The sequence below is a fragment of the Maribacter sp. PR66 genome (genome assembly GCF_028464205.1).
GTDB lineage: Bacteria > Bacteroidota > Bacteroidia > Flavobacteriales > Flavobacteriaceae > Maribacter > Maribacter flavus.
This window is the reverse complement of the sequence record NZ_JAQPCH010000004.1, coordinates 173,015-230,685: the sequence shown is the minus strand read 5'-3', so window position 1 is coordinate 230,685 and position 57,671 is coordinate 173,015. Positions and strand designations below refer to the sequence as shown.

The following is a 57,671-nucleotide window of genomic DNA, read 5'->3' as shown; positions in this document are numbered from 1 at the left end:
GGAATTTTAGCTTCGCTCTACATCCCTGATAAGGATTGATAGTTTATGAAATTGGAATAAGTGCTTGGGAGATTTAGAATTCCAAAATCCAAATACCAAAACCCAAATTCTAAAATAAAAGTTCCAAATTGCAATTATCTTTTTTGAACCAAGGACTCCTTTGATTTGGTCGCTAGACCTGATTTGAAATATTCACCAATTTTGGGTGGCTTTCGGAAATATTCGGTCATAGATTCTGCCTACCAGCCAATTTCCGGCAGGAAAATATAGCGCGAAGAAAAGGGCCATCCCCAGTGCAAATGTGCGTCCGCCAAAGAATTTATCCAACAGGTTGTCCGGATAGGCATAGGAGGTTTGCAGGGCATACCCACCAAATTCCAAAAAACCCATGGCGATGAGTCCGTACGCGTACTGTTCATGGAAGGGTCGGTTTCTCAGTAAAAGCGAAATAGGCACCATGTATAGGATATAGCACGTAATGACCTGCCACCAATAGGTAAAGCAGGCGATTTCCATAAAGGTACCAAACCAGTTCATGCCCAGGCCCCACACCAAATATACCAAGCAGTATACTAAAATAAGCCTTTTGTCCACCATGAACTTTATCTTTGCATATTGGAGAAATTGATCCATAAAATCAGCCATTTAATTTGCTGTCGATGATCTGTAACGCATCGGCAACGGTCTGCATTTGGTTCATATCCTCGTTTTCCAGACGGATGTCGAAGGCATCCTCCACATCCAGAATGATATCCACCAAATTTGCCGAATTTATGTTCAGTTCCGAAATAAAATTACTGCTGGGCTGAATGTTATCTACCGATACATCCGATGGCAGATACACCTGAATGATATCCTTTAGTTTTTGGTATTTTTCTTTTTCCTGCATTTTTAAATTAGTAGTTCTAACGATTCAAGGAACTAAAAATAACACACGCATTGACATCCCCAAAACCAAAACTGGCCTTTGTGATAATTTTTGGTCGGTATGGAATCGTTTTTTGGGGAATTCTTTCTTTTTCAATGATTTTGGTTATTTCTGGATGGACATCCTCACAATTAACATTGCCGAATAGTACCCCTTGCTCCAGTTGAAGTATACTTGCTACGCATTCAATACTTCCTGCGGCGGACAGACAATGACCTATCATTCCTTTAAAAGAATTGATATAGGGGAATTCGCCCCCTTGCAGTCCCAAGGCCTCGCTCCAGTTGGAAATTTCAACGGCATCTTTGGTCGTGGCCGTCAAATGTCCGTTGATCGCATCTATCTCCTTGGGTTGGATACCGGCGCTTTGGACGGCCTTTTGGATGCATCGCCGTACCGCCTCGCCATTGGGTGCCGTCATGGACCCCTCGCCTATCTGTCCGCCACTGTTCACTTCGCCCCCCAATACTTCCGCATAGATTCTGGTTCCTCGTTTTTGGGCGCTTTCCAAGGATTCCAGCACCAAGGCCCCTGCCCCACTGCCCGGAACAAAGCCCTGTGCCGATGCGCTCATGGGCCTGCTAGCTGCACTGGGGTTCTCGTTATAATCCCGGGGCAAAATGCGCATGGCATCAAAACCGCCCCAGATATACGGTCCGCTGTCGCTACAACTTCCACAGAGCATCACCTCCGCCTTCCCCGATACAATCCGGTCATAGGCCATCAGGATGCTTTCCGTACCGGTAGTACAAGCGGAGGAGTTCGTCGTAACCTGATTGCCACAGCCCAACATGCCCGCCAAATAGGCGCTGATGCCACTGGCCATGGTCTGCACGACCGTAGTACTGCCCAATCTACGTACCTCTTTATTATCCACTTGGTAGATCGCATCGCGAAATTTATCGGCTCCGGACATGCCAGTTCCAAAAATAATACCGTGGTCCCAGTTGGGACTGCTGCCGGTATTGGGCTCTAAGCAGGCATCGGCCCACGCGTCCCTGCCAGCAATGACACCATACACCAATCCGGAGGCGTTGAGTCCCCGTAATTGTAGCGGGGTGAAATATTTTTCCAACAGGTTGTCCTTGATGAGCGGTTCCCCTGCGATTTGGCAACCAAATCCCAAGGCCTGCAATCTGGATTGAAAGCGAATCCCGCTTTTTCCTGTGCGAAGCGCTTCGGTGAAATCCGGAAGCCCAACGCCATTGGGGGCACAAACGCCCAATCCGGTAATGACCACCCTTCTACCCATCCACTTCAATTTTTAGCATGCCCGATACCGTTCCCTTGCAGACCAATTCCTTTTTGGCGTTGTACATTTGTACCTCGCATTTTAATTTTTGGAACCGGAAGTAGATTTTTTTGGATACTACCGTCACCCTTTCCCCTGGGAAAACAGGTTTTAAAAATTCCATTTCAGAACTGCTCATACCTATCAGTATATTTGACTTCTCCAGTTCCTCTTTTCGCATTAAATAAATACCCAGACAGACCAACCCGATCTGTGCACAGCACTCCGTGAGGATAACGCCCGGTGTCACCGGATTTTCCTTAAAATGTCCCCGATAAAAATCGAGATTCCTGTCAAAGGTAAAGGTGCCTTTTGAACTATCCTTCGTGACTTCCAACAAATCATCGACGAACAAGAATGGCTTTTCGTAGGGTAGTAAACGTAAGATTTCCTGGTGCGTCATAGTATCTTATCTCAAACTTTCTCCCCCATCTACTTTTAGGACGGTCCCTGTTATCCATTTGGCCTCATCCGTAGTCAATAAATAGACTGCATTCGCGACATCCTCGGGGGTGGTGAGTCGGCCCTGTGGATTGCGCTTCAAGGCATGTTGCATCAGTTTTTCATATCTCGGGATCATGGCAAGGGACTTGGTATGGGTCACCCCGGCCTGGATACAATTTGCCTTGATGCCTGCCGGGGCGAATTCCAAGGCGATATTTCGGGTAAGGGCCTCCAGTGCGACTTTTGCTACGGAAACCGCCCCATAACCTGGCATCACCTTTGTATTGCCCTCACTGGTAAAGGAAATGATTCTAGTATCCTCATGAAACAACTTTTTTTCGTGTAATTCCTTGGTCCAATCATACAGGCTCAGAGCCATGGCCTCAAAGGTGATTTCAATATCCTGATGCGTAAGCACGGACTGATTTTCGGCGTGCATAGGTTTCAAATTTCCCTTGGCGATACTGTGCACCAACACCTTGATTTTGTGTCCTTCCGGCAGGAAAGTTGCAATTTCCGAAAGTAATTCCTGTCGTTTTTCTGGGTGAATGGCGTCCTTATTGAAGGATTTGAACTGAACCCCTAGGGCCGATATCTCCTGAAAGTCCCGCTCTATTTCATCCATGTTCTTGCGTCGGTCCCGGTGTACAATGATGATGTTGAAACCGTGTCTTGCCAACTTTTTGGCCGTCGCCAGGCCCAACCCATTGCTACCTCCCAATATCAATGCCCAATTTTTACCCATACTATTTTGACTATTTACCATTCCAACAAAACCCGTTGTGCGGAAAACCCGGGACCAAAACTGAGTACCATGCCCTGCTCACCTTTGTTCAAACCCCTATCCAAGAAGCGCTGTAACACATATAAAACCGTGACGCTGCTCATATTTCCGTACAAACGGAGTACTTCTCGGGTATCATCTATATTCTTTCCTAAACTACCAAAAAGTTCCTCAACGGTCTGCACGATTTTGCGTCCGCCGGGATGAAAGATCAAATGGTCCACCTTTTCGATACTGCTTCCGTATTTTTCAAGAAAAGGATGGACGATTTCAGGGAAATAGGTTGCAATTGTTTCCGGAACGGCAGGGTCCAATATCATTTTGAGTCCGGTATTCACCAAATCGAAACCCATTAAGTGGGTCGCGTCCTTAAAATGGAACATTTCCTCGCCCTTAATTGTTGGACCTGCCGCTTCCTTTTCGGAAGAAAGCAATACACAGGCCGCGCCATCCCCAAAAATAGCGGCACTTACCATATTGGCCATGGAGAAATCGTCCAATTGGAAGGTAGCCGTGGGACTTTCCACTGCCACCAAGGCGATGCGTTTATTGGGATTGTTGCGTAAAAAATTATGGGCATAGATCAATCCCGATACCCCGGCCGCACAGCCCATTTCAGTTACAGGGAGTCGAACCACGTCCTGCCGCAATCCCAGTTCGTTTATCAAATAGGCATCCAAGGAAGGAATCATGATACCCGTACAGCTTACTGTGATGATATAGTCGAGAGAGTCTGCCGACCAGCCCGCGGTTTCCAGGGCCGATTGTAAGGCTTCGCTCCCCAATTGCTTGGACGCAGCGGCATAGCGACGGTTTTTTTCCTCGAACGAAGTCGCCGTAAATACCTCCTTCACGGGCATAATGCCGTAGCGCTTGTCCACGGCCGCTCCTTCAAATATTTTCACGACTTTTCTTCGAAAGCGCTCTTCCTGGTCCTCAAGCCATGCGTTTACATACGGGATGATGTCCTTGGTTTCGCTTGAATACGCGGGCAAAGCCTTGGAAACGGTCACAATTTTGGTACTATTCATATATTTTAGGCGCACTTTTTAAGGATCCAACGGTACCTAAAGGCCCATTTCCACGAAATTTTATGCTGTACATTTGGAACTTGGTCGGAAAAGGTTTGCAATTCTTTCTTTTTAAAACCCCTTAAAATGGAAATTAATCCATCATTTTTGGCGGTTTCCGTTTTAATAAAAATAACACTAAATGCCTTAAAAAGGTAGTAGGCGAGCCGACTTCTCTGTAAATCGTTAATAATTACACCGATATGGGCCATATTAACGAACCTTTCCAAAAATATAGGGATATTGGCATTGCTAAAATGATGTAAGGTCAAAGTGGTGATGACGATATCCACTTCGATGGAATCCAAGGTAAATACATCCCGATTTAGATAGGAAATTTCAGGAAAATCCACGGATTTTTTTCGTGCGATTTCCAAAGCGTCCTTATTAAGGTCCAGACCGATGAAATGTATACGGATGTTCAACTTTCTGGCCTTCAAGGCGAGTTTTCTGAGCATGTCACCATCGGAACAACCTACGTCCAAAATCGTATACGATTCTTGTTTATGTTCCCGAAACATCCTGAATACGGCGTTTGAGGTGATATGGATACCTCCTAATAGTCGGTTTACCCGATTGATGTCCTCCAAGATGAAATCCAACTCCTTTTGGGAACCTTGAAAGTCGTCCAAGCGCTCTTTCTTCGTACTTCTGGTCGATATATCCATCATGGTGAAACTGTTTTTCCGTGGGTTTTGGCAATTATATTTTGGAGCAGTCCTTCAGACCGACCAAAGGTGGAAATACCCCAATTCAAAAAACTATCCTTCAGCAATAATTTTTGGAAATAACGTCCATAAAACAGTCGGCGCTTAAAATGGGTGTTCCAAGATCTTTGGTAAGCGTTTTCCATATCCCTTCGACTTATATAGGTTCCTCTGAAATAAGCGTGCACGAACTCCGAAACCAGTTTTCCCGCATGAATGGCCATCGCCATACCATTGCCGCAGAGCGGATGTATCAATCCCGCCGTATCGCCGCACATCAGCACATGGTTTACAATGGGTTCCTTTGGCTCAAAGGAAATCTGACCGATGCTCAGGGGATGTTCAAAAACCGGTTCGGCATTTACTAAAAAATGCTTTAAATGCGGATTCTGGGAAACAATCTTTTCATTGAAGGCCGATACGTCCTTGAACTCCTTGAATACATCGTATTGGGCCAAATAACAAAAATTGATATGGCCCTTCTCCGTTTTTGAAAGTCCGCCGTAACCGCCCTTAAAATTGTGCAGGGCCACGAGATCATTAGGGAATTCGGGAAATGAATAGTGTCCCTTTATGGCCAACCAATGTGTCTTTTTTTGGATAAAGGAACGGTGCAGGGCTTTATCCAACCCCGATCGTTTTCCGTACGCACCGATAACCATGTGAGCGCTTACCCTTGTTTGTCGGCTTTCCACCTTAAACCCATTTCCATCAAACCGGATATCCTGCACCTTTTCGAAGTAAAAGGTAACCTTTTGGCTCTTGGCGGTTTCGTACAATAGGTTATCCAGCGCATACCTGCTAATACCCACGCCACCCAAGGGAAGTCGGCACGCTGCAATTTTACCCTGGTTGCTGCTGATTTCAAAACGGTCTATGGACTTCCCACCCGCCGCTAAAAGGTCGACCCCAAGTGAATTCAAATACGGAAGGATCTCGTTGGAAAGGTATTCACCACACACTTTATGATGTGGATAGGTATTGCTTTCAAAAACCGCGATGTCATATCCATAGCGGGAAAGCGCAATGGCGGCCGTTAGTCCAGCCAAACCACCCCCTACAATGCCTATTTGATGTTCGTTCACATCCTGAAAGTACGCAATCCAAAAATAATCCCCGCCTTGTGCGGGGATTTATTGGCACCGCAAAAGGGTTTAATATCCCCAAGCTTGCCTTGTAATTAAAAAATTGTTTCCTACGAATGACCCGAGGTAGTTTACTCGTGAAAAAAAGCTTCGCAGCTTGCTACGGGGTAACCGCTAAATTATTTAGACAGCCCCCTGAACTTTACCAGGATTATCCTTTGGTTTGTTGTACGGCCTCTTCCTTCAATTCCTCGCTTGCCACAATGGCCAATTCTACCCTTCTGTTCTGGGCCTTGCCTTCAACCGTATTGTTATCGCCTACAGGCTGATTCTCCCCGTACCACTTGGTCGTAAACCGGGAGGGATCAATACCTTTGGCTACCAAATAACTGGTTACGGAAGTAGCACGTTGTTCGGAGAGCTTCATATTGTATTCGTCGGAGCCTGCACTATCGGTATGGCCTTCCACCAAAATATTGGATTTAGGATATTCCTTAAAAATACCGGCCAATTTATCCAAAGTGGCGGCGGAAGTTCCCTTAACATCGGATTTATTGGTGTCAAAATACACACCGGCTTCTTCATTGAAGGTAACGTTGATTCCCTCGCCTACTCTTTTCACTTCCGCACCCGGGATTTCCTCTTCGATACGTTCCGCTTGCCTATCCATACGGTTACCGATATAACCACCCGCAGCACCTCCAATAGCGGCTCCTAAAATGGCACCCAAAGCAGTGTTGTTTCCGCTTCCAACGTTGTTTCCAATGACACCACCTATTACGGCACCTCCCGCAGCACCAATTGCGGCACCTTTTTGGGTCTTGTTGGCATTTTTGACGGTACTACAGCTCATAACCATGGCCAAAGCCAAAACATAACTTGTATTTTTTAATAATCTAGATTTCATCTGTTTGTTTTTAAAAATTGGGGATTTATTTCTTTGTAAAATCGTACACCACGGTAACGGGTTCTCCATTTACCTGTACATTGGATTTTAAGGTCATTGTAGATTCCGTAAGGCTTTCAATGTTGAGTCGGTAGCCCAAACCTCCGGAGATGTCCTTGTTCCTTTCGTCAATAAACTTGAACTGTAATTGACTCTGATAGTTTTCCGCACGCTCCACAACAGACCATCTAATATAGCGATCTCCCCCGTTGCAAAGGGTAGATGGGGAAATAGTATACCTTCCGGTGCTGTTGTTGTCCCTAAAGAACCACTCGCTTCCTTCAAGACAGATATCCTCAACATCGTTGAACAGGACCGCCTTAAAGTTACCGGTATTGTTTTCAAAGGAAACATCGTTTAAGGACCAGGTACCACTGAGCAGGTTGCGCTTGGACCTTGCGTCCTTGGAAATGGAACAAGAGGATAGCATCATTGCGAAAATCCCCGTAAGAACTATTGCTTTTTTCATAAATAGCATTGTTTTTAAGATTACCCTATATACGTTACCAAATAAGTTTTTGGATGTATTTAGGCCTATAACGATTTAATACCCACAAATATTTGTAGAAGTATCAAATTAGCTTCGCTCGATTCCATTTTTTGTTGATCGAAACACTAAAAGGCCATCAAATCCAAGAGATCCTGTTCAAATCTGGATTTGGCCAAATACTGTTGTTCCAAGGCGGTATTGAAAGGGATAGGGGTATCCAAGCTGGCAACACGTTTCACGGGTCCGTCCAGATACTGAAAACAGTTTTCCGTGACCAAGGCCGAAATATCACTGGCAATCCCACCAAAAAGACTATCCTCCTGTAGGATAATGAGTTTTCCCGTTTTCCGTACCGATGTATAAATTGCCTCCGTATCCAAGGGTTGCAAGGTACGCAAGTCAAGTAGGTCCGCACTGATGTCCTGATGCCTTTCCAAGGTTTCCAAGGTCCAATGCACCCCCGCACCATACGTAACGATGGTGATATCCCTACCGGATTTCAATAAATTGGCCTTTCCAAAAGGTATCGTAAAGGGATTAACGGGGACATCTTCATAGACACTACGGTACAGCCCTTTGTGTTCAAAGTAGAGCACTGGATTTGGGTCCTCGATGGCCGTGGCCAGAAGTCCTTTTGCGTCTGAAGGGAACGCCGGGTACACCACTTTCAACCCTGGGGTTTTCGTAAACCAGGCTTCGTTGGTCTGTGAATGGAAGGGTCCTGCCCCCACCCCGCCCCCGCAGGGCATACGAATAACCACATCGGCCTTTTCTCCCCATCGGTAGTGGCTTTTGGCCAGATAATTGACGATAGGATTAAAACCGCTACTGACAAAATCCGCAAATTGCATTTCAACGACCGATTTCATCCCATTTATGGACAGCCCCATGGCCGTTGAGACGATGGCGGATTCACAGATGGGAGTATTTCGCACTCGTTCCTTTCCAAAGGCCTCCACAAATCCGTCGGTAATCTTAAAAACCCCGCCGTATTCGGCTACATCCTGACCCATGATGACCAAGTTGTCATGTTTTTCCATAGCCGACTTCAAACCTTGGGAAATGGCATCTACAAAACGGATATTTCGTTTATGAATCATGGGTGCAACTTCCTTGTAATCAAAATCTTGATAGACATCATGTAATTCATTACTTACATTGGCTGTAATCGATCCCTCCTGAAAGGCTTTTTGAAGATTTTCGTCTATTTCTTGGGCAATTTCTTCACGGAACGCTGCCTCTATGGTTTCGGTCAACAAACCGGTTTCCATTAAGTATTTTGTATAGTTTTCCAAGGGGTCTTTCGCCGCCCAGGTTTCCATGAGTTCCTCGGGCACGTATTTGGTGCCGCTCGCTTCCTCATGCCCGCGCATACGAAAGGTCTTGAATTCCAATAAAACGGGTCTGGGGTTCTTGCGGATATCAATGCACAGTTCGTTTACCTTGGAAAAAACCTCCAGAATATTATTTCCATCGATGATATGGGATTCCATGCCATACCCTATTCCCTTATCCGCAATATGTTCGCAGCGATATTGCTCGTTGGTTGGGGTGGATAGCCCATATCCATTGTTCTCAACGCAGAACAGAACGGGTAATTCCCAAACGGCGGCAATGTTCAGGGCTTCGTGAAAATCACCCTCGCTGGTAGCACCTTCCCCGGTAAAGACAGCGGTTACATGTGGCTCCTTTCGCAGTTTATGCGCAAGCGCGATGCCGTCTGCCACACCCATTTGGGGTCCCAAATGGGATATCATCCCAATGATCTTGAATTCTTGCGTGCCGAAATGAAAACTGCGGTCCCTGCCCTTGGTAAAACCGCCCATTTTCCCTTGCCACTGGGAAAAGAGTCGGTGTAAGGGAATTTTCCTTGTGGTAAAAACTCCCAGATTGCGGTGCATGGGAAGGATATATTCCTCATTCTGCATGGCCAATGCCACTCCTACGGAAATCGCTTCCTGCCCGATACCACTGAACCATTTGGAAATCTTTCCCTGTCGCAATAAAATCAGCATTTTTTCTTCGATCATGCGAGGTTTCAGCATGGCGCTGTACAAGGCTAGCTTAACATCATTGGATACCATAAAAGCTTTAAAATCCATACGTAGGAACATTGGTTGAAATCAGGGAATAAATGTAACAAAAAACACATCATCTTGTTGTAAATCCAACACTTTGGATGAACGCAAGAATTTGTAGCTTTGTAATATATTCTAAATAATTTTTCAATGAGTGTAGTGCCTAGTGTTGATTTGAGGGATTTTTTATCCGATGACCCTGCCAGGAAGCAAAAGTTTGTAAAGGAAATCGGAGCTGCTTTTGAAAACATCGGTTTTGTGGCGCTTAGCGGCCATTTTTTGTCCGATACGTTGGTGGAAGACCTTTACTCCGAAATAAAAAAATTTTTCAATCTTCCCCAAGAGATCAAGGACAAATATGAAATCGAGGGCATTGGCGGTCAGCGCGGTTATACCTCCTTTGGGAAGGAACATGCAAAGGGAAGAAAAGAAGGTGATTTGAAAGAATTTTGGCATTTTGGCCAGTATGTGGAAGACAGCCCAAAATTGAAAGAGGAATACCCGGATAATGTAACGGTGGATGAGCTTCCAAAATTCAATGAGGTAGGAAAAGAAACCTATAAAATGTTGGAAAAGACTGCAAAATATGTATTGCGAGCACTTGCCATTCACTTGGATTTAAATGAGGTCTACTTCGATGAATACATTAAGAACGGGAATTCCATTTTAAGGCCAATCCATTACCCTCCAATTACTTCTGAACCCAAAAACGCCGTAAGAGCGGCGGCCCATGGGGATATCAACTTGATTACCCTACTCATGGGTGCCCATGGAAAAGGGCTGCAGGTACAGAATCATAAAGGCGAATGGGTAGATGCTATCGCAAAGTCGGACGAGTTGATGATCAATGTGGGGGATATGCTTTCCAGGTTGTCCAACAACAAATTGAAATCCACCATTCACCAGGTGGTGAATCCCCCAAGGGAATTGTGGGGAACGTCTAGGTACTCCGTGCCGTTTTTTATGCACCCCATCAGTGAAATGCCCTTGAATTGCCTTGAAAACTGTATCGACAAGGAGCACCCTAAACTTTATGAGGATATCACGGCTGGTGAATTCCTTCACGAGCGACTCATTGAATTGGGATTGATTAAAATGTAGAACGCCTACAATCCTTTTCTTTTTTCTGCGTTTAACAATCATTTTAACCAATCATTCCAATCATTCCAATCTTTACCCAATGTTAAAAAAATCTTCTATTGCTTTATTGTTTAGCTTTTTTAGTCTACTGTTAAGCGCACAAATTGATTTTGAACCAGGGTACATAATCGATAATTCCGGCCAGCGGACATCTTGTTATATCAAGAACTTGGAATGGAAAAACAATCCTTCAGAGTTCCAATATCAAATTTCGGAAAATAGCGGGGAGAAAACCGGTACCATTTCGGAAATTCAGGAATTTGGAATAACGGATGGGCCAGTTTTTATCAGAAAAACCATTTTAATAGATCGCTCACCTTGGAAAACAAGTGAACTAACGATGGACCGCTCCTTTTCGTGGAAGGAGGAAACTATTTTTCTAAAGGAAATAGTGAAGGGCGAGGCAAACTTGTATTATTATGAGGACGGAGATCTAAGGCGATTTTTCTTCAATGTGGGGGATGAGGATATAGTACAGCTTCGTCATAAAATCTATAAGCGGGAAGACCTAAAGATTGGAGAAAACAATGAGTTTAGGCAGCAAATGTGGAACGCTTTGGATTGTGAGGGTTTTTCTAAAAATGGCTTGCAAAAGCTTCAGTATAAGATGGACCCCATAAAAAGAATATTCAATTCTTATAATGAATGCACTGACCCGTCCTATGAAGCTCTTGGAAACGAAAAGTCAAAAGGTATCATCCATCTTGCCCTAAGGCCTGGGATAAACTTTACATCCTTGGATGTGCAAAATTCCCTATCCAGTTTTAGAAATGCGGATTTTGGTTCCCAAAATGAATTTAGAATTGGGGCTGAGCTAGAATTTATACTGCCATTCAACAGGAACAAATGGGCTTTAATTGTTGAACCGACCTACAGAAACTTCAAAGCCCGAACACGATCACAGCAACGTAGTAGTTTTGTTCCCAACTCGGACTTTTATGCGGTAGTGAATTACACTTCCTTGGAAATCCCCATTGGTTTTAGACATTACATGTTCTTTGGTGAAAATTTCAAACTTTTCTTGAATGCTTCGGCACTTATTGATTTGCCCATCAATTCTGAGGTAAACTATGTAAATTTTGGAGGTTCTGAAGGCGAAATTGGGTACAATTTCAGTTTTGCCCCAGGTATCGGTTTTACAATATTGAATCGATTTAGTTTTGAAGGAAGACTATTGGGCAATAGGGAAATCTTCAACACGAAGGCCTTTAAATCCTACTCTTCGGATTATAAAGGCTTTTCATTAATTTTAGGGTATAGAATTTTTTAAAGATGGACCTAAAAGACCAATTGAAAAACCTATTCCCGGACCATGTGCCGGAAGAACCCCAGAAGGAAGCACCGCAAAGCAACTTTTGGTTACAGGACAGCCCCATGATCTGTAAATATGAGAAACGAAAAGGAAAACCGATCACCATCATAGAAGGATATACCGGGGCGGATTCCGACTTCAAAAAATTGGCCAAGGAACTAAAAACACGGTTGAGCGTGGGGGGAAGCTTCAAAAACGACCAAATTATCATTCAAGGGGATTACAGGAATAAAATCATGGAAATCCTAAAAGAAAAGGGCTTTAACGTCAAAAGGGTTGGGGGTTAAAAATTTACTATAATGCACGGATAGCGAATAGGTTGCGTCTTTTTTTGTTAATTTTTTTTGTTTTTTTGCTTTAAACCGTACTTTTAACTGTTCAACCTAAACCACTATCAGAAAATGAGTTCCCTGCTACACATAACAAACGGAGACGCATTTACGGAGCGTCTTAAGAAGTTGAATTTAAAAGGCGATATCATCACATGGCGTGAAATGCTATGTGAGGGTAAAACGCTTACGAGCGTAGGCAGTGAGTCCTTTTGGAAGACCAGGTTTGAATTCTTACATAAGAATTACAAGGTTTCAAAGTCTTGGTTTATTGAGAAAACGCTTAAGGAATATCGTTCTCTTTGTAATCACAAACAGCAGGACCAAATAGTACTTTGGTTCGAGTATGATTTATTTTGTCAGGTCAATATGTTAGCGGTCATAAGCTGGTTGTTGACCAATAGAAGATATGCCCAAATTTCTTTGGTGTGTAGTGGTAAGGAAGACAATACGGATAAATTATACTCGTTGAACGAGCTTTCGGACGAACATCTTTTGAAATTATATAAGCATAAGGTGGTGCTGAACCAAGATGATGTGGAATACGCCGATTATGTATGGCAATTGTATTGCAGCAACAATCCTATCCGTCTTGAAAACCTGACTGATTTCAACGATTACAATTTTGCTTATCTAGGCGATGCGGTCAAAACACATTTAAGACGTTTTCCTAGTATTGCCAATGGTCTCAACGAGATGGAAAACAACATTTTGCAATTGGCCATCGATAAAAAGCCTAAGTCCAAAAGTGAATTTTTAGGTACTATTTTAAACAATCAAGGCAACCTAGGCTTTGGTGATTCCCAATACGAAAGGGCCTTACAACGGTTAAAACCATTGTTTTCTTCATTGAACCCAGTACGATTGACCAAAAAAGGAAAGGAAATCCTGGACGGACAGACCAGTTACTATTCCTGTATACAGGACAATGACGTCTATTTGGGAGGAGCCTTAAAATATGATTTCCTATACAATACGGATTCGAACAGAATTTTAAAACTCTAGAATGCGACTAAGCCCATCCGAGCTTATCCTTAATGCCGATGGCAGCATCTACCATCTCAACCTTTTGCCTCATGATATTGCAGAGACCATTATTACGGTTGGTGATCCCGACCGGGTCACCGAAGTCTCCAGCCATTTCGATTCCATACAAATCAAAAAAGGAAAACGGGAATTCCTAACCCATACGGGATTTCTTAATGGAAAACGTATCAGTGTGATCTCCACGGGAATTGGGACGGACAATATCGATATTGTCCTGAACGAATTGGACGCCCTTGTCAATATCGATTTTGAGACCAGAAAGCTTAAAAAAAATCGTATACGATTAAAAATTATCCGGATTGGTACTTCCGGAGCCATCCAAGAGGACATACCGATAGATTCCTGGATACTTACGGAGTTGGCAATAGGATTTGACGGGCTCTTGCATTTTTACAAAAATGAGCTTTCGGATTTTATGGAAATGGAGGATGCATTTATCCTTCAGACCGGCTGGTCACCGAAAAAATCGAGGCCCTATGTTGTGCAATTCAATGCAGATTTGGCCAAAAAATTTAAATCAAATCGTATACGATTTGGAATAACCACCACAAATACAGGATTTTATGGGCCTCAAGGACGAACGTTACGACTTGCGCCAAGTACGAACGGTTTTATTGAATCGATTTCCAATTTCAGGTATCAGGACAGGCAAATTACCAATCTGGAAATGGAAACTTCGGGCATTTACGCGCTTTCAAAATTGCTGGGGCACCAAGCCGTCTCTCTAAATTGCATTCTTGCAAACAGGGCTACGGGGGAATTTTCCAAAAATCCCGAAGCATCGGTACAAGAACTGATTACTTTTGCACTTCAAAAAATAACATCGGATTGAAAACTGTCAAAATAGTAGGCGTACCGGAACATTTTAACCTTCCATGGCACTTGGCTTTGGAGGAAGGTGCCTTTGAAGACCGCGGCATCGATTTGCAATGGGAGGATATTCCCGAGGGTACCGGGAGAATGTGCCAACTCTTGTCCGAGAACAAAACCGATCTGGCCATTATTCTTACCGAAGGTATTGTCAAAAGCATTTCTGAAGGAAATCAGGTCAAGATCGTTCAGGAATACATCGCGTCTCCCCTGCTCTGGGGCGTTCATGTATCGGCCCAAAGTGATTTTGAACATTTAAGCGATTTAAGGGGCGCAAAAGCCGCTATTAGTAGATTTGGTAGCGGAAGCCATTTGATGGCCTTTGTGCAGGCCCAAAACGAGGGATGGGACCTAAATGCATTGCAGTTTGAGGTTATCAATGACCTAGAGGGAGCCATTAAAAGTTTGAGCGAGGGCACGGCCGATTATTTCATGTGGGAACATTTTACCACGAAACCCATCGTGGACGATGGTGTTTTTAGAAGATTGGGGGATTGCCCCACACCTTGGCCCTGTTTTATGTTGGTAGCCACCAATGGATTCCTGCAGGAAAATAAAATACTGATAACGCACATTTTGGAAGTTATCAATCTTTACACGTCTGAATTCAAGAATATACCCAGTATCGATAGGACCCTAGCCAATAGATACGGACAAAAACTGGAGGATATCCAGACTTGGTTATCCTTGACATCCTGGAGTCAACAACAATTGGATTCCGGTGTCCTTGAAAACGTACTTGACACGCTCCAGCAACTTAAATTGATTGAGAAGGCGTTACCGTTAAGACATTACTTGGAGGATATTTAAACTATTTCCTTTAGGTTAAAATGCTTTCCTATGAGCTTTTTGAACGTACTATCCGAAAGCGGTTTTTGTACGTAATCCAGAATATGGGGATTTGCCGCTGCCCGCTCCTTATCCTGAGGGTTGTCGCTGACCGTAACCAAAACGATCGCCAATTGTTGTTTTAATTCCTCGGGCACTTGCTCCTCGTACATTCGCATGAAATCCCAACCGTCCTTAACGGGCATTCTTAGATCTAACATTACCATACATGGAAGAGAAAGTCTCTCAAGTCCCCTGTTCATAATGAAATCCAAGCCTTCCTGACCATTAAGGGCTGTATTTATCTCTATATCAAGGCCTAGTTTATTTATAAAAATGGAATGAAGGAAGTTGCTGGATTCATCATCGTCAATCAGCAATATGGAATTTACCTGCTCAAATTTATTCATGGTGTAAACGTTTTTATTCAGAAAAATAAGAAAATTCCTATTTAAGATAAAACTAAAACCTACCAATCTATGGTTTTATTGCCTAAATCCGCTAAAATTTTATTGCATTGTGAAAAATGTCGGTTCCCGAACCAATATCCCCTATTGGCACTTAGGGGGGAAGGATGGCCCGATGTTAATATCCGATGCCTTTTCCCATCGATCAGCTTAGCTTTTTTCTTCGCAAAGCCGCCCCATAACAAAAAGACCACGTTTTCACTGTTTTCGGATATTTTTTCGATGACGGAATCCGTAAAGGTTTCCCACCCTTTTCCTTGATGACTGCCCGCTTGATGCGCACGAACGGTAAGGGTGGCATTCAATAGGAGCACCCCTTGGTCTGCCCAACGTTCCAAATTACCGCTGGTTGGATAGGGTTTTTGTACGTCCGTCTCAATTTCCTTAAAAATATTCACCAAGGAAGGAGGATGTGGAATTCCGTCCGCCACCGAAAAGCAGAGTCCGTTTGCCTGTCCCGGTCCGTGGTAAGGGTCTTGCCCAAGGATGACGACCTTGGTCGCCTCAAACGGGCAATGGTCAAAGGCCGCAAATATATCCGAGCCCTTTGGGTAGCACCTGTTTTGTGTATATTCCCGTTTCACAAAGTCCGTTAAGGCTTTAAAATAGGGTTTTTCAAATTCAAATTGCAGTTGCGATTTCCAACCCGATTCCATTTGTACGTCCATAGGTGCGTATATCTACTTTTTACAAAGCTAGGCGTATATTCCTTGAAGGGCAAGCCAAAGGTGTTTGATTGCTATAAAATCATAGGATTTCAAAATTTCTACTTGACAAAAAACAATCTAGTTATTAAATTTGTAACTCATTAATATCATGTTTGTTATGAAGAAAAACTTTGTAGTGAAGACGGTATTAATCGCAGTAATTGCCGTTTTCTTCTCTTTTCATGTTTCGGGCCAGACCTTGTATGCCCTTAAGATCAATGGTAAAATACGTTCCGAAGCCGTGGACATCACTGCTAAATACCAGCCCCGTTTGGTTATGGGCATGGACCAAGCCCTTGAATTTCAAGGAACCGTGGCCAAATTCTTGGTGAAACGGAAGGCCATTGAAGAGGATGAAACCCTTTCTCCCAAGGCCAAATACGAGCTGTTAAAGCAGCTCTCCAGTAAGGAGACCATGGCCATGGCCGATGTGCTGGAATCCTATCGCTTTCAGGAATACATGCGCATCAAGCCCCAAATTCAGCCTATTTTGGAACCTACGAGGGAACAAGAGGATATTTGGGCCGCAACTTCTGAGGCGAATTAATTATCCTCGACAGTTATTGTATCCGGAAGAAACTAGGAAAGGTTTTAAAATTCCTTGATTCAAGGAACATATATCTTCATATCTTTTTTGGGCCAATATGCTCCACCAAGCCACTGATTATTGCAATTGACGCCTTTCTCTATATCGTTGCCAATAGCTACCTTTACCGCCATCTAAATAGATATATGGCCAAAATTCATTCTAAAACCTTACAGGATCTCGAGTTCCCCAAAGTTTTGCAACAGATTTCCATAAGATGTAACACTGCCCTGGGAAAAGAGGCGTCGTTAGAAATAGCACCTTTGGGCAATGCATCCCTTATGACGCATTCTTTGGGTATGACATCCGAGTATCTTTCTTCCATCGTAAGCGAGAACAGTATCCCAAATCATGGTTTTGATAGTATCAATGGTGAGTTGCGACTATTGAAAATTGAAAATACAACTTTGGAGCTTCAAGGTTTCAAGCGTATCGCCCATATTTGCGATACGGTGTTGGCACATCAGAAATTTTTCAAAAAATTCCAGGAGTACTATCCCCTGCTGCATGATTTTGCCTTGGAATTGGAACCCAATAAAGAGATTCCGGAACTTGTAAATGATGTTATAGACCGATTTGGCGAGATAAAGGACAATGCCTCCGAGGACCTATTACGCATCCGAAGACAGATGAACCAAGTTAGGGGAAAAATAAGTCAAAGTTTTGGCAATGCGCTAGCCACTTACCAATCTTCCGACTATCTGGATGAAATACGGGAGTCAGTAGTAGAGAACCGGCGCGTATTGGCCGTTAAGGCGATGTACCGTAAAAAGGTGCGCGGTGCGGTCATGGGGACCTCAAAAACGGGAAGTATCGTGTACATTGAACCCGAAGCCGCTTTAAAGTACAGTAGGGAACTCAACAATCTTGAGTTTGACGAAAAGGAGGAAATACAACGGATCTTGAATCGTTTGACAAGTCAAATCCGGCCATTTAGAGCTCTTTTAAGTGATTATCAGGATTATCTGACCCAAATAGATGTTACTGCGGCTAAAGCGAAGTACGCGCAGGATATCAATGCTCTCTTGCCTAAATTGAATGAAGCGCAGAGATTGTATCTACGGGATGCCTTCCACCCTCTTCTTTTTCTTAGTAATATGCGAAAGGGGGAGAAAACTTTTCCCCAAACCATCGAACTACATGCCGAGAATAGGATCATCGTGATTTCCGGACCCAATGCGGGCGGTAAAAGTATTACCCTAAAGACTATAGGACTATTGCAAGTAATGCTTCAGAGCGGACTTTTGATTCCTGTGCACGAACGAAGCGAGGTCTGCTTTTTCGATAAAATATTAACCGATATAGGAGATAATCAATCCATTGAAAATCATTTAAGTACGTACAGTTACCGACTCAAAAACATGAACCAGTTCTTAAAACGTTGCAATGAAAGCACCTTGTTCCTGATCGACGAGTTTGGAACAGGTAGTGACCCAGAACTGGGCGGTGCCTTGGCGGAAACCTTTTTGGAAGTGTTTTATGAACGGGGCTCTTACGGGGTCATTACCACCCATTATGCCAATTTGAAAGCATTGGCCAATGAACTGCCGCACGCAACCAATGCCAACATGCTTTTTGACAGTAAGACCCTAGAACCGACATTCCAGTTAATCTTGGGTCAGGCCGGAAGCTCCTTTACCTTTGAGGTGGCACAAAAAAATGGCATCCCCTACTCGCTTATCAACAAGGCCAAAAAGAAAATCGAGCGCGGGAAGGTCAGGTTTGATGCTACCATTGCCAAATTACAGAAGGAACGCAGTAAAATGGCGGAAACGGGCTCCAAGCTCAAAGAAGAAGAAGCCAAGGCCCGCGAGGAAGCGGAACGATTGGAAAAATTGAATGCCAAGATAAAGTCCAAATTGGAAAACTACCAGGAGCTGTACGACCATGACCAGCGTATGATCCAGTTGGGCAACAAAGTAAATATTGCTGCGGACAAATATTTCCAGAACAACAAAAAGAGACCCTTGATTTCCGAGTTACTGCGGATTGTGGAAACAGAAAATAGTAAGCGCAAGAAGAAATCGGCTGCGGAGGCCAAAAAGGAACGGGCCAAGCAGGCCAAGGTAGCGCAAGAAGTCCAAAAGGAGGTCAAGGTGATCCGGGAGAAAAAGAAGGTAGAAAAGAAAAAGGCCATCCAAAAGAAAAAAAGCAAACCCAGACCTGTTTTTAAAGTGGGCGATCGGGTACGAATGTTTGACGGAAAGGCCGTGGGCACCATAGATTCCCTGGAAAAAGGAAAGGCCATTGTCAATTATGGCATGTTTACCACGAACGTAAGTGTGGACCAGTTAGATTTGGTAGAAAAGTCGAAATAGAGATTGATTATCAGGTATATATATTAAATCGTATACGATTTAATTTGATTGAACACCCTGAAATTCTTTAAAAAACAGCCGACACCAAGTTGTTGAATCCCAACTTTGGGTGCCGACTGCATTTCTCAAAACATAAACGCTAATTACAACTAACGGATTGAATCGTATACTCGGTACAAATACCTAGAAATGTTTTGGAGCAATAGGCTTCATAACACTTTTCACTATTAATGTAATTTAGGTCGAATTCCCCCATGGTTTTCCAAACAAGGTCCCAGTATTGAAATTGTATATGCACATCATGTGCTCCATTTGGCGGGCTCAAGTTGAAGAAAATGTTCTTTTCATCCACTTTTTTCCAATCGGTTTCTTCCGTTGTTTGGGTTCCTCTTTTCTTATAGGAGAACCTAAAACGAACATCTACTCCAATAGTTTTTCTTAGCCTGGCATTCTTATGAACATACGCATATGTTTGGCATTCTTCCAATCTATAATCGGTATTGTACCCCATTTTGGCAATGCGATTATCTTTTAAATATTTAATGGTGTAGGCAATCGGTGCTCCTGGATTGTCCCTGCTGTAAAGGGCTCCTTCATTTATAACATAATTAAGACCTCCAGATGATGCTACGTCACTTCCGGTAATTACGCGTGAAGCCACTTCTGCATTTCCGCCAATGGTTACCACGTTGATAGTGGATTGTTCCAAAATCGATTTGTATTTAGCCTCAACATCTGCATTTACGTCTTTCCCTATACTGGCATACTCCAAGGCGGCATCAAGTTCTACGCTTGCTTCGGTACTTGTTGTTTCCATACGAACCATGATTATTCTTCCATATTGTACGGAACTGACATAGGCAGGAGGGGAATCGGAGTTCATAAGAGATTTAACTCTATTTAGGTCTACCGTACTACCAAATACATCTGCAGGCGAATCCGGGGTAACCATGGTTACTTCATAAAAGACCTGTCTGTAAAGTATGGCCGCTACTCTTTTTTGAGAGCTGCTATTGTAACTGAATTGCGATTCAAACGAGGAACCGCTTGCCCACTCTACACCTACTCCCAAGTCTAAACTCATCTGTTGGGACGTATACGCTGTCGTTGACTCGTAATAGGCGTTGGAGGCAATTTCATAACCTTGAGGAGCAATTTCACTATTCCAATATTCAAGGCCCTCATCCAACGCGGTTTGAACGGTCCCGTAATCTGGGTCATTTATTTCTAGGGTTCCCTTATCACCAATTCCAGGAAGGTCTAAGCGTAATTTCATACCGGCTCTTGCTATTTGCAGCGGTTGGGGGGCCCCGTCCAACATTTGATCATTACCAATAACCAATGCACCGGGATAAATAACCCCTAATGTTGGGTCAAAAATTGCAACATCTTCAAAATTTGAGCGAATATTATACTCATTGGTTTTGCATTCTGTAACATTCCCCAGACTGTTATTAGAGTTGTTGCTGACCACTCGGCTCTCTGATCCAGGTGTGCTTTGGACATTTAAAAGGGCATCTGGGTCATAAGAGAGTCTGGCGATATATGCATTAATACTATCGGCCTCTACACCACTGACACCTCCGTTTTTTTCCGGGCCATCAATGGTGTCTTTGCTGCAAGAACTGAGGGCAAATAAGAGAATGGCCAATGTTAAGGACATTCCGTTCATGTTTTTAAAATTGATTGTTTTCATAATTTTACGGTTTATTGGATTCAACACCTCAAAACTATCTTTCAATCAATGGCTTACCTAATTTTGTCCATGGACAAAGTATGGACAAGTGAAATCATATTGGCATAAATTGGGTATGGACATATTGTAAATTGATATTGACTTATTTTTTTTAGAAATCTGATAATCAATATTTTAAATAAATTTATAATTATCTTTTGACTTCGAATTCATGGACAAAGTATGGACAGGACTGAATTTGAGGTATTTAAGTTTAACTTGTAGTTTCTATATTGATATTTCTCATTTATAACTATGAACTGTATTAAAAATTTAGCGTTTTTTTTGATTTCTATTAATTCACTCCTGTTCTCGCAAGAACCTCTGGTAAAATCGGATAGTCTTGGTGAATTATTAAAGCTAAGTAAGAGTTACAAGGATAGTGTGGATATTTTGGCTCAAATGGTAGAACATCATATGTATAATGACTCAAGGGAATCCATTGCTCTAGCCAATTTAATATTAAGTATTAGTAAAAATAACAATTATGGAAATGGTCTTTCTGACGGACATTTTCTTAAGGCAAATGCTTATGGAGCATTGCAAATAATGGATAGTGCCATGCTGAACTATCAAGAGGCCATTAGGTTCTCAAAGCTTTTTGGCAGTAATAGAAATTTGGCCAGTGCTATGGCCAATATAAGTGTTATAGAAGGACAAAATGGCAATTATGTAAAAGCTATAAAGCTTATGGATACTGTCGCAAAAATGAACCTTGTAGAAAAGGATTATCTCAATTATGGAGTTACGCTCAATAATAGGGCCTACCATTTTTACGAACAAGGAGATTACGTAAACGCCATGAAAGGTTTTAAGGCGGCATTAAATATACTTGATACTATACCGAGGGATATTTTTCGCCAAGGAGATGTTTATAGAAATATCGCCAAACTCAATTATCAGGAAAAAGATTTTGAAGACGCACTTTCTTATTTAAATAAAGCCAATGATATTTATGAAAAAGTTGATGATTACCTATTTCAATCCTATGTTTGGTCGGATATTGGGAATGTCTACTTGGAACTTAAACGGTATGACAATGCTATTGAAAGTTATAAAAAAGGACTCACCATTTGCGAAGATTACGGTTTTAAGGAATCTAGATCTTTATCTTTAGGCAACTTGGCCATTGCACTTCGGGAACAGGGAAAACTTGAGGAGGCCCTGAATAGTTTTCATAAATCGACTAAAAACACTGAACATGATGAAAGTATGGCTAACAGAATTGTCCATGAATATCATGTGGGCTATACCCATGCCCTTCTTAAAAATAAGGATTCTGCTTTATTTCATCTTAACAGGGCTATTTCTTGGTCAGACTCTTTGGGCCAAGCCAATGAGCTTAAAAATGCGTTGGAATTTAGGTCAAAATCCTATGCGCTTTGGGGTATGGAAACGAATGCCTTAGAAGATTTACTTAAAATGAATTTTATAAAGGATAGCATCTTCAATACCAAGAAATCCAAGCAAATAGAACAACTACAAACTTTATATGAAACCGAAAAAAAAGAAGCGGAAATTGCCCTGCAAAAAGAAGAAATCAACACCTTAAATGAAAAGGCCAAAGTGGATACATTGACCAAAGGGCTCTATGCCGGTGGCATGTTCACCTTTGTGACCGTTTCAGGTTTGTTGTTCTTCGGATTCCGGCAACGTATAAAGAAAAACAAAATCGAAAGGGAAAAACAAGAGGCTATCTACCAACAGGAAATTGAGCACAAACAAAAGGAATTGGCGAGTCAGACCCTGCATTTGGTCCAAAAGAACACCTTTATCCAGGAGCTTATGGAAAACCTAGAGAACATCAAGAACTCTCCGGAGAAATTCAAGATGGAATTCCGGCGTATCGTAATGCTTCTAAAAAAAGAAAATGCATCGGACAAGGACTGGGAGGTCTTTAAGAGTTATTTTGCAGATGTTCACAATGACTTTGACCAAAAACTCAAGACCATCTATCCGGATATTTCCGAGAAGGAAATCCGCCTGGCGGCCTTTCTTCGCATGAACCTTACCACCAAGGAAATTGCGGCAACCCTCAACGTTTTACCGGATAGTATTTTAAAGTCCAAATACCGACTCAAAAAGAAACTGGGTTTGGATAAGGATACCGACTTGAACCAATTTTTAAACACGCTATGATGCGATATTTTGCAATTCTAATACTAACATTCTCTTTTGCATCGATAATTGCCCAAAACGGTAGCAAAATGAAATTGGATAGCTTGGCCTTCGAAGCTCAAATACTGCGTTATCAGGAATCAGTCGAAAATAATTTAGAAGAGGCTAAACTTATTGTCGATAGCCTAATGCTTAATGCAATTAAACAAAAGGAAATTTATTTTGAAGCCAAGGCATATCAACTATTTGGGCATTATTTCTATCTGAAATCGGACTTTCAAAATTCCATTGATAATTGCAAAAAAGCATTGAATCTATTGGAACAGCTAAAAATGGAGGATCCCATGCCCAATACACTCAATCAATTGGGAATTTCCCAGCGCTATTTGGGCCAATATGACGAGGCTTTGAAATCACATCAAATAGCAGCTCAACTTAATGAAAAAATAGAAGGAGACCCTATAGATTTGGCTAGAAGTTATTTGAACATGGGCAATCTGATGTTCGATGTAAAAAACTTGGAGGCTTCCAACAAGTACTACCAACAAAGCGAAGAAATATGTATAAAATATGGATTGAATGATTTTATCCCGAAATGTTGGGGAAACCTCGCAGCAAATTATCGCTACGAAGGGCACTATGAAAAAGCACTCGAGTACCACTACAAGAGTATAACACATTTTGAAAAAAATCCAAGTATTGCATTGACGAGGGAGTATAATAATATAGGAGCCGTTTTTGACGACATGGAGAATTTTGGAAAGGCCAAATCGTACTATTCCTTGGCACTGCAGCACTCAGAAAAATATGGGGAGCCACAATTAAAGGGATTGATTTTAAGGAATTTGGGCGAAATGGCTATGGTAGAAAAAAACTATAATCAAGCCGAAGAATACATGCAACAAGCAATGGTCATAGCCAACAGTACAGGGAATATAGAAAGACTTATTCGTAGTTATGGAAAAATGGCAGAAATTAAGGCGGCTACCAATAATTTCAAAAGTGCCTATGAGTATAGGACAAAGTACAACCAATTATATGACAGCCTTAAGGGGGTTGAGGTAACGGAAAGAATAAACAATCTTGAAATTAAGTATCAAACCGAAAAGAAAGAAGCAGAAATTGCACTTCAGCAAGAAGAAATAAAAACCCTCAGTCAAGAGGTAGAAATCAGTAATCTTAAAAAAGGTCTTTATGCCGGTGGCATGGCATCTGCCCTAACGGTCTCTGGACTTTTATTCTTTGGATTCAGGCAGCGAATCAAGAAAAACAAAATCGAAAGAGAAAAACAAGAAGCTATCTACCAACAGGAAATCGAGCACAAACAAAAGGAATTGGCCAGCCAGACCTTGCACTTGGTCCAGAAGAACACTTTTATCCAAGAACTCATGGAAAACCTGGAAAACATCAAAAACTCCCCGGAAAAGTTCAAAATGGAGTTTAGGCGCATCGTGATGCTATTGAAAAAGGAAAATGCATCGGACAAGGACTGGGAGGTCTTTAAAAGTTATTTTGCCGAAGTCCACAACGACTTCGACCAAAAACTAAAGACCATTTATCCGGATATATCTGAAAAGGAAATCCGCCTGGCCGCCTTTCTTCGCATGAACCTCACCACCAAGGAAATTGCGGCAACCCTAAACGTTTTACCGGATAGTATCCTCAAATCCAAGTACCGACTCAAAAAGAAACTGGGCCTGGACAAGGAAACAGATTTGAACCAATTCTTAAATACGTTATAAACCCTTAGGTCTAGTATTAAAGCTGCATTATCTTTGTGTTGTGGAAAAAGCAAAAAAAATTATTCTATTTGACGGGCTATGCAACGTCTGTAACGGTTTCGTCCAGTTCGTTATAAAACGGGATCACAAGGATGTTTTTCAGTTTACTTCCTTACAAAGCGATGTGGGCCAACGACTTCTAAAAGAACGAAAAATTGACACCACTAAAATTGATTCCGTTGTGCTGATCGAACCGGGAGTGGCTTTTTATATAAAATCCGATGCTGCACTGGAAGTAGGCAAGTCTTTAAAAGGATATAGGACAGTTTCTAAAATTTTTCAATTGATTCCCAGTAAAATACGTGATATCGTATACGATTTAATTGCAAAATATAGATACGCATGGTTCGGTAAAAGGGAAGACTGTATGGTTCCAAGTCCTGAAATCAGGGCCAAATTTCTCTAGTTATTTCGATTGGATTAACAACCATAGCTTACAAGTTACATTTTCTGGATTAAATATGGAAACTTGTAAACGTGGATGATAAAATTATAAAGACGGCACGCACAGGTTTTGTTGCAAAAGGAGTAGTTTATTTGATTACGGGTGTATTGGCCTTTTTGGCAGCCTTTAATCTAGGTGGCCAAAAAGCCGGTAAATTAGAGGTCATTGAATTTTTGGAAAAGCAACCTTTTGGGAAATTTATTTTGGTGGCACTTGGACTAGGACTTTGTTGCTATGCATTGTGGCGTTTTATTCAAAGTATCCAAGATCCTGAAAACATAGGGGATGATGGAAAAGGTACGATTAAACGCATAAGTTTCTTCATTAGTGGACTAATTTACATGGGGCTTGGATTTTTATCTTTGATAAACGCATTCTCACAAACCGGAAATAATGGAGGAAGTAAATCTTCCTTGATACCACCTGAATATTAGCAGTCCTTTTTTATTGTAGTAGGTTTTTGTTTGGCAGGAAAAAGTGTTTATCAATTTGTAAAGGCCTATAAGGGAACTTTTATTTCCAAATTCAATCTCAAAGCCATGTCGGAAACCACTAAAATAAAATTCATTAAAAATATGGGCTACGCCGGACTGTCGGCCCGGGGTATTTTAGTTGGGATCATAGCCTATTTCTTCATTACTGCCGGGCTTTCTGTGGGTAATACTTCTGGTGAAATGAAAGGCACTGAGAGCGCATTTTCCTTTTTGCAGCAAAATTCTTCTGGACCATGATTGATGGGCATTGTTGCTGCTGGACTTGCCTGTTATGGCGTTTATATGTTTACCATGGCCCGATATCGCTCCTTTAATTAGGTTAATTGTCGATTCGATATTTTAACTGAGCTGCGGTTAATCCTTTACGGTTTGGAGCCCCTTATTTAAGGTTGTTCAATATAAAATCCAAGGTTTTATTCTCATTTTTATTTGTTTGAAAGGCAAAATTGTCATAGCTATTGGGAACGGCTAAACCTATCTTTAAGGAATGTTCAATCAGTTCTTCCCAATCCAAGGAAACCTTACCAGATAACAATATGTCCATGGATTTTTGTTGCTGATATCGCTTATATATCTTGCGTAGTCCGCTCAGGTACAATCGGTCTTTAGTAAACCCTCCTCCCCTATGGGCCCTTAGCGTAATGGAAAAAGCCGTATCCCTATCAAGTTTGTACTGGGAATGAATCATGTCAAAGGTATCGGCAAAAGTGTAGCCTTTAATCAAACTATCGGATGCCAAAACTCGATGCGACAATTCTTTCAAACGCTTTAGTGTCAAGGCACCGCTCATATACTCACTGAAAACGGCTAGTCCTTCCTGCGTCTCCACGTTTTTGGGAAATCCATTGGAAAATATTTTTAGGGGTTGGTTCTGTGCATTGAAGGTGGTAACCATGTGAACACCGATTTCATGGTTGGCCAAGGTCAGTAGTTGATTCTTGCTGAATTTGGTATTTTTCTTAATCAATAATGTCTTGGTGGCATTGCTTACCATGGCATCGGCGGCAATGCTGGTGGAATATTTTATTTTTAGGGGGAAGTCATACCTACTTGCAAATTCTTCAAAATATTCCTTGGCCTCGAGAGGGGTAAATTTTCTTTCCATATCCGGACCCTGGGTTTCATCGGTAAAATGCAATATATACTTGGCATTTTCAACGTCCTTTTCTGTAGGGGATCCATATACCCTAAGGGAATTGTAATGAAATCTGTTCTTTTGGCCAATGGTCTGGATGCATTGAACCATGTTGGAATAGTAATAGATAATCTCCTGATAGGTCGTTCTCAATTTTTCGTCCTTAATACGTTCCAAACGTTGCGAAAAGAACAAACGGTGCAATTTATAAGGGTCAAACTTTAATTTGGGATAGCGAAACTCAGGATTTTGGGTATATTTTGAAGCAAAGAAAGCGTGCTTTTCCTTCTCGATGTTCAAGGGGTTTACATAGCTTAGGAGTTCTATGCTCCTTATCAACCGGTCAAGGTTTCCATCAATTTCGAAAACATATGGATACGTGTTCACCAAATTTTCCATGATAGGTTTTTGCTTCATTTTTGGCCGATTCAGGTAGATTATTAATTTTTTGTAAGCTATACGCCGTACGTGGAGAGCTATTGGCAATTAGAGTTGGTTTTTATGGTTTTCATTAACCCCTAACCACTAAAGGCTAACAGCCAACAGCTTTTGTGCTTGAACTTGATACTTGAATTTGTTACTTGAACTTGATCTATTCCTCCCTATTTCACCTCTTCATAGTGGTCGTCCCAATTTTTTACTTTTGGCTTTCCGAGTTTTCCCACGGATTTGGCCACCATCATCGCTACGGTAGCATCTCCCGTAACGTTTACAACGGTCCTGCACATGTCCAAGGGTCTGTCCACCGCAAATATCAATGCCAGACCAATGGCCAATTTATCCTGTGGGAATCCAATGGATTCCAGTACGATTACAAGCATTACCATTCCAGCGCCCGGTACGGCTGCTGAACCAATAGAAGCTAACAAAGCGGTCAAAACTATGGTCAACTGGTTCGCCAAGGTAAGGTCAAAGGCCAATGCCTGCGCAATGAAGACGGCCGCGACTCCTTGGTATAAGCTGGTCCCATCCATATTGATTGTTGCCCCCACGGGTAGGACGAAACTGGAGACTTCCTTGTCCACACCAATGTGCTCCTCTACCCGTTCCATAGTGACGGGCAAGGTGGCAGCACTGGAACTTGTAGAAAAAGCCAACAACTGCGCCGGGCTCATTTTACTTAGAAATGTTAAGGGATTGTACCGAGTGAACGAGGATACGATCAAGGAATAAAACAGAATCATTAATGCCAGCCCCAATACAACCACACCGGCATATTTCAAGAGAGCCAGCAATAGTTCCGGATCACTGGAAGAGACTACGACTCCGGCCAACAAAGCGAATACGGCATAGGGAGCCGTTAACATTATAAGGTCCACCATTTTCAACACAACATCGTTCAAAGAGTCAAAGAACTTTTTGAGCGGTTCGGCATCCTTTTCTCCGATCAATAACATAGAAATCCCCAAGAATATGGCAAAAAAGATTACCTGTAACATGAGACTGTTATCGGTCATAGCAGCGAGGGCGTTATCGGGGACCATATCTTCCAAAAATTTGAGCGGTCCCGCCCCTTTTTGTCTGGATGCCTCTTCCATCTTTGAAGTAACGCCGCTATCGCTGGCATAGGTGTCCGTCAATTTCGTAATGGTTTCTTCTGAAATACCCTCACCAGGCTGCATTATATTCACCAAAACCAACCCTATGGTTATGGCGACGACAGTTGTTGTAATGTAAATTAGAATGGTCCTTACGCCAATGTTCCTGAATTTTGAAATATCCTTTAGGTCTGAAATACCTTTAATTAGCGAGGCTAAAATAAGGGGGATTGCAATCAACTTCAAAAGTTTGACGAAAATGGTGCCAAAAGGCTGTATCCAGTCCCCTACAAAGTCCTTTCCCCAGGTGACTTGGGTCATTAAGAAACCAAAAAGAATGCCCAAGAGCATTCCTATCAATATTTGCCAGTGCAATTCCAGTTTACGCATACGTTAGTCTTTTGGCTCAAGATACCAAATAGAAAGCAGACACGCCACTCCCCCATAGATTAAATTTTATTCACCCTGGAAAGGAGCATATAATCCGCCAGAACCAATGCTGTCATTGCCTCCACAATAGGAACTGCCCTAGGGACAACGCAAGGGTCGTGCCTTCCTTTTCCCTGGGTTTGCACAAGGTTCCCTTCCTTGTCTATGGTCTCATACCCTTGGATCACCGTTGCAACGGGTTTGAAGGCTACATTGAAGTAGATGTCCATACCGTTGCTGATACCTCCTTGAACTCCCCCACTATGGTTGGTCTTTGTGGAACCATCCGTGTTGAAGGGATCGTTGTGCTCGCTGCCTTTCATGGTCACTCCTTCAAAACCGCTACCATATTCAAAACCCTTTACCGCGTTGATGGAAAGCATGGCCTTTCCCAGTTCCGCATGTAATTTGTCGAAAACAGGTTCTCCCAGCCCAACCGGTACATTCTTGGCCACACAGGTTATCACGCCGCCAATGGTATCCCCGTCTTTTTTGATGGCTTTAATATATTCCTCCATTTTTACGGCCATCTCTTGATCCGGACACCGAACGATATTGTCTTCTGCTGTCTTAAGGTCCAGTTCCAAATAGCTTTTTTCCATTTTCAGGGTGCCTACTTGTGATACAAAGGCGTTGATTTCGATACCCATTAAAAACTGTTTGGCTATGGCTCCGGCCACTACCCTACTAGCGGTTTCCCGGGCTGAGCTCCTTCCACCGCCCCTATAGTCCCTAAAGCCATATTTTTGGTCGTAGACATAGTCTGCATGGGAAGGCCGGTAGGAATCCTTTATATGGCCGTAATCCTTGGATTTCTGGTTGGTATTGTGAATGGCGAATCCAATAGGTGTCCCTGTTGTCCTTCCTTCGAAAATCCCAGAGTAAATCTCAACTTCGTCCGGTTCCTTGCGTTGTGTTACAATGGCGGACTGTCCCGGTTTACGCCTGTCCAGGTCTTTTTGTATCAATTCCAGATCCAATGGGATGCCCGCTGGACAACCATCCAAAACCCCGCCGATGGCCCTGCCATGCGATTCGCCAAATGTCGTTACCCTAAATATATTTCCAAAGGAATTACCCGCCATAATCGTTTTTAATAAAAGATACCTACAAATGTAAACTTTAATAGCCTTATGGAAAATTATCCAGTTCTCTTAAACTTAAATTAACCTATTCATTTGGCCGGTAATGATAATTTAACGGTATCCTTATCAATTGATGATATGGCAGTTAACCGTTGCATATACCATTAGGTTTAATTTTGTGAATATTTTAGGGATGAACCCTAATAGAGGGTTTTCTTGTAGAGACAAAATACCCCAATAAAACGAAATGGTTAACTATTTGATGTTTAAGTAGGTGAAAAAGCGAAAGTTGGAAATTGCCGTTATCTCCGATGTTCATTTAGGCACGTATGACACGTACGCCGATGAACTTCTGGCATACCTGTGCAGTATACAGCCTAAAATCCTCATTCTTAATGGTGATATTGTGGATATTTGGCAATTTAAGAAAAGCTACTTTCCAACGTCCCACTTAAACGTCATCAAGAAAATAGTTTCCATGGCCTCAAAGGGTACCGAAGTACACTATATCATGGGAAACCACGATGAGGCACCCAAAACCTTGGCAAATATTTCCTTGGGAAACATTCAGTTTTCCCGTAAGTTGGTTTTGACCTTACATGGAAAGAAAATGTGGTTCTTTCATGGCGATGTTTTTGATATACCCTGGATAAATGGCAGATGGGTGGCCCAATTTGGTAGCCTGGGTTTCGGTTTTTTGATCACTGTCAACAAATTGAACAATTGGATCCTAAAAAGACTTCGGAAGGAAAAGTACTCACTGTCCAAAAAAATCAAAAAGGACGAAAAAAAATCCGAAAGGTATATTTCTAATTTTGAGGAGACCGTAATCGACGTAGCCATTCAAAACCGATACGATTATGTCATTTGCGGTCATATCCATAAACCCAAAAAGGAAAATATTGAAAAACGTGGTGGTAGGGTCACCTATCTGAACTCCGGGGATTGGGTGGAAAATCTAACTGCCTTGGAATATTCCTTGAAACGCTGGAAAATGTACCATTATAAAAACGATAAGCTATCGCCTTTCTTTATGGACGAAGCCCTTAAGGAAATGAACCTCAATCAACTCATCGCTTCCATAGAACTCAAGGAAGAACAAAAAAGGATGCTTCCTCCTGGGGCATAATTATTTCAGTGCCTTTGCCAATATGCTTACCGGATGTTGGGCGATTCGTTTGGTGCCATCAAATATTTGATGTCTACAACTGGTACCGTTAGCAGCAATGATAGTCTCCGGTGATGCGTTGTTGACCGCGGGGAACAATTTTAATCCGCCTACGTTCATACTGGTTTCGTAGTGTTCCCTCTCATAACCAAAAGATCCCGCCATCCCACAACAACCTGAAGAAATGATGGTAACCTTATAGTTTTTGGGCAAGTTGAGAATGTCAAAGGTTACTTTTTGATTGCTCAATGCCTTTTGGTGGCAATGGTTGTGGATTTTTATGTCTGCCGATACTTCCGTAAAAAACGAGGCATCTATTTTGCCTTCTTGAATCTCCTTGGCTAGAAACTCTTCGATTAGGAAACAATTATTTGCTATCGACTCCGAAGCCTCTTTATTTGCCAAAAGCCTTTTATACTCATCCCTAAAAGATAATACAGCAGAGGGTTCCAGGCCAAGAACCGGCCTTCCTTTTTTGGCAAAGTCAACCAACTTCCTTGAATTCTTTTCCGCCAATTTTTTTGCTTGTTTTAAAAACCCTTTGGACAGGAAGGTCCGGCCACTTTCTGCATAAAAGAGTTCCACCTCATATCCTAAACCTACCAATAGTGCAATGGCGTCCTTCCCTACTTCAATATCCAGATAATTCGTGAATTCATCAATATAGAGGACAACTTTCTGTTTTTTTATACCTTTTTGATTACTAATATTTTGAAGGTGTTTATCGAAATTAAAACTATACACTTTTGGTAATTCTCTTTCCAGTGCTACGCCCGATGCTTTTTTTAAGATTTTTCCTAAAAACTTGGACCCATAAACGGCATTGGTCAAACCGGGAACCTTGCTCCCAATTTTGTTCAATTGGGTATTGTAGGCGAATAATTTTCCGCGTAAGGGGTATCCATTGGATTCCTGATATTGGTAAAGAAATTCGGCTTTCAAAGTAGCGACATCTACATTGCTTGGGCATTCGCTGGCACATGCCTTGCAGCTCAAACACAGGTCAAAGACCTCTTTGAGCTCCTGGCTGTCAAAACCATTGGTCTTTTTAGGGTTCGTTAAAAATTCCCGTAAGGCGTTCGCCCTTCCCCGGGTTGTGTCCTTTTCATTTTTGGTAACGTGATAGCTGGGGCACATGGCGCCATTCATCAGATGGGTCTTTCTGCAATCCCCACTGCCGTTGCATTTTTCGGCAGCCTTTAGGATTCCCTCACTGTCCGAAAAGTCCATTAAGGTCTCTATTTCCGGTTCGTTACGGTCAATCTCATAGCGGAAGGATTCATCCATGGGATAGGCATCTACAATTTTCCCCGGATTGAAAATATTATGGGGGTCGAAATAGGACTTGATCCGCTTGAGCAGTTCGTAGTTCCTTTCCCCGATCATTAAGGGCAAAAACTCAGCGCGGACAATGCCATCACCGTGTTCCCCGCTGAACGAACCTTTGTATTTCTTGGTGAGTTTCGCCACGTCCGTGGTAATTTGGCGGAATAGGGTAACGTCTCCCCGTTTCTTAAGGTTAAGAATCGGTCTTAAATGAAGTTCGCCCGCTCCCGCGTGGGCATAGTACACCGCACTTTGCCCGTACCCCTTCATGATTTGGGTGAATTCACCGATAAAATCCTTTAAATCTTCTACGGCAACCGCGGTATCCTCGATACAGGCAACCGCTTTCATATCCCCCACGATATTTCCCAACAGCCCAAGGCCCGCCTTTCGCAACTCTATGGCCTTGTTGATATTTTCACCGAAAAGAACAGGGCTGGCATAGCTTAAGCCCGATTTTTCAATGGTCGCCATCAGTTTTTTGACTTCCGTTTCCAAGGCATGCTCATCATCGGCACTTACCTGCAACATCAACAGCGCGGCTGGGTCGCCCTCTACAAAGAACCTATTCGCCAATTGCGAACGATTGTTTTTGGTGCAATCCAGGATTACCTTGTCCATCATTTCACAAAGCTGAAGGGAATGTTCCATGACGGGAACAACATCCATAAGGCAATCCTCCAAAGTGTGGTAATGCGTCACGACCATGGCCGATAATTTTGGTGGCAGGTCATCCAATTGGAGGGTGATTTCGGTAGTAAACGCCAAGGTGCCCTCACTTCCACATAGTAATTCTCCCAAGTTTAACGTTGGAATTTCTCCTCCAAAGATTTCGTATTTCAAAAGTTCGTCAACCGCATATCCTGTATTTCTTCGATGGATGGACGGCTTGGGAAACTCTTTGATTATTTCAGTTTTTACATCCTTATTAACCAGTTCTTTGGATATTTTCTTGTAAATAGAAGCTTCAAGTGAATTTGATGATTCGATTTTGGCCAATTCAGAGGCTGTCCTTGCTTTGAATTCGGCCTCACTACCGTCGGACAAAATGGTTTTTAGCGAAACTATTTTGTCCCTTGTTACCCCATATTGAATGGATGTGGTACCGGACGAATTGTTGCCTACCATGCCCCCGATCATACATCGGTTCGAAGTAGACGTGTTGGGACCAAAAAAAAGACCGAACGGTTTTAAATATAGGTTCAGTTCGTCGCGGATCACCCCGGGCTGTACCGTTACCTGTTTTTTCTCGGTATCTAAATGTATTATTTCCGTGAAATATCGGGACACGTCCACCACAATACCGTCACCAACACATTGTCCTGCAAGGGAAGTCCCTGCCGTTCTTGGGATTAGTCCAACCTTATGCTCCTTTGCAAAGCCTATCAATTTTTTTAAATCTTCCTTGGACTTAGGGAATGCCACTGCCAAGGGAATCTTACGGTAAACCGAAGCATCCGTGGCATATAGTGACTTGTACAGGTCGTCTATCTGAAGTTCTCCTTCTAATTCTAGTTGTAAATGGGACAATAATATATTCAAGGTAGCACAATTTTGACCGCTAAATTAAGTTTTATTGTCTGAGCAACATATACAACAATGTTGCTTTTTGTTATTAATCAAAAATCTAGAATACATGAAAGTTTTAAAAATTTTATCCTTTTTCTTGTTAGTAGGAACGGTTTCAGTAAACGCCCAGGAAATTTCTGATCATGCCCTTGGTTTGCGTTTGGGCGATAGCGACGGTTTTGGAGCGGAAATTTCCTATCAAAAATCAATTGGTAGAAGCAACAGGGCCGAGTTTGACCTTGGCTGGAGGGACAGTAGGAACTACGATGCATTTAAATTAGCCGCGCTTTATCAGTGGGTACGACCCATTGAGGGAGGATTTAACTGGTACTATGGTGTAGGTGGCGGTTTGGGAAGTGTTGATTTTCCAAATATTCCAGGGGTAGACGATGAAGGCGGACTATTTATTTTTGCAGCTGGAGACATTGGGGTGGAATACAAATTTGACATTCCATTGCTCTTATCATTGGATTTTAGACCGGAAATTGGTGTATTAGGCTATGACGGTTTCTCCGATAATTTTGACTTTGACATCGGACTTGGTGTACGGTATACATTTTAATAACTCACTTCCTAAGAAAAATAAAAGGCCCTTCAAGATATTTTTGAAGGGCCTTTTTTTATCCTATGGGATAATAGTACATTTGTTTTTTACTAAAAATAGGATATGAGAAGTTTAATGTTGTTTTCGCTATGTGCCATGGCACTAAGCAGTTGTAACCAATCAAAGGATGGCTATACCATCAATGGTTCCTTACGGGGAGATTTGGAAGATGGTACGCAGGTTTTCCTCAAGACGATTGGTGAGGGCAATCAGCCCATAGAAGTGGATACCACCACCATTTCCCAAGGAAAATTCGAATTCTCCGGAGTGGCAGAAAAACCAGAGTTATATTACATATTCGTGGATAAGGCCCAAGGATATACCGCCGTAATTCTTGAAAATGGCGATATCGATTTTGAGGCTTCCATCGACAGCCTTGGCTTTGCGGATATTGGAGGTACGCCCCAAAATGATTTTTTTGCAAATTACATGGAGGAATCCCGAAAAATTTCATTGCAGGCGAAATCCATTCAGGAGGATTTACAGCGTGCAACAACCTCAGGTGGCTCGCCCGAGAATATTGCGGCCCTACGTGACGAAATGCAGGAACTTACCGAAGAATACCAAGGTTTTGAGACGAAATTTGTTTCGGAGAATCCCAATGCCTTGATTTCCGCATTGCTTTTGGAGCGGTCCATAAGTACAAAGACCATTGAATCATCCAAAGCACAGGAACTATATGATACTTTTTCGGCTGAAATCAAGGATTCCAAACCGGGACAACGAATTTTGGATTTGTTGGAACGGCTTAAAGCATCCGAAGAAGCCGATAAGAATACCTCCATTGGTGCAACGGCACCCAATTTTTCAGGTCCAAATCCCAATGGGGAAACCTTGGAGCTCAAAAAATTATTGGGAAAGGCGACTTTGGTGGATTTTTGGGCCGCTTGGTGCCGACCTTGCAGGGCCGAAAACCCGAACATTGTTTCCGTGTATAAAAAATACCATGATAAAGGACTGAACATTGTAGGCGTTTCTTTGGATAGAACCGCAGATGCTTGGAAAAAAGCCATTGAGGACGACGGACTGGAATGGAACCATATTTCCAACATCGCTTATTTTGACGACGCAATAGCCAAACTCTATAATGTAGATGCGATACCTGCCGCATTCCTATTGGATGAAAATGGGGTCATCGTGGCCAAGAACTTACGAGGTCCAGCCCTGGAAGAAAAGGTTGCGGAACTCCTCAATTAAACGAAGGATTCATGAATAAAAAAGGCCAAGCTTTTACACTTGGCCTTTTTTATTTTATGCAGGTTTCGGTTAGAACTTGTCCCTTACGTCTAAAAATGTACCTGTTACCGTTGTATCTCCCGTTCTAGTAACGGAACCAAAAATATTGACGGCATTATTTTCCCCGATGAATTCCACGGAAGCACCATCTTCCAGGATTAAATCCCCATAAATGGTCAGGTTACCCTCTATTCTAAGAGTAGCACCTGATTTAACGGTGACATCTCCCCTTCTGGAATTTCGCGCCACGGCAAAATGTCCGTTCATTTCAAATAGCGCATTTTCGTGTATCACGACTTGATTTCTTACGGTCCAGGAGCCACAAAGTAAAAGTTCACCATAAACATCAAAATCAAAAAAGCGTTTTGAACCTCTGTAACTTTGAGTAGATCCTGAATCTACGTTCAAGTTAGAACTACCGCTGTAGCCACTTAAGTTGGAGCATCTGGCCACCAAACTTTCATCAGGTCTGTTCAATTTAATAATTTGCAAGCCTTCCAAACCAGAAGCGGCGAAAATATAATCGTCTTTGGAGGCCACAAAGTTGATGGAGCCCTCCAATTGGATGATACCCACCAAACTGGTATCGGCATTTTCCTTGTCTTCGGATAGACAAAGTCCGGCACCTCCGTTTGCCATTAACAATACATTGTCATTCGTTGCCACGGCATTGGTAACAACATCGGCAGCGTCAACGGTTTCGGGGTTCAATAAAATAGGAATATATTCCACAAAGTCACCCGTACTTCCATTATAGACCCCGGCGCCTTTGGAGCCTTCCGAAACAATAACGTTGGGGCCATAAAAATCCAATGTTCTCTTCGTGTTTTCCCCAAAATCGGAATCAATAGCGATGTCCTTTATGGTATTCAGGCTTTGATCCAAAATAGAAACGCCTGCACTGGCATCCAATACGGCAACGTTGGATTCATTGGCCGCAACGGCCCTTAAATCTGCATAAGGAGCTTCAACAACCGTGCTTAAATCGGATTTATTATACACTCTTACAAAACCTTGCTGACCACTTGTGACTATCACTTTATCAGAAACGACTTCCACATCCGTGGCATTGTAACCATCCTGAAAACCATAGGTTATTCCGGCATCCAGGTCAAATCGTCCGTCAGGGGCATATATTTTGGCCACAAAGGAATTGGCGGTTGCGGTAACTGAAAGCTCGGAATCAACTCCCCCTGCCAAATAAACATAACCATTATCATGTGCAATGGCATTGATGTCTGCATTGGTATAATACAGTCTTGAGGACACCTTTGGATTTCTAGGGTTTTTCACATTTATAATATCCACGGCACCGACAAAACTGGCATCTACCGTATTGTAGGAAACATAGGCATAGTCCCCTTCCACTGCCACGTGGGACGCAGTCAGGTTCTCACCGCCTTGAAATGACGGTACATCTACCTGGGCCACCAAGGTCAACGGATAATCCCCTGCAGGTTGTGCCTTTGCGCTGGAAGCGTATTTTCCTGTTATAGTAGCTTCGTCCAAGATGTCAAGCACACCGGCTTTATCATATAAAACACTATTTTCCAAAAGTGTTTCATTGGACTCCAATCTCAGGTTGTCCTTGTTGTTTGGATCTTCATACACGGTGGTTTCGTCACTACAGGAAAAGAGCACTGCACCTATAGTGGCAATCAAAATGGGGAATCTTCTTATCATTGGTAAAAGATTTGGTTTTTATTCAGTCCATTAACAACGAACCGACCCCGTATTCCTTATGATTTCGTAGTCTTTTTCGATAAAATACAAGAAAAAAACTATAAAAAGTAAAAATCTGTAAGAATAGTATTACTTAATTGAGTTTTCCCAGTTTGGCCAGTACAAAAAGCAGTATGATGGGTATAGCCAATAAGATGACCATCAACGTATCCGTAGCCAAAAGATTTGGCATAAAAATTAGGGTGATCAAGTAGCCACCTACCGCTCCACCAAAGTGTGCGGTATGGCCAATATTGCCCAGACGACTTTTCATACCGTAAATGGAATACAATAAATAGCCAATTCCAAGGACATAGGCAGGAATTGGAATGGGAATGAACATAAGGTATAGACTATCATTTGGTTGTAAGAGTATGGCCGAATATAAAATTCCCGTAACCGCACCGCTGGCACCTACGGCACTGTAATAGGTTTCGTCCCTATGAAAGAACAGGGCCAGGAGACTCCCTGCTAGAAGGCTTATAAAGTAGATAATAATGAATTTTCCCTGCCCGAACCAGCTAATGACCACATCAGCAAAAAAGTATAGGGTGAACATATTGAAGAAGAGGTGGGCCACATCTACATGTAGAAACCCGGAGGTAAGCATCCGTTCCTTTTGGCCACTTCTAATGGCACCAATGCTAAATTTATATCGGTCAAAAAAATACGTATCGTTAAAACCTTTCAGGGAAACCATAATATTTGCTGCAATTACGGCTATAGTGGCGATGTCCAAGTTGTACATATAAATCCAATATTTATGCTTTCAAATATAGCTATATTTGCCCAGTATGAAAGATGCCATGCAACTACTGGTTTTTATTTTGACCTATCCTTTTTTGTGGATTATTTCCATTTTGCCGTACCCACTTTTTTATGGTTTTTCCAATTTTGCCTTCTTTTTGGTGTACAGGGTCATTGGGTACCGACGCAAGGTCGTTCAGGAAAACTTGAATTTGGTTTTTCCCGAGAAGAGCCCAAAGGAAATCCATAGGATAGAAAAGGAGTTTTACCGGCATATGTGCGACATGTTCCTGGAAATGATAAAGTCCATGAATTTGAGTAAGGAACAGATCAAAAAGAAATACAAGGTACTTAACATTGAAGTGATCAATGAAATTGAAAAAAAACGAAGTATCCTGGTAGTCTGCTCACATTATGCCAATTGGGAATGGAACGTTAGCATGAACAACTATATAAAGGCCAAAGGATATGCCGTCTACCAAAAAATAGGGAACAAGTATTTTGATCGTTTCATTAAAAAAGTGCGGGGGCGTTGGAACACGACCTTGATTACCCAACAACAAACGGTCAAAACCGTAGTTAGGGATAAGCGGGACGGCATCATTGGTATTTTTGGAATGGTTAGCGACCAATCCCCACAGGCCCACAGGGCACAATATTGGTCCAAATTTATGGGTATCAAGGTGCCTATTTTCAATGGTGCGGAGACCATGGCTCGTAAAATGGGACTGGCGGTCGTTTTCCTAAAGGTCAGCAAGGTCAAACGTGGCTATTATCAGGCCGAATTTATCCCCATTACCGAAAACGGTAAGAATACCGAGGAAAACGAAATTACCGAAGCCTTCCTTAGATTGACGGAACAGCAAATAAGGGAACGACCGGAACATTATTTATGGACCCATAAAAGATGGAAGCACAGGGGCAAAACGCCCGCCTCATTTGCCAAGGTATCTTAACTACCTTCACTTCCCAGGATACAACCAGCTACCTTTCAGTATTTTAAATTCTAATATTTATTGATATTTTAGTTGAAATGCTAAAATCATATGGAGGTATTGGATACGCTTTACAATGAAATCATTGGATTCTTGGGTATTTCCCAGGCTTGGGAAATTATTAAATCAGGGGAATACAGTTCTTTCAGGACTTTTGAAGGGGTACAGAGCCTTATTTTTCCAATTATTCCCCTTTTGGTATTATTGGAATTTGTATTAGGGCTTGTTTACAAAAAACCTCAAACCAAGGTATATAAGGTCAATTTTCTTATCTATGTTTTCAATAGGTTTGTAGGTCGGTTTATAGCCATAGCCATGGTGACGCTGTGTATTGGGTGGTTTGAACCGTACGCCCTGATCAATACGGGACCCACATGGTATTGGTTCATCTTTGCCTATATAGTCTGGGAATTTGGGCACTTCATCTACCATTATTTGGGCCATAAAGTCCGACTCTTTTGGTGCCTGCATGCCACGCATCATGTACCGGAAAATATGAACCTGTCCGTAACCTATGCCCATTTTTTCCTGGAAGCTCCCTATGCCGATACGATTAGAACTACGGTTTGTATTTTGTTGGGCGTGGAACCGGCCATGCTGTTTTTGATCATGTTTATTGACGGTACCTACGGTGCTTTTATCCATGTTGGAGAAAATATGATCAAGGATGCCCGATTTGGATTTTTGAATAAAATTATGCTTACACCTTCACATCATAGGGTTCACCATGCACGTAATCCTTTATACATGGACACCAATTTTTGCAATCTATTGAATGTTTGGGATCGTGTCTTTGGTACCTATCAAGAAGAGCAAACGGACACAAAACCCGAGTACGGCATCACCCGAAAAGTAAACAGTGGTAATTTCCTGGATGTTTATTTTGGGGAAATTATTGCATTGGGGAAGGATGTTTGGAAAGCTCCCGGTGTAAAAAACAAATTGGCCTATATTTTTATGCCCCCAGGATGGAGCCATACTGGGGAACATAAAACATCTAAAATTGTACGCGCAAATTATTTGGCAAATAGGTCGGGTTAGAGACCCGCCACTTCCTTGATTTCGCCAATAATCCGGTCTGCCAAGGCATCCGCATTTTCCTGACTTTTCGCCTCTGTGTAAATCCGTATAATCGGTTCTGTATTGGACTTTCTTAAGTGCACCCAATTTTCGGGGAAATCGATTTTCACCCCATCAATCGTGGAAATTTCCTCGGTTTTGTATCTATCGGCCATGGAAGACAATATACCGTCCACGTCCAATCCAGGAGTCAGCTCTATTTTCTTTTTGCTCATGAAATAACTAGGGTAGCTCGCTCGTAATTCGGCCACGGCACCTCCCTTTTCCGCCATCAACATCAAGAATAAAGCGGTACCCACCAAGGCATCCCTTCCATAATGACTTTCTGGGTAAATTATTCCTCCGTTTCCTTCACCACCAATAATCGCATTGTTCGCTTTCATTTTGGTAACCACGTTGACCTCTCCTACTGCCGCGGCTTCATAAGTGCCTCCATGTTTTTCGGTAATATCCCTTAAGGCCCTAGATGAGGATAGGTTAGATACCGTATTTCCTTTTGTTTTTCCTAAAACGTAGTCTGCACAGGCTACCAAGGTATATTCCTCCCCAAACATTTCCCCATCGTTGCTGATAAAGGCCAATCGGTCTACATCTGGGTCCACAACAATACCAAAATCGGCTTTTTCCTCAACGACCATTTTGCAGATATCGCCTAAATGTTCCTTCAAGGGTTCAGGGTTGTGGGGAAAATTACCGGTGGGGTCGCAGTATAATTCAACCACTTCTACGCCCAATTCCTTCAAAAGCTTCGGAATGGCAATGCCTCCCGTGGAATTGACACCGTCTACCACCACCTTGAATTTGGCTTTTCTAATCACCTCGGCATCTACCAAGGAAAGGTTGAGCACTTCGTCAATATGGATATCGATATAGCTATCGTTTTTAATGATTTCACCCAAGTGGTCCACTTCGGAGAAATCAAAATCCTCCTTTTCGGCAATTTCCAAAATCTTGGCACCTTGGGCGGCGTCCAAAAACTCGCCCCGTTCGTTCAATAATTTGAGTGCGTTCCATTGTTTTGGGTTATGGCTTGCCGTAAGGATAATGCCACCATCGGCCTTTTCCAATGGCACTCCGATTTCGACCGTAGGCGTTGTGGACAAATCCAAATCTATGACATCGATTCCTAATCCCACAAGGGTGGAAACCACCAAATTCTGGATCATTTCACCGGATAAACGGGCATCGCGCCCAATCACGACTTTCAATTTGTCTTTTTTAGAATAATCCTTTAACCAAATACCATAGGAAGCGGCAAATTTTACCGCGTCAATGGGTGTTAGGTTATCTCCCGGTTTACCTCCAATGGTGCCTCGTATGCCTGAAATCGATTTAATGAGTGTCATAAATAATAGTAAGTTTTTGCAAATATAAAGGGTTAGGGTAATTTGAAAGTTCTTCAATTCGTAAATTCGACTTTTAAAGTAAAATTCAGGTTCAATGAACTTCTTGGCCCATATCTATCTTTCCTTTAACGATGAAGAGGTCTCAATTGGCAATTTTATTGCGGATAGTATACGGGGCAACAAATACAAACACCTGCCCGGTAAGATTCAAAAGGGAATTTTATTACATAGGGCTATAGATACCTTTACGGATGCCCATAAAATTCCCAAAATGAGCAGTAAACGGCTGCATAAGAATTACAGTCATTATAGTAGGGTAATTGTGGATATCTACTATGATCATTTTTTGGCAAAAAACTGGGATATGTATTCCGATATTCCTTTGGAGAGATTCGTGGATGATTTTTATGATTCCTTGGAGACCTACTACCCCCTCCTTCCCGATAGCACCAAACATATGATACCCTATATGATTGCCGATAACTGGTTGCTCAATTATGCGAATATGGAGGGAATTGCGAACGTTTTAAGGGGCATGAACCGCAGGACCCAGAACAGGTCAAAGATGAATTTTGCAATTTTGGACTTGGAGGAACACTATAGCGATTTTGAGAGGGAGTTTACGGACTTTTTTGAGGAATTGGTTATCTTTTCCAAACAGAAATACAACACCTTGTTAACTAACAATAACCAAACCTAAACTAAATGGGAAAATATTACATACCGCTGCTCTCCCTTCTATTATTTATTCAGTGCCGAAAGGCTCCCGTACCGCCTACAGGGGTCGTGACCGAAAAAACGATGGTGGTTTCGGCCCGTGAGGAAGCCTCCAAAATTGGCGTGGAAATCATGAAAAAGGGAGGCAATGCCTTTGACGCCATGGTCGCCACAGAAATGGCCTTGGTCGTCGCCTATCCTTTTGCGGGGAATTTGGGCGGCGGTGGTTTTATGGTCTATCGTAAGGCCGATGGTGATATTGGTGCTTTGGATTACCGGGAGAAAGCACCGCTTGCGGGCCACAAGGACATGTACCTGGATTCCTTGGGCAATGTGATTCCCAATATGAGTACGTTGGGTGCCACCGCGGTAGGTGTTCCGGGTACCGTGGCGGGAATTATAGAGGTTCATAAAAAGTTTGGGTCATTACCGTTGGAAGAAATTTTTGAACCTGTTATCGCCTTGGCCAAAAAAGGGGTGCCGGTTACGGCAAATCAGGAAAAACGATTGGCCAGTCAACGTGAACTGTTCATTCAAGTGAACGGAGATAGCACCAAGTTTGCCCAAGAATTCAAGGAGGGGGACATCATTTCCTATCCGGCTTTGGCAAATACCATGCGTAGGATTGCCCAAAATGGTAGGGACGGATTTTACAAGGGGGAAACCGCCCAAAAACTGGCGGCCTTTATCCAAGAAAAGGGCGGATTTGTTACTGAGGAAGATCTGGAAAAGTATGAAGCGGTTTGGCGACAGCCCATCATTTTTAAGTACAAGGACCTACGAATCATATCTATGAGTCCGCCCAGCAGTGGCGGGGTTACCATCAATCAAATCTTTAAAATGATAGAGCCTTATGAGCTGTCGGATTTTGGCCATAACTCGGCAAAGACCATTCAATTGTTTACCGAAGCTTCAAGAAGGGCCTATGCGGATCGGAATTATTATTTGGGGGACCCGGATTTTGTTGATATTCCCTTGGATGTATTGCTGAGCGATTCCTATTTAAAAGAGCGTATGCAGAATTTCTCTTTCGAAAGGGCCACCAAATCCTCGGAGGTAGAACGAGGGAACGTGGAAATCGTGGAAAGCATGGAAACCACCCATTACTCCATTGTAGATGCTGAAGGTAATGCGGTTTCCGTTACCACCACTTTAAATGGGGCCTATGGTTCCAAATTGTATTCGGATGAACTGGGCTTTTTCCTGAACAATGAAATGGACGATTTCAGTTCCAAGTCCGGGGTACCGAATATGTTCGGACTCATAGGCGCCGAAGCCAATAGTATTGCCCCTGAAAAGCGAATGCTCAGTAGCATGACCCCAACAATCGTAGAAAAGGATGGAAAACTTTGGATGGTTGTTGGTACCCCCGGCGGTTCTACCATTATTACAGCTGTGGCCCAAACCATCCTAAATGCCTACGAGTTCGATATGAGCATGCAGGACGCCGTAAACGCGCCACGTTTTCACCATCAGTGGTTGCCCGATATGGTCATTTTTGAGCCAGACGGTTTTTCCGATACCTTAAAGGAAGAAATGAAAGCGAAAGGGTATATCATCAATGAAGACAGAACGCCCATTATTGGTAAAGTGGACGCAATTAAAATACTACCCGATGGCAAATTGGAAGGTGGCGCAGATAGACGCGGGGATGATGCCGCTGTAGGATATTAAATTCAAGTTCAAGTGTCAAATTCTAACTCAAGTACAAGTTCAAGTGTAAAGTTCAAGATGGAATTAGTTAAGAGTTAAGAGTTAAGAGTGCAAAGTGAATAATGAAAAGTTAAAGTTAAAAGTGAAAATGTTGAAGTAAGAATTTAGATTTTGGAATTGGGTAAAACATTTAACTTGAATTTCATATTAATAGCCAATAGCCACAAATAACAAAAAAAGTATGCTTAGAAGATTATTGAAAATCCTAGGAATTATCGTATTGGTATTTGTAATCGCCTTGGGGGTTCTTTACGCCATTTTCAACGAGCCGTTGCCCAAGGGTAGGTCGGGTCCTGAGGCGGATGCCTTGGCCGAAAAAATGCTAGCTTCCTTGAACCATGAATTGTATGAAAACACCCGATTTTTAGAGTGGTCCCTACGAAACGGTTCGCATTTGTACAAGTGGGACCGGCAATTGAGAAAAGCAGAAATACAATGGGATGAGTACCGAGTGGAATTGGATTTGATCAATACCGGTTCCAGCATTGGTTTTAGGAATGGGGAACGCCTCAATGCCAATGAAAATGAAGACGTAGTGGCAAAAGCTATTTCCATGTTCAACAACGATTCTTTTTGGCTGGTGGCCCCGTACAAGGTTTTTGACCCCGGAACCCAAAGGGAAGCCGTACCCTTGGAAGATGGTTCAGACGGACTTTTGGTGACCTACAACAGCGGAGGTTCTACCCCGGGGGATTCATATTTATGGGTTTTACAACCCAGTGGTTTCCCGAAAAGTTTTAAGATGTGGGTCAAAATTATCCCTATTGGCGGTGTGGAGGCCACCTGGGATGAATGGCTGGTGACGGAAAGTGGTGCGTTTCTACCCAAGTCCCATGTAATGGGTCCACTGGAATTTTCCATGGGAGAGGTAAGGGGGTATAATCAGTAATCTAAAAATTCAATTACAAATACAAACTCAAGTACAAAAAAATGGGTTTAATTGCGAATGTAGAGTTCAATGTTCAGAGGGCAAAGTGAAAAATGTAAAGTGAAAAATGAATAGCTGTTAGCAAATGGTTTATGGAAGCATGAGATTCAAATTTCAAAGCGATTTGCGCATAGCTTATGGCGAATAGCTTTTAGCGGAAAGTGAAAAATGTAGATTTTGCCATCAACAAACAGCCAATAGCAAAAACAATGGAAATAAAACTCTTATCCAAGAAAGACGTAACTGAAAGCCTACAAGAACAACTTTCAAAATTATACCTGCAACTCAATGCCGAATTAAAACAACTTTCCCTGAAAACAATTCTTAAAGAAGAGGGTTATATAGATATTGCCGTTTGCTTGGAGAATAATGAACTCATCGGGATTGCGATGATGGCAAATTATAAGGTGGTATCGGGATATAAAGGTATGATCGAGGATGTCGTCGTTTCCGAAACCCATCGGGGAAGGGGCATCGGCAGGAAATTAATGGATATACTTTTACTTCAGGCTGAAAAAAGACAACTTAATGATGTGCTCCTTTTCAGCGGGCATCACAGAACGGCTGCCATCAGTCTCTATAAAAGTCTGGGCTTTACCTTGAAGAGCAGCGGACTGTACGTTAAAAAATTCCAGTAGCCTATACCTTTTTAACGTGCTGTAATTGGTTTTTAAGTTCCTGCATGGACTCCTGTAATTGTTTGAGCAAGCCATTGTCCGTAGTGGCATCCACATTAAAGGTAATTTTACTGCTCACCTCCCAGATCTCCTGAATCAGAAAAGGTTTGATATCATAGGGTGGGTACGCTTCGTTCAAGGAAACCAAGGTAATGTTATTGGAATTGGGCCTTTTCTCTATTTTCTTCACCATTACGGAGTCCTGCAAGACCACCACGTACATTTTATTGGCACTCACATGGTCAATATGCTCTATGGCTCTCGCCAAGACCCATTCGCCTGGACGCAAATTAGGTAACATACTGTCCCCTTCCACCTGAAAACCGCGGTAGGTGGCATTCCTAAATTCCGGTATGGGCAAATCGAATGCCGGCAATTGTTGGTACCAACTGGTATCCGAAATATTCTGTGGATAACCCGCCGCCGCCTTTGCATTGACCAACACCATATTGTCCCGATCGGCACTGTCCACGGTGACCACTTTGGGAATGACGCTTGTTTTGGAGGTTTCCAAATATTGGTTGTCACTTTCCCCGAACAACCACAAGGGATTGATCTTAAATTGTTTTAGAAGCTCCGCTACCACTTTACCGGATAATTTCGTTCTGCCCCGTTCAATATCGGCGGTGGTATTCTTTACGCCGAGGAGCTCCGCAAACTCGGCCTGAGTGTAGCCCAATTCCCGGCGAACATCGGTAAATCTTTTGAGTGTCAATTCGTTTTCCATATTCAAATATAGTCAATATGGATTATTTCCAAAATAAAATTTGGATTATTTCCATAATTAGGAATAAATCCATAATTTTGGAATAATTACAAAACTAAATACCGATAATTGAAATTTAAAGAATCTAAATGTATAAGTGGTCACCTCGGGCACAGTCGAGAGGTTATTTGTTTCCAATCATTTGGATTAGGTCTCGCATCTCGACTCCGCTCGATATGTCAGCTCGACCGCACATTGAAATTGGTTTATGATTTAATATCGTAATTGAGAACATGAGCATGGATTTTAACCGAATCAAGGAAAAATTGAACATTCTGGCCGATGCCGCCAAATATGATGTTTCCTGCTCCAGTAGCGGAAGCAATCGGAAGAACACGAACAAGGGATTGGGCAATGCCAGTAACGGTATCTGTCATAGTTATTCTGAGGACGGACGTTGTATTTCACTTTTGAAAATCCTGCTGACCAACCATTGTATTTATGATTGTGCCTATTGTGTTACCCGAAAAAGTAACGACATAAAACGGGCTGCCTTTAAAATCCAGGAGGTGGTGGATCTTACCATCAAATTTTACAGAAGGAACTATATAGAAGGCCTTTTTTTAAGTTCTGGAATTTTTAAAGACCCGGATTATACCATGGAACGCTTGATCGCAGTGGCCAAGAAACTGCGTTTGGAGGAAAATTTTAACGGTTATATCCATTTAAAATCGATTCCCGGGGCCAGTGATGAACTCATGTATGAGGCCGGATTGTATGCTGACCGATTGTCGGTCAATATTGAAATCCCCACAGTATCCGGCCTTAAATTATTGGCTCCCGATAAAAAGCACGAGGATTTTGCCAAACCGATGCTCAAGGTCAAGAACGAGATTATCCGATTCAAGGAAGAACGTAAACTTTTAAAAAGTACCCCAAAATATGCCCCTGCGGGCCAAAGCACCCAAATGATTGTGGGCGCTACGGGAGAATCGGATAAGGATGTAATGTACTCAGCCAACCATTTTTACAAGAACTTTCACATGAAGAGGGTGTATTATTCAGGTTATGTTCCGGTGAGTAATGACAACCGACTCCCCTCCATAGGTACGCAGGTGCCCATGCTCAGGGAAAACAGATTGTACCAGACAGATTGGTTGTTGCGGTTTTATGGTTTCTCCGTGCAGGAACTGCTCAATGCAGAGTATCCCAATCTGGATATGGATGTGGACCCAAAATTGAGTTGGGCCTTGCGGAATATGCAACATTTTCCAGTGGATGTAAACAAGGCGGACATTTCCGTTTTGGCACGCATTCCTGGAGTGGGAATGACCTCGGTCCATAAAATTATGAAGGCCCGTAAATTCCGAAAATTGGATTGGGACCATCTCAAAAAAATGGGGGTGGCCCTCAACAGGGCAAAGTATTTTATTCTGTGTGATTCCCGCCATTGGGAGCGCAGGGATTTGGACCCGCAACGTATTAAAGGATTGATTTTAAGTACATCCTACGGAAAATTTAGACCTCAGTATTCCAATCAATTATCACTTTTCAATTAAAAGAGTAGCCTCATGACAGCAACAAAGACTTTTATTTATGACGGTAGCTTTAACGGTTTTTTGACCGCCGTATTCGCAGGGTTTGAACAAAAATTGCCTTTTGCCGATATTCAAAAGGAACGTTTGGCACAAAACGGACTTTTCTCCGAAACTGAGACCATTTTCACCAATATCGAGTTGGCCAAAAGGGTGTGGAACGGTATCAAAGGCCGAAGCAATTCGGCCATCAAGAACATTTATTTTTCATTTTTGAGCGGGGAGAAAAACCTGGAGCCCCTACTCTATCAATACATCCGAAAAATAATGGGCTCCAAACACGTTGCATCCGACTTCTCCGATGCCTGCATTTTAAAAATCAGTCAGACGGCGCAAAAGGTACATCGGGAAAAGCACCGTATGGAGGCATTTGTTCGGTTTCAATTGACAAAGGACGGCATCTATTTTGCGAACATAGAACCTGATTTTGATGTACTTCCTTTGATTTCCAAACACTTTAAGGAGCGCTATGCGGACCAACCGTGGATTATTTATGACTTAAAGCGCAACTATGGTCTGTATTATGATCTGCATGGGGTGGAAATCATTACGATGGACCTTTCCAACGGTTTTGGCAACAGTATCCAAAAAAGTGTCGCAATGACGAACGAAGAGTATGATTATCAGGATTTGTGGAACAATTATTTCAAAAGTACCAATATCAAATCCCGTATCAACAAAAAACTACATACCCAACACATTCCCAAACGTTACTGGAAATATTTGAGTGAAAAGAAGGAGGCGGTTTAATAAACTAGCTTAAGGCCAGATCGTGACGCATTCCTAGGAAACCATCTCTTAGGTTCAAGGCCTGCCAGGGAGGCTATAAAGCGGGTAAGCCTTTGAAAATTGAATTCTTCAATAGAGCCCAAAACAATAGTATTGTTAAGGATGATTGTACGCTTTAATTTTTTGAAAGAAATCCGCTCGCATTCGGTCGGCATCAAAATCCTTGTAATAAAATACCTTTCTGCCACCGTTGTCCTTTGAGGTGGTGATCTCCACTTCCTCTACCCACTCCGGATGTAAAAAAGCATTTACAATGGATAGGTCCCAGATGGTTCTTTGGGTTCGGCCGCCATCTATATGGTCGTCCCAAACCTTTAAAAGAAAGTCTCCCAAGAAATGATTCTCCAATTGGGTACGGGTTTCTTCATACTCAAAGATCATTTTACTGGCGACGCTTATGGGTATGATGTGCATTTCCATAGACGAAAACAATAAATGGGTCAGGGCATAGGGGTCCATGGCACAGTTAAAATCATCCCGTCTCAAAACCCCTTTTTCAAAATCATACGTACTTCCCAGCCAATAAAGTCTAATGTTATCCGCAATGCTAGGTTCGATAAATACAGCGGATGCCACGTTTGTCAAGGCCCCAAGCGCGATTACATTTATCTTTTTACCATTTTTTTGCGCTTTCGCCTGTTTGATTATTTCATAGGCCGCAGCGGAATGTTGGGCCCGGTCACCCCAATCGTACATGCGGGATGCTCCTCCCCTGTTGGTCTTGGTATTCAACCCCATAATCCCCAATAGGGTCTGATTGAGCCTGTGACTGTCTTCCATACTATTTACGGTAGTCCATTGGGAAGCCTGCCATTGGGTAGCGTTCAGGGCTATAACATCCACGCTGTCGTTCATCAAAATGATGCTGAGCGCGTAGGCGTCATCCACTTCGTTCGCTGTATCGGCATCAAGTATCACTTGAGGTTTCAGCTGTGCGAACCCATTTGAGGAAAGAATCACTAATAATAATAAACTTATTATAAAACGCTTTTTGAAATTCATATGGCTTTTTTGAGATTTGCATCGATTTTTGTGAAAGCTATGAAGAACGCTCCCCAACGAATTGGTCGCTTTTATTTTTGAAGAGCACATTAAAGGTCGTTAAACTTCCATAAATCCTGGTAATGTACTGTTGTAGTTCTACTTTTTCCTGATCGTCCAAATTTTTACTGGCATTGATTTTTTGTTCCATGACCCGGATGCGGTCGCGCACCATCACTATTTTGTGAAAAAAGGTGTCAATTGGGATTTCCTTATTGTTCAAACTGGAATCCCCTGGTTCCAAAACCAAATTGCCACCTTTCCATTTATCGGCAATCGCTACCTGTTCGGTCACATCGCTCCATTTTTTTAAAATCGACATCAATGAGGTCTCCACTTCCAAAAAGCTTACCGTATCTACGTCGTTTTCCGAGGCTTCGATTACTTCAAATTCATCGTCGATTTTAATGGTCTCCAGGCCTTTGTCCATAAAAGTTACCCAATAGTGTTTTGAGGAGACATTCGTTACCACTCCTATTCCAAATTCTGCGTGCTTAATGCGCGACCCAATTCCTAATAATTGCATAGTTCCTGTTTGATTTAAAAGCTAAGGTAGCACCTCTGTTAATTTTCAACAAGGAAAAATTGGGTAGGAATACGATAAACTTCCCTGTAAGGCCTTCTGTTGTAAATATGCGGAACTTCCATTACATTTAAGGTCAATACAACCTAAAACATCATGAAATGAGCCATAACAAGTCTTGATACCCACCAAGATGGTTATAGGCGAATTACATCTGACCTTTGAATAACAATTAAAATAAACTGATGAAAAGACATTTTTTGTTTATACTCATAGCTATGTTGACAATAGCCTGTAAGGAAGAAGCGAAACAAAACGAAACGCCCGAGGAGGCGGCTCCCGCCAAACTTAAAGCCCTGATTTTGGACGGACAGAACAACCATTATGTTTGGCCAAAGACCAGTATGATGATGAAGGATTATTTGGAGGAAACCCAGCTATTTGATGTGGATATCCATCGGATGGATTCCGTTTGGTTGGGTATAAAGTATAATGAATCCCGACCTGAACCCTACACTTCCTTTATTGAAAAATACCCTTTGGATTCCACAAACTATGGGATTTCCCATCAACCGATACAATCATCCAATTTCTCTATGGATTTTGAAAAATACGATGTCATAATTTCCAATTTGGGTGCGGAATCACCCCTGTGGCCAGAAGCTACGCGGGCAGATTTTGAAAAGTACATTGCCAACGGAGGTGGTTTGGTCGTGGTCCATGCCGCCAATAATGCTTGGGGCGACTGGGATGAATTCAATAAAATGATCGCCCTGGGTGCCTGGGGCGGTCGGGATGAAAGTACGGGCCCTTATGTTTATTATAATGATTCTGGAGAGGTGATTCATGACGCTGCCGCCGGTGTTTGTGGTTCCCACGGACCCGAATATGAATTTCCCATTACGACGCGTGCACCGGAACATCCTATTATGAAAGGACTGCCCACCACTTGGATGCACACGCAGGATGAATTGTACGAACGTATGCGCGGTCCTTTTGAGAATGCCACCATTCTGGCAACCGCTTTCGCCGATGTAGAACGCAATGCCCCACCTTGGAACCCCGAGGTAAAAGGCTTGGGCCAAAACGTACCCATGCTTATGGCCATTGATTATGGAAAGGGAAGGGTCTTTCATACTACTTTGGGCCACTTTGATTACTCGATGGAATGTGTCGGGTTTATAACCACACTACAAAGAGGTTCTGAATGGGCCGCAACCGGAAGCGTTACGCAGGAGTTGCCTTCCGACTTTCCTTCTGAAACTGGTACATCATCCAGAAAATGGAAAGGTTGAGTAAAAGTGTTTGGCCAATTAATCCGGTTGACCTTCGCAGCCTTCCCTCCTTCGGGTATCGATTAAATAAATAATTTTCCATACACCCTGTTGCTTGACCATTTGAAAGGAGTTTACCCCACAATGGCTAAAGGTGTCGTTTACCCAAAATTCGTAGGGTGTCCAGGCGTTCGCCATGGCGCCATCAATCTGTATGGAGTAATCCAATAACTTTTCCCTGAATTTGACGGAGTCCGGAATGCTGATAATGGAGCGGATAAGGTCCTCGAAATTTTCCTGTCGCAAAATGGTCTCCCCATCCTTCCCCGTCCCTATGGTCTGTAAAACGATTTTTTCCGAAACGAGGTTTGCCAATCCCGCGGAATCCTGGGCATGAAATGCGGTAAAGAATTCGTCAACTTTATTTCTAACGGTGTCCTCATCGGTGGACTGTCCGAAGGAAATTAGGGTACTTGCTATAAATAGGGATGTTAGTGTTCTTCTCAAAATGAAAAATTTTAATTCGGAATTAAAGATAACACAAATCCTAGCTGTCCAAACTTTGCTGTAAATTTTATCTCACCAAAACTCATTACTTTTGCTCGGAACAAAAATATCTTTATGTCTACTGCAAAAAAGGAATACAAGCGGGTAACGGTCAAATCCTTGGTCGAAATGAAAAGCAATGGGGAAAAAATATCCATGCTTACGGCCTATGACTATTCTATGGCTAAAATTGTGGATGCGGCCAAAGTCGATGTTATTTTGGTGGGCGATTCCGCAAGCAATGTTATGGCCGGCCACGAAACTACCCTGCCCATTACCTTGGACCAGATGATCTATCATGCATCCTCCGTTATAAGGGCAGTAGAAAGGGCTCTGGTCGTTGTGGACCTGCCGTTTGGCAGTTACCAAAGCGACCCCAAGGAGGCCCTTAGGTCTGCCATTCGAATAATGAAGGAAAGTGGTGCCCATGCCGTAAAGGTTGAGGGAGGCGATGAAATAAAGGAATCCGTTAAGCGAATCTTGGCCGCTGGTATTCCCGTGATGGGGCATTTAGGGCTTACCCCCCAATCCATTTATAAATTTGGCACCTACACCGTTAGGGCCAAAGAAGAGGAAGAGGCACGGAAATTAATGGAAGACGCAACGATGTTGGAAAAAATAGGCTGCTTCAGCATTGTTCTGGAAAAAATACCGGCTGCCCTCACCAAAAAAGTTTCGGAACAATTGACCATACCCACCATTGGTATTGGTGGTGGGAAATATGCGGACGGACAGGTACTGGTAGTACACGACCTGTTGGGCATGACCCATGAGTTCAATCCCAGGTTCTTAAGGCGCTATATGAACTTATACGAAGAGATGGGCAATGCCATATCGAACTATGTGAAAGACGTGAAATCCATGGACTTTCCCAATGATGAGGAACAATATTGATGGACATGAATTCAACTGGTAGCAAGCTTTTGAGTCGGTTTTTGATCATCCTTTTGGTGCTTTTAAACATTGGCTGTGATCAAGTTTCCAAAAAGGTCGTACGCGAAAATGTTTCCTATCAGGAGTATATACCGCTGATCCAAGATCATTTCATTCTTACCAATGTGGAGAATACCGGTGCCATGTTGGGATTCGGGTCCAACTTCCCGCCTGCCCTAAAAGTCATACTGTTTCAAGTGCTTCCGCTGATCGTACTATTGGTCCTGTTGTATAGAATGCTCACGAGAACCCATACAAATAAATGGATGCTATGGGCTTTTGCCTTTGTTATTGGTGGGGGAATTGGGAACCTTATTGATAGGATCGCCTTGGGATCGGTTACCGATTTTTTCCAAATACGCTTGGGCTTCTTTAAAACAGGCATTTTCAACATGGCAGATGTTGCCGTAACTACCGGGGTGCTCCTGATTCTATTTTTGAGCCTTTTTGGAAAAAAAATCACCATATAATAGGTATGGATGCTTCGGAAAAGGTAGTGTCCACTCCAAAAAACCTTCAGGTTTTATATGAGGACAATCATCTTATAATCGTAAATAAAAGGCCCGGTGATATCGTACAAGGCGATAAAACCGGCGATACGCCCTTGAGCGAAGTCGTCAAGGAATACCTGAAGGAGAAGTATAACAAGCCTGGCAATGTCTATTTGGGTGTGGTCCATAGATTGGACCGACCAACATCGGGGCTGGTGGTTTTTGCCAAAACCTCCAAGGCACTGCCAAGATTGAACAAGCTCTTCTCCGATAAAAAGGCAAAAAAGACCTATTGGGCCGTAGTAAAGGATGCACCTCCAAAAAGAGCCGATACCTTGGTCCATTGGCTCAAAAGAAATCCGAAGCAAAACAAGTCGTATGCCCATGAAAAGGAAGTACCTGACAGCAAAAAGGCCGTTCTGGACTACCGGATACTCAAAGCCCTGAACACGTATTTTCTTTTGGAAATCGATTTAAAAACGGGCAGGCATCATCAGATCCGCTCGCAATTATCGGCCATAGGGTGCCCAATTAAAGGGGATTTAAAATATGACTTTCCCAGGAGCAATAAGGATGCAAGTATTCATTTGCATGCCCGAAAGCTGGAATTCTTACACCCCGTAAAAAATGAGCCTTTGACCATTGTAGCGCCTCTCCCCAAAGATTCCATTTGGGATGCCTGTTCATAATTTTTGTACATTGTGCTTACTAAACACCATAATCATGTACAAGAAAATCTGTACACTTTTTATTTGTGCCCTGTTTTATAATTGTGGCAGTTATAATTCCATAGACACATTTTATAATGCACATAAGAACGATGCCCAAGTAACGGCAGTTAGGGTACCTCAATTCATGCTCAAATTGATAAGTGGCATATCGCCTGAAATGCAATCACTTATTGGAAACACTCGGGATTTACGATATATGAAGTTTCCCAGCACAACACCCGCAAGGACCCAATTCTTGAACCAGCAAATGAACGGGATTACCGGCAATTCGTTTATAGAAGTCTACCGAAAGAACGATGATTTAAAAAGAAACGTGGTTTCCATACGTGAAAAACGAAACAGTGTAAAGGAAATCCTCATTTATAATAACAATGCCGAAACTGGCTCTTTTTTGTACTTCAATGGCGATTTTGACCCGATAAAAGTCCGTGAGATGGCCCAGAACAATGAGTTTGAAACACTCGGAAATAATGTAATCAAAGAATTTGCACCCGGCATCAATCCTGAGAACTGACCTGTTGCTTTTTCGATGCTCGGAAACTTTCAATAACCACGGAACTTAAAATCAGTGCTCCCCCAAAAAGAGTCGTGGCCTTTGGGATTTCGTTCAAAAATAGGGCTCCGATTAGAATCCCATAAATAGGCTGGACACTGCTCAAAATGCTTACAGTTGTGATACTGAAATGTTTGAATGTCATAAGGAAGAGACTATGCCCAATGGCGGTGGTTAGGACCCCCAAGGCAAGAAGTCCTTCCCATTGCCCCAAGATTTCCTTTGGAGTGGTAAAAAACAAGGCCGGTAACATCAAAATCGCTATCGTCCCCGTTTGATAGACCATTAAAGTGGTTCCCTGGTATTTTTCCACCTTCAGTTTTAATATGATATTCCGCAAGGCATAGGATACGGCCGAGACCAACCCCATTAAAATGGCCAAGGTATTGGAATCCCGTAAATTGAAATTCGGACTCAGAAAGTAAATGCCCAACAGTACCAAGGCACCGAGCAAGAGGTGCATCCTTTGCAGTTTTGATTTTAATAAAATGGGTTCCAAAAAGGCCGTTATGACCGGATATGTGAAAAGTGACAACATGCCTATGGCAACATTGGACCATTGCAGGGCATAAAAGTAAAACAACCAATGGGCGGCCATCAATACACCTGTGACAAGTATCAAGGGGATGTCCCCATTTTTGACCTTCAACGAGATATTTCGCCACCTACAGAAAAGTATCAGCAGGATAAAAGCAATAATTCCCCGCATCCCTGTAATGACGGGAACGGGCAAATCCACAAACCTGCCCAAAGGTCCGGAGGTGGCAATGAAGAGCATCGCCAAATTGATTTCCAATAAGTGGGAAACATGGGAACGGTTCATAGGAAACTATCGGGTCTGTTTCAGGGCTTTTTCGCGAATGATTTCCGAAACAGGTTTATTCTCCAAATGGCTTTCCAACCAAGAAATTATATCCAAATACAGGAACGCACGCTTTTCATAAGGGTGGTCCTCATATTTTTTAAGTTCGGCATGTAATTTTTCAAATTCCCCCCTCAATTCATTTGGATAGATACTGCCAAGATTTCTCAAAAACTTGATCATCTCTTTTTGTACCGCATGCATATCGTTCATTTTCAGCAGGAACTTATAGGTACTCTTTAATTGCACTTCCAGGTGATAGTCCATACCCGCTTCGTAATGTGCCACCAAACTCAATACCCTGGCAAAACACATTAAATCCTCGCGCATTTTTAGATTCTTGTTATTGATGATTTTTTTGAGGTAAACGATAGAGGTTTTGTTATCACCAATACCAAAATACAAACAGGCGATCTTGTAATACAACACCATCACATGATGGGCATCGATTCTATCCTTGTGTTTGGCGATACCGTATTCAATGATCTTTACCAAATATAGGCCTTTTTCAAAGTTTCCTTCCAGAAAATGGAGATTCAGTTTATTGGCATTGAGATACAAAAAGGCCAGGGAATTGATATTATCGTTCTTAGGGAAATCCTTCTCCTTTAGAACCACCTCCATTTTTTGGAGCGTTTCCTTGAATTGGGAGCTGTATTTCACATAAAAAAGGGATTCCAAAAGGTAGTGATTTCCTTTAAGGAAGAATACGGGATTCAAATAAATCATTTCGCGGTAATCGTAGAAAAGATCCACCCATTTACTAGCGTATTTATAGGAGGAAAGGAAGTCTTGGGTCAAGAAACTATACCATAAATGTGCTTTGTACAACCAGAGTTTTTCCCTAAAACCCAAGGTTTCCACATCCACCTTTGGCAAATGTTTTGAAAAATACTGCTTTACTTTCTGAAGGTCCTCATCGCTGCGTACATACCCCACCTTTAACATCATACTGTACAATTGCAGGGAAAGGTTGGAAAGTTTACTGGTGATAACGTTCTGCCCAGACAATTCCTTTGCCTGTACCGCTAATTCATCCGCTCTGTCCGGTATGCTGCGGGTGATGTACTGTGTCTCTATAATTTTCTCGAATTCCACAATTTCGTAGGCGATGTTCTTTTCCTCATTTTCAATGGCCGTCGTTTTTGCCTTGTCCAGGATTTTGAGACTCTGTTTATACAGCCCTTTCTGATACAGAATGGTGGCAAAGTCCAGCTGTTCACGAATCTTAACTCGAATATTTTGGTTCACGGGATTCAGCCTGAGACTTACCAGAATCTGCTTATAGAGATGTGCCTTTAAATTGGAAAGCTGCGCTTTTTTTACAATTCCGCTGGAAAGTATTACCTTTTCATCATAACGCTTAATTTTGTCCAAAAGATTGAACAACGCCAGGAACTTTGCATCGGTATTCACGCCCAAACGACCTACATAAAGTTTAAATTGCCGCTTTTCAGATTTTGAAAGCGATTTTACCAAAACGAACAACGCATCTTTATGAGCATTTGTCATCGTAAAAATATATGTTTAAATTGTTGTAAATCAATTTATTGATATTATTGAAAAGTATATTAACGTTGTAAATATTCCTGCGAAATTTGCTTTTTTCGTC

Annotated in this window: 57 protein-coding genes (1 of these 57 cut by a window edge); 30 read left to right on the top strand and 27 right to left on the bottom strand. The window is 42.4% G+C overall.

Annotated features, from left to right (window positions below):
• On the top strand, window positions 1-39 hold the end of the coding sequence (locus PP181_RS09970) for a TerC family protein (RefSeq protein WP_272636974.1). 900 nt of this gene lie to the left of the window's left edge; 39 of the gene's 939 nt are visible here — the last part of the coding sequence; its start codon lies off the left edge, out of view; the stop codon is at window positions 37-39.
• Window positions 40-192: 153 nt separating this feature from the next.
• Here the strand turns inward: PP181_RS09970 and PP181_RS09965 are convergent, their stop codons facing one another.
• The 11 genes from PP181_RS09965 to PP181_RS09915 form a co-directional block, all read right to left on the bottom strand.
• Complete coding sequence (locus tag PP181_RS09965) at window positions 193-633, bottom strand: hypothetical protein (RefSeq protein ID WP_272636973.1); 441 nt, start codon at window positions 631-633, stop codon at window positions 193-195.
• A gap of 4 nt (window positions 634-637) precedes the next feature.
• Entirely contained in the window at window positions 638-889 is a 252-nt protein-coding gene (locus tag PP181_RS09960; protein WP_154919249.1) for an acyl carrier protein, read from the bottom strand.
• Window positions 890-905: 16 nt separating this feature from the next.
• Window positions 906-2,180 (bottom strand): beta-ketoacyl-[acyl-carrier-protein] synthase family protein, encoded by a 1,275-nt coding sequence (locus tag PP181_RS09955; protein ID WP_272636972.1) that lies wholly within the window; start codon window positions 2,178-2,180, stop codon window positions 906-908.
• A complete protein-coding gene (locus PP181_RS09950; RefSeq protein ID WP_272636971.1) occupies window positions 2,173-2,622 on the bottom strand; it encodes a 3-hydroxyacyl-ACP dehydratase FabZ family protein in 450 nt (149 codons plus the stop codon). Before PP181_RS09950 ends, PP181_RS09955 begins: the two co-directional genes overlap by 8 nt.
• 6 nt (window positions 2,623-2,628) lie before the next feature.
• Entirely contained in the window at window positions 2,629-3,408 is a 780-nt protein-coding gene (locus PP181_RS09945; RefSeq protein ID WP_272636970.1) for an enoyl-ACP reductase FabI, read from the bottom strand.
• A gap of 14 nt (window positions 3,409-3,422) precedes the next feature.
• Complete coding sequence (locus PP181_RS09940; protein WP_272636969.1) at window positions 3,423-4,478, bottom strand: type III polyketide synthase; 1,056 nt, start codon at window positions 4,476-4,478, stop codon at window positions 3,423-3,425.
• A 5-nt stretch (window positions 4,479-4,483) separates the two neighbouring features.
• Window positions 4,484-5,188: a methyltransferase domain-containing protein gene (locus PP181_RS09935; protein ID WP_272636968.1), complete on the bottom strand. Its 705-nt coding sequence runs from the start codon at window positions 5,186-5,188 to the stop codon at window positions 4,484-4,486.
• Entirely contained in the window at window positions 5,185-6,309 is a 1,125-nt protein-coding gene (locus tag PP181_RS09930; protein ID WP_272636967.1) for an NAD(P)/FAD-dependent oxidoreductase, read from the bottom strand. The genes PP181_RS09935 and PP181_RS09930 overlap by 4 nt, the downstream gene beginning before the upstream one ends.
• A gap of 211 nt (window positions 6,310-6,520) precedes the next feature.
• Complete coding sequence (locus tag PP181_RS09925; RefSeq protein ID WP_272636966.1) at window positions 6,521-7,216, bottom strand: OmpA family protein; 696 nt, start codon at window positions 7,214-7,216, stop codon at window positions 6,521-6,523.
• A gap of 25 nt (window positions 7,217-7,241) precedes the next feature.
• Window positions 7,242-7,724: a lipocalin family protein gene (locus tag PP181_RS09920; RefSeq protein WP_138258230.1), complete on the bottom strand. Its 483-nt coding sequence runs from the start codon at window positions 7,722-7,724 to the stop codon at window positions 7,242-7,244.
• A gap of 146 nt (window positions 7,725-7,870) precedes the next feature.
• On the bottom strand, window positions 7,871-9,847 hold the full coding sequence (locus PP181_RS09915; protein ID WP_272636965.1) for an alpha-ketoacid dehydrogenase subunit alpha/beta: 1,977 nt from the start codon (window positions 9,845-9,847) through the stop codon (window positions 7,871-7,873).
• 126 nt (window positions 9,848-9,973) lie between these two features.
• Between PP181_RS09915 and PP181_RS09910 the strand changes: the two genes are divergently transcribed.
• The 6 genes from PP181_RS09910 to PP181_RS09885 all read left to right on the top strand — a co-directional run bounded on the left by PP181_RS09910 (window position 9,974) and on the right by PP181_RS09885 (window position 15,331).
• Window positions 9,974-10,924, top strand: a complete 951-nt coding sequence (locus PP181_RS09910) for an isopenicillin N synthase family dioxygenase (protein WP_272636964.1) — start codon at window positions 9,974-9,976, stop codon at window positions 10,922-10,924.
• A gap of 79 nt (window positions 10,925-11,003) precedes the next feature.
• Complete coding sequence (locus PP181_RS09905; RefSeq protein WP_272636963.1) at window positions 11,004-12,233, top strand: tRNA modification GTPase; 1,230 nt, start codon at window positions 11,004-11,006, stop codon at window positions 12,231-12,233.
• A gap of 2 nt (window positions 12,234-12,235) precedes the next feature.
• Window positions 12,236-12,562, top strand: coding sequence for a translation initiation factor (locus tag PP181_RS09900; RefSeq protein WP_272636962.1), 327 nt, complete (start codon window positions 12,236-12,238; stop codon window positions 12,560-12,562).
• Window positions 12,563-12,676: 114 nt separating this feature from the next.
• Window positions 12,677-13,609, top strand: a complete 933-nt coding sequence (locus PP181_RS09895) for a DUF1835 domain-containing protein (RefSeq protein ID WP_272636961.1) — start codon at window positions 12,677-12,679, stop codon at window positions 13,607-13,609.
• Window position 13,610: 1 nt separating this feature from the next.
• A complete protein-coding gene (locus PP181_RS09890) occupies window positions 13,611-14,483 on the top strand; it encodes a nucleoside phosphorylase (protein ID WP_272636960.1) in 873 nt (290 codons plus the stop codon).
• Window positions 14,480-15,331 (top strand): substrate-binding domain-containing protein, encoded by an 852-nt coding sequence (locus PP181_RS09885; RefSeq protein WP_272636959.1) that lies wholly within the window; start codon window positions 14,480-14,482, stop codon window positions 15,329-15,331. Before PP181_RS09890 ends, PP181_RS09885 begins: the two co-directional genes overlap by 4 nt.
• On the opposite strand, the gene PP181_RS09880 is transcribed toward PP181_RS09885, so the two are convergent.
• Both PP181_RS09880 and PP181_RS09875 read right to left on the bottom strand, forming a co-directional pair.
• Entirely contained in the window at window positions 15,328-15,759 is a 432-nt protein-coding gene (locus PP181_RS09880) for a response regulator (protein WP_272636958.1), read from the bottom strand. The genes PP181_RS09885 and PP181_RS09880 overlap by 4 nt on opposite strands.
• Window positions 15,760-15,818: 59 nt before the next feature.
• Complete coding sequence (locus tag PP181_RS09875) at window positions 15,819-16,484, bottom strand: uracil-DNA glycosylase (protein WP_272636957.1); 666 nt, start codon at window positions 16,482-16,484, stop codon at window positions 15,819-15,821.
• Window positions 16,485-16,641: 157 nt separating this feature from the next.
• Between PP181_RS09875 and PP181_RS09870 the strand changes: the two genes are divergently transcribed.
• Window positions 16,642-17,070 (top strand): hypothetical protein, encoded by a 429-nt coding sequence (locus PP181_RS09870; protein WP_272636956.1) that lies wholly within the window; start codon window positions 16,642-16,644, stop codon window positions 17,068-17,070.
• 185 nt (window positions 17,071-17,255) lie between these two features.
• Window positions 17,256-19,427 (top strand): endonuclease MutS2, encoded by a 2,172-nt coding sequence (locus PP181_RS09865; RefSeq protein ID WP_272636955.1) that lies wholly within the window; start codon window positions 17,256-17,258, stop codon window positions 19,425-19,427.
• Between the two features lie 139 nt (window positions 19,428-19,566).
• Here PP181_RS09865 and PP181_RS09860 read toward each other — a convergent pair whose 3' ends face one another.
• The gene (locus PP181_RS09860) at window positions 19,567-21,123 is read right to left on the bottom strand and encodes a thiol-activated cytolysin family protein (RefSeq protein ID WP_272636954.1); all 1,557 of its coding nucleotides are present in this window, start codon (window positions 21,121-21,123) and stop codon (window positions 19,567-19,569) included.
• A gap of 324 nt (window positions 21,124-21,447) precedes the next feature.
• Here PP181_RS09860 and PP181_RS09855 point away from each other — a divergent pair, with 324 nt between their 5' ends.
• From PP181_RS09855 to PP181_RS09835, 5 genes are all read left to right on the top strand, one after another.
• Complete coding sequence (locus tag PP181_RS09855; protein ID WP_272636953.1) at window positions 21,448-23,301, top strand: tetratricopeptide repeat protein; 1,854 nt, start codon at window positions 21,448-21,450, stop codon at window positions 23,299-23,301.
• A gap of 68 nt (window positions 23,302-23,369) precedes the next feature.
• Window positions 23,370-25,022 (top strand): tetratricopeptide repeat protein, encoded by a 1,653-nt coding sequence (locus PP181_RS09850; protein ID WP_272636952.1) that lies wholly within the window; start codon window positions 23,370-23,372, stop codon window positions 25,020-25,022.
• A gap of 40 nt (window positions 25,023-25,062) precedes the next feature.
• Window positions 25,063-25,467: a thiol-disulfide oxidoreductase DCC family protein gene (locus PP181_RS09845; RefSeq protein WP_246160890.1), complete on the top strand. Its 405-nt coding sequence runs from the start codon at window positions 25,063-25,065 to the stop codon at window positions 25,465-25,467.
• Between the two features lie 71 nt (window positions 25,468-25,538).
• Entirely contained in the window at window positions 25,539-25,940 is a 402-nt protein-coding gene (locus PP181_RS09840) for a DUF1206 domain-containing protein (RefSeq protein ID WP_272636951.1), read from the top strand.
• A 30-nt stretch (window positions 25,941-25,970) separates the two neighbouring features.
• Window positions 25,971-26,237 carry a hypothetical protein gene (locus tag PP181_RS09835; RefSeq protein WP_272636950.1) on the top strand — a complete coding sequence of 89 codons (267 nt, stop codon included), beginning with the start codon at window positions 25,971-25,973 and terminating at the stop codon, window positions 26,235-26,237.
• A gap of 142 nt (window positions 26,238-26,379) precedes the next feature.
• Here PP181_RS09835 and PP181_RS09830 read toward each other — a convergent pair whose 3' ends face one another.
• The 3 genes from PP181_RS09830 to aroC all read right to left on the bottom strand — a co-directional run bounded on the left by PP181_RS09830 (window position 26,380) and on the right by aroC (window position 30,187).
• A complete protein-coding gene (locus tag PP181_RS09830; RefSeq protein ID WP_272636949.1) occupies window positions 26,380-27,552 on the bottom strand; it encodes a flavohemoglobin expression-modulating QEGLA motif protein in 1,173 nt (390 codons plus the stop codon).
• Between the two features lie 185 nt (window positions 27,553-27,737).
• A complete protein-coding gene (locus tag PP181_RS09825) occupies window positions 27,738-29,063 on the bottom strand; it encodes a dicarboxylate/amino acid:cation symporter (RefSeq protein WP_138258215.1) in 1,326 nt (441 codons plus the stop codon).
• Window positions 29,064-29,122: 59 nt separating this feature from the next.
• On the bottom strand, window positions 29,123-30,187 hold the full coding sequence (gene aroC, locus PP181_RS09820) for a chorismate synthase (RefSeq protein ID WP_272636948.1): 1,065 nt from the start codon (window positions 30,185-30,187) through the stop codon (window positions 29,123-29,125).
• A gap of 274 nt (window positions 30,188-30,461) precedes the next feature.
• Here aroC and PP181_RS09815 point away from each other — a divergent pair, with 274 nt between their 5' ends.
• Window positions 30,462-31,316, top strand: a complete 855-nt coding sequence (locus tag PP181_RS09815) for a UDP-2,3-diacylglucosamine diphosphatase (protein ID WP_272636947.1) — start codon at window positions 30,462-30,464, stop codon at window positions 31,314-31,316.
• Here PP181_RS09815 and PP181_RS09810 read toward each other — a convergent pair whose 3' ends face one another.
• Window positions 31,317-34,223 (bottom strand): FAD-binding and (Fe-S)-binding domain-containing protein, encoded by a 2,907-nt coding sequence (locus PP181_RS09810; RefSeq protein WP_272636946.1) that lies wholly within the window; start codon window positions 34,221-34,223, stop codon window positions 31,317-31,319. It lies immediately after the preceding gene.
• Window positions 34,224-34,317: 94 nt separating this feature from the next.
• Between PP181_RS09810 and PP181_RS09805 the strand changes: the two genes are divergently transcribed.
• Both PP181_RS09805 and PP181_RS09800 read left to right on the top strand, forming a co-directional pair.
• Window positions 34,318-34,812: a hypothetical protein gene (locus tag PP181_RS09805; protein ID WP_138258211.1), complete on the top strand. Its 495-nt coding sequence runs from the start codon at window positions 34,318-34,320 to the stop codon at window positions 34,810-34,812.
• A 105-nt stretch (window positions 34,813-34,917) separates the two neighbouring features.
• On the top strand, window positions 34,918-36,051 hold the full coding sequence (locus PP181_RS09800; RefSeq protein ID WP_272636945.1) for a TlpA disulfide reductase family protein: 1,134 nt from the start codon (window positions 34,918-34,920) through the stop codon (window positions 36,049-36,051).
• A 69-nt stretch (window positions 36,052-36,120) separates the two neighbouring features.
• Here PP181_RS09800 and PP181_RS09795 read toward each other — a convergent pair whose 3' ends face one another.
• Both PP181_RS09795 and PP181_RS09790 read right to left on the bottom strand, forming a co-directional pair.
• Window positions 36,121-37,773 carry a hypothetical protein gene (locus PP181_RS09795; RefSeq protein WP_272636944.1) on the bottom strand — a complete coding sequence of 551 codons (1,653 nt, stop codon included), beginning with the start codon at window positions 37,771-37,773 and terminating at the stop codon, window positions 36,121-36,123.
• Between the two features lie 133 nt (window positions 37,774-37,906).
• Window positions 37,907-38,560: a rhomboid family intramembrane serine protease gene (locus PP181_RS09790; RefSeq protein WP_154919310.1), complete on the bottom strand. Its 654-nt coding sequence runs from the start codon at window positions 38,558-38,560 to the stop codon at window positions 37,907-37,909.
• A gap of 46 nt (window positions 38,561-38,606) precedes the next feature.
• Here PP181_RS09790 and PP181_RS09785 point away from each other — a divergent pair, with 46 nt between their 5' ends.
• Both PP181_RS09785 and PP181_RS09780 read left to right on the top strand, forming a co-directional pair.
• The gene (locus PP181_RS09785) at window positions 38,607-39,515 is read left to right on the top strand and encodes a lysophospholipid acyltransferase family protein (RefSeq protein ID WP_330072477.1); all 909 of its coding nucleotides are present in this window, start codon (window positions 38,607-38,609) and stop codon (window positions 39,513-39,515) included.
• 90 nt (window positions 39,516-39,605) lie between these two features.
• Window positions 39,606-40,595 carry a sterol desaturase family protein gene (locus PP181_RS09780; RefSeq protein WP_272636943.1) on the top strand — a complete coding sequence of 330 codons (990 nt, stop codon included), beginning with the start codon at window positions 39,606-39,608 and terminating at the stop codon, window positions 40,593-40,595.
• Here the strand turns inward: PP181_RS09780 and glmM are convergent.
• Window positions 40,592-41,980: a phosphoglucosamine mutase gene (gene glmM / locus PP181_RS09775; RefSeq protein WP_272636942.1), complete on the bottom strand. Its 1,389-nt coding sequence runs from the start codon at window positions 41,978-41,980 to the stop codon at window positions 40,592-40,594. The two genes, PP181_RS09780 and glmM, sit on opposite strands and share 4 nt — an antisense overlap.
• Window positions 41,981-42,074: 94 nt before the next feature.
• On the opposite strand from glmM, the gene PP181_RS09770 reads away from it, so the two are divergent.
• The 4 genes from PP181_RS09770 to PP181_RS09755 all read left to right on the top strand — a co-directional run bounded on the left by PP181_RS09770 (window position 42,075) and on the right by PP181_RS09755 (window position 45,976).
• Window positions 42,075-42,680: an acyl carrier protein phosphodiesterase gene (locus PP181_RS09770; RefSeq protein ID WP_138258205.1), complete on the top strand. Its 606-nt coding sequence runs from the start codon at window positions 42,075-42,077 to the stop codon at window positions 42,678-42,680.
• Between the two features lie 5 nt (window positions 42,681-42,685).
• A complete protein-coding gene (ggt, locus tag PP181_RS09765; protein WP_272636941.1) occupies window positions 42,686-44,371 on the top strand; it encodes a gamma-glutamyltransferase in 1,686 nt (561 codons plus the stop codon).
• Window positions 44,372-44,591: 220 nt separating this feature from the next.
• The gene (locus PP181_RS09760) at window positions 44,592-45,299 is read left to right on the top strand and encodes a hypothetical protein (RefSeq protein WP_272636940.1); all 708 of its coding nucleotides are present in this window, start codon (window positions 44,592-44,594) and stop codon (window positions 45,297-45,299) included.
• A gap of 248 nt (window positions 45,300-45,547) precedes the next feature.
• Entirely contained in the window at window positions 45,548-45,976 is a 429-nt protein-coding gene (locus PP181_RS09755; RefSeq protein WP_272636939.1) for a GNAT family N-acetyltransferase, read from the top strand.
• A gap of 1 nt (window position 45,977) precedes the next feature.
• Here the strand turns inward: PP181_RS09755 and PP181_RS09750 are convergent, their stop codons facing one another.
• Window positions 45,978-46,742 (bottom strand): XRE family transcriptional regulator, encoded by a 765-nt coding sequence (locus tag PP181_RS09750; protein WP_272636938.1) that lies wholly within the window; start codon window positions 46,740-46,742, stop codon window positions 45,978-45,980.
• 278 nt (window positions 46,743-47,020) lie between these two features.
• Between PP181_RS09750 and PP181_RS09745 the strand changes: the two genes are divergently transcribed.
• Both PP181_RS09745 and PP181_RS09740 read left to right on the top strand, forming a co-directional pair.
• The gene (locus tag PP181_RS09745) at window positions 47,021-48,280 is read left to right on the top strand and encodes a putative DNA modification/repair radical SAM protein (RefSeq protein ID WP_272637012.1); all 1,260 of its coding nucleotides are present in this window, start codon (window positions 47,021-47,023) and stop codon (window positions 48,278-48,280) included.
• A 12-nt stretch (window positions 48,281-48,292) separates the two neighbouring features.
• On the top strand, window positions 48,293-49,066 hold the full coding sequence (locus PP181_RS09740) for a TIGR03915 family putative DNA repair protein (RefSeq protein WP_272636937.1): 774 nt from the start codon (window positions 48,293-48,295) through the stop codon (window positions 49,064-49,066).
• A gap of 135 nt (window positions 49,067-49,201) precedes the next feature.
• On the opposite strand, the gene PP181_RS09735 is transcribed toward PP181_RS09740, so the two are convergent.
• The gene (locus PP181_RS09735; protein WP_272636936.1) at window positions 49,202-50,107 is read right to left on the bottom strand and encodes a nucleoside hydrolase; all 906 of its coding nucleotides are present in this window, start codon (window positions 50,105-50,107) and stop codon (window positions 49,202-49,204) included.
• Window positions 50,108-50,144: 37 nt separating this feature from the next.
• Window positions 50,145-50,672 carry a hypothetical protein gene (locus tag PP181_RS09730; protein ID WP_272636935.1) on the bottom strand — a complete coding sequence of 176 codons (528 nt, stop codon included), beginning with the start codon at window positions 50,670-50,672 and terminating at the stop codon, window positions 50,145-50,147.
• 242 nt (window positions 50,673-50,914) lie between these two features.
• Here PP181_RS09730 and PP181_RS09725 point away from each other — a divergent pair, with 242 nt between their 5' ends.
• A complete protein-coding gene (locus tag PP181_RS09725) occupies window positions 50,915-51,964 on the top strand; it encodes a ThuA domain-containing protein (RefSeq protein ID WP_154919331.1) in 1,050 nt (349 codons plus the stop codon).
• An 18-nt stretch (window positions 51,965-51,982) separates the two neighbouring features.
• Here PP181_RS09725 and PP181_RS09720 read toward each other — a convergent pair whose 3' ends face one another.
• A complete protein-coding gene (locus tag PP181_RS09720) occupies window positions 51,983-52,450 on the bottom strand; it encodes a nuclear transport factor 2 family protein (protein WP_272636934.1) in 468 nt (155 codons plus the stop codon).
• 114 nt (window positions 52,451-52,564) lie between these two features.
• On the opposite strand from PP181_RS09720, the gene panB reads away from it, so the two are divergent.
• From panB to PP181_RS09700, 4 genes are read left to right on the top strand one after another with little or no spacing between them, the layout of a single operon-like run.
• A complete protein-coding gene (gene panB, locus PP181_RS09715; protein ID WP_272636933.1) occupies window positions 52,565-53,383 on the top strand; it encodes a 3-methyl-2-oxobutanoate hydroxymethyltransferase in 819 nt (272 codons plus the stop codon).
• A gap of 5 nt (window positions 53,384-53,388) precedes the next feature.
• Window positions 53,389-53,892 carry a signal peptidase II gene (lspA, locus tag PP181_RS09710; RefSeq protein WP_272636932.1) on the top strand — a complete coding sequence of 168 codons (504 nt, stop codon included), beginning with the start codon at window positions 53,389-53,391 and terminating at the stop codon, window positions 53,890-53,892.
• Window positions 53,893-53,897: 5 nt separating this feature from the next.
• The gene (locus PP181_RS09705) at window positions 53,898-54,602 is read left to right on the top strand and encodes an RluA family pseudouridine synthase (RefSeq protein WP_272636931.1); all 705 of its coding nucleotides are present in this window, start codon (window positions 53,898-53,900) and stop codon (window positions 54,600-54,602) included.
• A gap of 34 nt (window positions 54,603-54,636) precedes the next feature.
• Window positions 54,637-55,158 carry a DUF4252 domain-containing protein gene (locus PP181_RS09700; RefSeq protein ID WP_272636930.1) on the top strand — a complete coding sequence of 174 codons (522 nt, stop codon included), beginning with the start codon at window positions 54,637-54,639 and terminating at the stop codon, window positions 55,156-55,158.
• Here the strand turns inward: PP181_RS09700 and PP181_RS09695 are convergent.
• Both PP181_RS09695 and PP181_RS09690 read right to left on the bottom strand, forming a co-directional pair.
• Window positions 55,142-56,020 carry a DMT family transporter gene (locus tag PP181_RS09695; RefSeq protein ID WP_272636929.1) on the bottom strand — a complete coding sequence of 293 codons (879 nt, stop codon included), beginning with the start codon at window positions 56,018-56,020 and terminating at the stop codon, window positions 55,142-55,144. The two genes, PP181_RS09700 and PP181_RS09695, sit on opposite strands and share 17 nt — an antisense overlap.
• Window positions 56,021-56,026: 6 nt before the next feature.
• Window positions 56,027-57,571 (bottom strand): hypothetical protein, encoded by a 1,545-nt coding sequence (locus PP181_RS09690; RefSeq protein ID WP_272636928.1) that lies wholly within the window; start codon window positions 57,569-57,571, stop codon window positions 56,027-56,029.
• Between the last annotated feature and the right edge of the window lie 100 nt (window positions 57,572-57,671).

Bases quoted from the DNA above. Each gene is read 5' to 3' on its own strand.
- PP181_RS09790 (WP_154919310.1), bottom strand. From the start codon at position 38,560: ATGTACAACTTGGACATCGCCACTATAGCCGTAATTGCAGCAAATATT.
- PP181_RS09695 (WP_272636929.1), bottom strand. From the start codon at position 56,020: ATGAACCGTTCCCATGTTTCCCACTTATTGGAAATCAATTTGGCGATG.
- PP181_RS09705 (WP_272636931.1), top strand. From the start codon at position 53,898: ATGGATGCTTCGGAAAAGGTAGTGTCCACTCCAAAAAACCTTCAGGTT.
- PP181_RS09920 (WP_138258230.1), bottom strand. From the start codon at position 7,724: ATGAAAAAAGCAATAGTTCTTACGGGGATTTTCGCAATGATGCTATCC.
- PP181_RS09950 (WP_272636971.1), bottom strand. From the start codon at position 2,622: ATGACGCACCAGGAAATCTTACGTTTACTACCCTACGAAAAGCCATTC.
- PP181_RS09805 (WP_138258211.1), top strand. From the start codon at position 34,318: ATGAAAGTTTTAAAAATTTTATCCTTTTTCTTGTTAGTAGGAACGGTT.
- PP181_RS09870 (WP_272636956.1), top strand. From the start codon at position 16,642: ATGAAGAAAAACTTTGTAGTGAAGACGGTATTAATCGCAGTAATTGCC.
- PP181_RS09795 (WP_272636944.1), bottom strand. From the start codon at position 37,773: ATGATAAGAAGATTCCCCATTTTGATTGCCACTATAGGTGCAGTGCTC.
- PP181_RS09905 (WP_272636963.1), top strand. From the start codon at position 11,004: ATGTTAAAAAAATCTTCTATTGCTTTATTGTTTAGCTTTTTTAGTCTA.
- PP181_RS09925 (WP_272636966.1), bottom strand. From the start codon at position 7,216: ATGAAATCTAGATTATTAAAAAATACAAGTTATGTTTTGGCTTTGGCC.
- PP181_RS09750 (WP_272636938.1), bottom strand. From the start codon at position 46,742: ATGGAAAACGAATTGACACTCAAAAGATTTACCGATGTTCGCCGGGAA.
- PP181_RS09860 (WP_272636954.1), bottom strand. From the start codon at position 21,123: ATGAAAACAATCAATTTTAAAAACATGAACGGAATGTCCTTAACATTG.
- PP181_RS09910 (WP_272636964.1), top strand. From the start codon at position 9,974: ATGAGTGTAGTGCCTAGTGTTGATTTGAGGGATTTTTTATCCGATGAC.
- PP181_RS09915 (WP_272636965.1), bottom strand. From the start codon at position 9,847: ATGGATTTTAAAGCTTTTATGGTATCCAATGATGTTAAGCTAGCCTTG.
- panB (WP_272636933.1), top strand. From the start codon at position 52,565: ATGTCTACTGCAAAAAAGGAATACAAGCGGGTAACGGTCAAATCCTTG.
- PP181_RS09730 (WP_272636935.1), bottom strand. From the start codon at position 50,672: ATGCAATTATTAGGAATTGGGTCGCGCATTAAGCACGCAGAATTTGGA.
- PP181_RS09755 (WP_272636939.1), top strand. From the start codon at position 45,548: ATGGAAATAAAACTCTTATCCAAGAAAGACGTAACTGAAAGCCTACAA.
- PP181_RS09940 (WP_272636969.1), bottom strand. From the start codon at position 4,478: ATGAATAGTACCAAAATTGTGACCGTTTCCAAGGCTTTGCCCGCGTAT.
- PP181_RS09700 (WP_272636930.1), top strand. From the start codon at position 54,637: ATGTACAAGAAAATCTGTACACTTTTTATTTGTGCCCTGTTTTATAAT.
- PP181_RS09825 (WP_138258215.1), bottom strand. From the start codon at position 29,063: ATGCGTAAACTGGAATTGCACTGGCAAATATTGATAGGAATGCTCTTG.
- PP181_RS09800 (WP_272636945.1), top strand. From the start codon at position 34,918: ATGAGAAGTTTAATGTTGTTTTCGCTATGTGCCATGGCACTAAGCAGT.
- PP181_RS09890 (WP_272636960.1), top strand. From the start codon at position 13,611: ATGCGACTAAGCCCATCCGAGCTTATCCTTAATGCCGATGGCAGCATC.
- PP181_RS09850 (WP_272636952.1), top strand. From the start codon at position 23,370: ATGAAATTGGATAGCTTGGCCTTCGAAGCTCAAATACTGCGTTATCAG.
- PP181_RS09880 (WP_272636958.1), bottom strand. From the start codon at position 15,759: ATGAATAAATTTGAGCAGGTAAATTCCATATTGCTGATTGACGATGAT.
- PP181_RS09955 (WP_272636972.1), bottom strand. From the start codon at position 2,180: ATGGGTAGAAGGGTGGTCATTACCGGATTGGGCGTTTGTGCCCCCAAT.
- PP181_RS09780 (WP_272636943.1), top strand. From the start codon at position 39,606: ATGGAGGTATTGGATACGCTTTACAATGAAATCATTGGATTCTTGGGT.
- PP181_RS09760 (WP_272636940.1), top strand. From the start codon at position 44,592: ATGCTTAGAAGATTATTGAAAATCCTAGGAATTATCGTATTGGTATTT.
- PP181_RS09895 (WP_272636961.1), top strand. From the start codon at position 12,677: ATGAGTTCCCTGCTACACATAACAAACGGAGACGCATTTACGGAGCGT.
- PP181_RS09785 (WP_330072477.1), top strand. From the start codon at position 38,607: ATGAAAGATGCCATGCAACTACTGGTTTTTATTTTGACCTATCCTTTT.
- PP181_RS09935 (WP_272636968.1), bottom strand. From the start codon at position 5,188: ATGATGGATATATCGACCAGAAGTACGAAGAAAGAGCGCTTGGACGAC.
- PP181_RS09725 (WP_154919331.1), top strand. From the start codon at position 50,915: ATGAAAAGACATTTTTTGTTTATACTCATAGCTATGTTGACAATAGCC.
- ggt (WP_272636941.1), top strand. From the start codon at position 42,686: ATGGGAAAATATTACATACCGCTGCTCTCCCTTCTATTATTTATTCAG.
- aroC (WP_272636948.1), bottom strand. From the start codon at position 30,187: ATGGCGGGTAATTCCTTTGGAAATATATTTAGGGTAACGACATTTGGC.
- PP181_RS09965 (WP_272636973.1), bottom strand. From the start codon at position 633: ATGGATCAATTTCTCCAATATGCAAAGATAAAGTTCATGGTGGACAAA.
- PP181_RS09865 (WP_272636955.1), top strand. From the start codon at position 17,256: ATGGCCAAAATTCATTCTAAAACCTTACAGGATCTCGAGTTCCCCAAA.
- PP181_RS09960 (WP_154919249.1), bottom strand. From the start codon at position 889: ATGCAGGAAAAAGAAAAATACCAAAAACTAAAGGATATCATTCAGGTG.
- PP181_RS09830 (WP_272636949.1), bottom strand. From the start codon at position 27,552: ATGAAGCAAAAACCTATCATGGAAAATTTGGTGAACACGTATCCATAT.
- PP181_RS09900 (WP_272636962.1), top strand. From the start codon at position 12,236: ATGGACCTAAAAGACCAATTGAAAAACCTATTCCCGGACCATGTGCCG.
- glmM (WP_272636942.1), bottom strand. From the start codon at position 41,980: ATGACACTCATTAAATCGATTTCAGGCATACGAGGCACCATTGGAGGT.
- PP181_RS09735 (WP_272636936.1), bottom strand. From the start codon at position 50,107: ATGAATTTCAAAAAGCGTTTTATAATAAGTTTATTATTATTAGTGATT.
- lspA (WP_272636932.1), top strand. From the start codon at position 53,389: ATGAATTCAACTGGTAGCAAGCTTTTGAGTCGGTTTTTGATCATCCTT.
- PP181_RS09740 (WP_272636937.1), top strand. From the start codon at position 48,293: ATGACAGCAACAAAGACTTTTATTTATGACGGTAGCTTTAACGGTTTT.
- PP181_RS09945 (WP_272636970.1), bottom strand. From the start codon at position 3,408: ATGGGTAAAAATTGGGCATTGATATTGGGAGGTAGCAATGGGTTGGGC.
- PP181_RS09690 (WP_272636928.1), bottom strand. From the start codon at position 57,571: ATGACAAATGCTCATAAAGATGCGTTGTTCGTTTTGGTAAAATCGCTT.
- PP181_RS09875 (WP_272636957.1), bottom strand. From the start codon at position 16,484: ATGGACGTACAAATGGAATCGGGTTGGAAATCGCAACTGCAATTTGAA.
- PP181_RS09770 (WP_138258205.1), top strand. From the start codon at position 42,075: ATGAACTTCTTGGCCCATATCTATCTTTCCTTTAACGATGAAGAGGTC.
- PP181_RS09745 (WP_272637012.1), top strand. From the start codon at position 47,021: ATGGATTTTAACCGAATCAAGGAAAAATTGAACATTCTGGCCGATGCC.